This is a genomic window from Belliella pelovolcani (assembly GCF_900156785.1).
GTDB lineage: Bacteria > Bacteroidota > Bacteroidia > Cytophagales > Cyclobacteriaceae > Belliella > Belliella pelovolcani.
The window spans coordinates 1-57,671 of record NZ_FTOP01000004.1; the positions used below are offsets into that span (position 1 = coordinate 1).

Sequence of the window (57,671 nt, forward strand, 5' to 3'; positions counted from 1 at the left end):
GATGCGATTTACTCCAACAATATCAATGCAGGAACTGCGACAGCTAGCTACGACTACGAAGGAGATGACAACTATCTTCCAAGCAGCGATAGTGAGGACTTCGAGATTGGTAAAGCATCTACGACCACAGTAGTAACTATCAACGGCGGACCGTTCACATATACAGGTTCAGCGATTGAGCCAGCAACAGTAAGTGTAACAGGACCGGATGGATTGAATCTGACACCTGATGCGATTTACTCCAACAATATCAATGCAGGAACTGCGACAGCTAGCTACGACTACGAAGGAGATGACAACTATCTTCCAAGCAGCGATAGTGAGGACTTCGAGATTGGTAAAGCCCCATTAACAATCACAGCAGATAGTTTCGAGAAATTCACTGGACAAGAAAACCCTACCTTCTCAGTAACCTACTCAGGCTTTGTAAATGATGAAGATGAAGAAAATTTAGATGGTGAATTGGAATTTGAAACCGATGCCGATAGATCATCTTGTGCGGGATCTTATCTCATCACTCCTTCTGGTCTCACTTCTTCAAACTATGACATTACATTTGTTAATGGAACATTGACGGTGAAGCCAGTTCATATTGATGCAATCGAAAGTTCTGCTCCAATACAGGTAGGAACTAATGGAACTTTGAAAGCAACTGTTACTGCTGATGGAGTAGGAGTAGCGGGTGTATTGGTAGAGTTCTTTATCAATGAAACTTCCCAAGGCACTGCTCTGACAGGTACTGATGGAAAAGCAAGTAAACCAACATTTGCGACTATGAATGATGCGGGACTATTCAACTTGAAAGCTTCTGTTGGAGATGACTGCGCAGTTTCTGATGTGATCCTGACAGTCTTCGATCCTTCTGGTGGATTCGTTACCGGTGGTGGTTGGATCAACTCTCCTGCTGGAGCATTGAAAGCAGATCCAAGCAAAGAAGGAAGGGCAAATTATGGATTCAATGCCAAGTACAAATCTGGTAAGAATCAGAATGAAGTTGATGGAAACCTTGAATTCAACTTCCAAGTGGGAAACTTCAACTTCAAGTCCATTTCCATGGATAATATGTCTCTGACAGTTTCAGGTCATTTGGCTACATTCACTGGTAAAGGTAGAGTGAACAATGTAGATGGATTCTCGATCTTTGTTTCCATCCTTGATGAAGCATTGTCTGATTCATTCACAACTGACAAAATCAGAATCAGAGTGACTGATAGCAGTGGAAATGTCGTTTATGACAATAATGTCACAAATACTAACTTGACAGCTATACCTGAAACAGAAATTGGTGGTGGAAATATTGTAATCCATACACCTCCTGCAAAAGGTAAAGGCAAGAAAGTCACAATCAGTGAATTGATTGAGGTTCCTTGGAATACGCCGATCGATGAGATTATGAATATCTTGAATGAATTGTCTGCAGAATGGACAGCATCTGGTGAAATCTCTGAGATCACATGGAAGATTGATGATTACAACGCAATTCAGCCTGGTTATTACGAGGTAGTAGGTGAATACTACAATCAAGCTACCTTTGCCATGATGGATCCGGTGTATGTGCCTGTGATTGTGATGGATAAGGCGCTTCCTGAATCGATTACCATCAGTAAGGAAAGTATTTCTCCATTGGCCAAACTGGGAGAGGTGATAGGTACCCTAGGTACCATAGATCCAGCTGATGATGTTCATACTTACAGACTGGAAGGAACTGACATGTTGACTATCCTGGGAGATCAATTGATTTGGAATGGTTCGGGATTGGTGCCAAATGGAATGACATTCACGCTATTTAGTATGGATAGAATGGGTAATGAAATCTCAAGAGAAATTACACTTTCAAGAGAGGTTGATAGTAACTCCATCTTGATCTATCCTAACCCAGCGAAAACTGAAACCAATATCCTGATTCAACTTTCTGAAGAATCTGTAGTAGGTATCAAAGTATTTGACGCCTCTGGCAGAGTGATTCATGAAGAACAGAGTGTCCATTCAGAAACCTTCGTCAAATACCTAGATCTTCAGGGCTATAGTTCAGGATTGTATCATGTAGTGGTTCAAATCGGCAACAGAGTACTCTCTGGTAGATTGGTAAGAGATTTATAATCCAAAAATATATAAAAGAGAAAGAGGGGGCGCAAGCCCCCTTTTTTTATCTAAAAAAACATCAATGGTCATGTACCTTCTAGCCTTTGAGGTCTTTTTTAACCTCAAAGTTTCTAAGAGGAATCGCTAGAATTCAAAGATTAATACCCAAAAAAAGACCTTTGAGGTTTCAAAAACCTCAAAGGTAAATAAGATTCTTCTTATTAAGATTCTTTTTATTATTTGCAAAGACTCTGTCTTAAATCTTACGTCTTTTGTCTAACGTCTTTTATCTTAAGTTGTCTCCTACTTAAAAGCCGCTATCCCCGTAATCGCATGTCCTAGAATCAGTAAATGAATATCATGCGTGCCTTCATAAGTAACAACAGACTCCAAGTTCATCATATGACGCATCATTGGATACTCTCCAGTAATACCCATGCCACCATGAATTTGCCTTGCTTCTCGAGCGATGTCCAAAGCCATGGCCACATTGTTGCGCTTAGCCAATGAAATTTGGGCAGTTGTTGCCTTTCCTTCATTCATCATTTTTCCCAATTTCCAGTTAAGTAATTGTGCTTTGGTGATTTCAGAAAGCATTTCGGCTAATTTTTTTTGTACCAATTGAAAAGAACCTATTGGTTTATCAAACTGTATCCTTTCCAGAGCATATCTTCTAGCTGAATCATAACAATCCATTGCTGCACCCACGGCTCCCCATGCGATGCCATATCTAGCAGAATCTAAACACATCATCGGTGCACCCAGGCCAGATTTACCAGAAAGCAGATTTTCCTTTGGAACTTTCACATTGTCAAATACCAGTTCGCCGGTACAAGATGCCCTAAGGGACCATTTGTTGTGTGTCTCAGGGGTTGAGAAACCCTCCATACCTCTTTCTACGATCAATCCGTGAATTCTTCCTTCTTCATTTTTTGCCCAAACGATTGCAATATCAGCTTTGGGAGAGTTAGAGATCCACATCTTGGCACCATTCAATAGATAATGATCTCCCATATCCTTGAAGTTGGTAGTCATCCCACTTGGATTTGAACCATGGTCAGGTTCTGTTAGCCCAAAGCAACCCAACATTTCACCAGAGGCTAATTTTGGTAGGTATTTTTGTTTTTGCGCTTCTGAGCCAAATTTATAGATAGGGTACATCACCAAAGAACCCTGAACAGAGGCTGTGCTTCGCATGCCAGAATCACCTCTTTCGATCTCTTGCATGATCAAGCCATAAGCAATGTAATCCAATCCACCTCCTCCATACTCGGAGGGAATCTGTGGACCAAAAGCTCCTACATCGCCAAATTTTTTCACTATTTCGTAAGGGAAATGTGCATTTTGTGTCCAATCTTCGATAAAAGGGCTTATTTCTTTTTTAACAAAATCTCTGATAGATGTACGAATGAGCAAATGCTCCTCAGAAAGCAGGTCATCTACTCCATAAAAGTCAACACCTTCAAACATATCCTGTTTGCTGGATTTGGTACTCGTTTGATTTGGATTCATATCTGTTTTGGTTTATTGCCAATTAAAGTGGAATTTTGTGGCACTATGAAGATCAATTCCTGCCTTGAAATAAATAAGAAGCAGGTTAAAAAACTACCTTATTCGATAAAATTTTAGCACATGAACCCAGCATCAAGCCAAAAAGACATTTTAGAGAAAATAGAGCTACTTCAAGAAAAATTTAAAGCATCTGGCCAGGATTTGTCTTCTTATTTAGAAGGATTACTTTACTCAGATTATTTGACTTATTGGGATTATATCAATTTGGATGTCTTACTTTCTTTGCAACAACCCAAGACTTCATTTAAGGATGAAAAGATTTTTATCATTTACCATCAAATCACAGAATTATATTTCAAATTGATCATCTGGGAGCTAGAGCAAATTGCAGAGCAGGAAGAGATTTCAGCTGCTTTTTTTAAACAAAGACTCGAGCGAGTGATCATGTATTTTGACCATTTGATTTCATCTTTTGCAGTGATGTGGAAGGGGATGGAAAAGGAGCAATTCTTGAAATTTAGGATGTCATTACTGCCATCATCAGGTTTTCAAAGTGGCCAATACAGGATCATAGAAATCCTATCTGCAGATACGAAAAATTTACTTCATATTGATAAAAGAGGTGTTGTAGCAGAGGAAGCTAATATTCAGGAGTTGTTTTATAACTTGTATTGGCAACAAGGAGCTATTGAACTGGCCACTGGAGAGAAGACCTTGACGCTCAAAACATTCGAAGCCAAATATGGGAAAGAGTTGAAAGACTTGATTGAAAACTACAAGTCAAAAAATATCTGGGCGAAGTATCTTAGCTGTAAAGATAAAGATGAAGAGTTGAAAAATTTGATGCAGACTCTAGACCTGAAAGCCAATGTGTTTTGGCCTTTGGCACACTATAAATCTGCTGTGAGATATTTACAAAGAGATCCAGTTGACATTGCAGCGACAGGAGGAACCAATTGGCAAAAGTATTTACCCCCTCGATTTCAAAAAGTAATCTTCTATCCCGAACTTTGGACCGACCAAGAAAAAGAAGAATGGGGCAAAGGTTGGGTCGTAAAAGAAATCTTTGGAGAAGAGGGAGGGGATTAGAGGGAAAAGGTTAAAGGGGAAAGGGGGCGCGCTAAAAACGGCAGAGGTGCAAAGGGAGCGAAGGGAAAGGGGAAAGGTGCATTTTAACAGAAATTAGTAACCCCATAGGGGTTAAACCTTAAATTCCCCCGCATGAAATACGGAGGTTAATAATTAAACAGTAATATCCAAACAACTCCGAAGGAGTTGAATTCATATACCTAACAAGTCAAAACTCCTTCACTTCAACAAGTGAAATAGATAAGAACCCTTATTTCTTAAAATTGATATCTAATTCCTAATAACTATTAACCAATAACTTAATAACTCAATAACTAATCCCCAATAACCCAATATCTCAATAACTAATCCCTAATAACCAATAACTTATACCTGCACCTTTAAGGATAAATACCTTACATGAAAAAAGAACTTAATTTACAACTTAGCCCTCAGGAAGCTTATGACGAGCAAATCTTTCAGGAGGTAGTTTCCAAAAGACTCGGGATCAAAGCTGAGCTGCATCAATTTACAGCAAGGCAAGTAAAGCGATCAATAGATGCACGCGGAAGACAAGTAAAAGTGAATGTCACAGCAGAGGCATTTATAGATGAACCTATGACCCCGCTTTTGTCTTCACCCAAAGCTTACCAAAATGTCTCGAATGCTGATCAAATCGTCATAGTGGGCGCTGGGCCCGCAGGAATATTTGCAGCATTGCGAGCGATTGAAATGGGTGTCAAGCCTATCTTGCTAGAAAGAGGCAAGGATGTCAGGGCAAGAAGAAGAGATCTTGCTGCAATCAACAAAGACCATATTGTCAATCCTGAGTCAAATTATTGCTTCGGAGAAGGAGGTGCTGGAACCTATTCAGATGGCAAGCTCTATACTCGGTCCAAAAAAAGAGGTGATATCAGGAGAATCATGGAGATTTTTGTTGCTCACGGAGCTACTGAGGAAATTTTGGTTGATGCACATCCGCATATTGGTACCAATAAGCTTCCTAAAATCGTCACCGAACTCCGAGAATCTATCATTCAAGCAGGAGGGGAAGTCCTTTTCAATACCAAAGTAGTTGACTTTATCCTGAAGGACAATGAAATAGTTGGTGTAACAACGCAGGATGGAGAGCAAATCAAAGGACTGGGTGTTATTCTAGCTACAGGTCATTCAGCTAGAGATATTTTTCACCTTTTACATGCTAAAAAGATACTGATAGAAGCCAAACCTTTTGCGCTTGGTGTAAGGATAGAACACAGCCAAAACCTGATTGACCAAATTCAATATCATTGTGAGGTTGATAGAGGCCCTTACCTTCCAGCTTCTAGCTATGCATTGGTGCAGCAGACATATTACAAAGGCAAGCAGCGCGGTGTTTTCTCTTTTTGTATGTGCCCTGGCGGTTTTATTGTTCCTGCTGCTACTGCTCCAGGTGAGTTGGTAGTCAATGGCATGAGTCCAAGCAGAAGAGATAGCAAATTCGCTAACTCTGGAATTGTGGCAGCTGTTGAGTTAGAGGATCTGCCTCAATATGCTAAATATGGTCCATTGGCAGCGATGATGTTCCAAGCTGAAGTGGAACAAAGAGCTTGGGAACTAGGTGGTAAGACCCAAGTTGCGCCGGCGCAGAGAATGGTAGATTTTGTTCAAAGAAAATCTAGTAAATCTCTGTTGGATACTTCTTATCAACCAGGTTTGCTATCTACGGATATGCACGAGGTACTTCCTGACTTTATTTCCAACCGCTTGGCTGATGCATTCCAAGCTTTTGGTAAAAAAATGAAAGGTTATTACACCAACGAATCTCAATTGATAGGAGTAGAAAGTAGGACTTCTTCTCCTGTGAGAATCCCAAGAGTAAAAGAAACCTTTGAGCATCCTACTGTGAAAAGATTGTTTCCTTGTGCTGAAGGTGCGGGGTATGCAGGAGGAATTGTATCGGCTGCTATGGATGGAGAAAGATGTGCAGAACATCTGATTGAAATGTATTTGAAGAAAAAGTGAAGCTTTATGAAAAGCTTTAATGACTAAAGCTTGGTAATATATCACCTAAAATCATTTAAAGAGCCTACTATCGACCCTTGACCATGAACAATTGACTATTACCCAAATTACCTGAGACCGATGTTGTAATTCATTATTCTCTGGTAAAAGAATAAATAATAAATGTATTAAATACACTTAATATTAAAAATCTCTGATTATCTTTAGAATTCATTCAGGGAATAAGAAATCCATAAAGTAAACTATACCCATGAAGATCATTGCAATTGGCAGAAATTATGCAGAGCATATTGAAGAGCTCAAAAACGAAAGGCCTTCGGCTCCAGTAGTTTTTCTGAAACCTGATACGGCTGTTTTAAAAAATAACATGCCATTCTTTCATCCCGATTTTTCAGAAAATATCCATCATGAAGTAGAACTGATATTGAAGATCAACAAAGAAGGGAAATACATTAAAAGGGAATTTGCACATAGGTATTTTGAAGAAATCGGAATTGGCATTGACTTTACAGCTAGAGATCTTCAGGATCAATGTAAGGCCAAAGGACTACCTTGGGAAATAGCCAAAGGATTTAATGGATCAGCACCTGTGGGCGAATTTTTGCCTGTTGCTACTTTCAAAGATTTTAATGACATCAACTTTCACCTCTTGATCAATGGAGAGCAGCGTCAAAAGGGAAATACTTCAATGATGCTATTTGATTTTGGAGTAATTATAGAATACGTTTCACAGTTTTTTACCTTGAAAAAAGGCGATTTGATATTTACTGGTACCCCAGCTGGTGTTGGGAAAGTAAATATTGGAGACCGATTAGAGGCATTTATAGAAGATCAAAAATTGCTAGATTTTGAAGTTAAATAGATTGTGCTTCTTCTTTTTATTTCTCCTAAGTAGTTCTTTGACTGCTCAAGACTATCTTTTTCCTGTAAAACCAGGACAAAGAAATTTCCTATCAGGTAACTTTAGCGAGATCAGACCAAATCATTTTCATAGTGGTATTGATGTTAAGATCGGTGGAGTGGATGGCGAACCTATTTTGTCCATTGCAGACGGCTATGTATACAGAGCAAAGATTTCTTCATTTGGATATGGAAATGTGCTTTATGTGAAGCATCATAACGGACAGTCGTCTGTCTATGCACATTTACAGAAGTTTTCTCCCAAGATCATGGATAGAATGAAGCAAGAGATGTATGCCAGTCAGAAAAATGAACTTGAGGTATATTTTGATAAAAATACTTTACTTGTAAAAAGAGGGGAAATCATAGGAAATGGAGGTAATACTGGAAGTTCAGGAGGTCCACATTTACATTTTGAGATTCGCGATAGCCTGGATAGAGCTATTGAACCTTTGAGGTTTGGGTTCAGAAGGGAAGTGGTGGATCATATTCCTCCTACAGTTTATAAAGTGGCTCTGCGCCCATTGGATTACGAATCTAGAGTAAATGGTAAATTTGAAAGACAGGAATTTAGCCCAATTCTTGAAGCTGGAAACTATGTTCTTCCAAATGATATCAAAATCACAGGAAATGTTGGACTTGAAGTGTATGCCATCGACAGGAAGGATGATGTGGGGAATATTTTTGGTGTGCCAATTTATGAGTTATTTGAAGAAGGCCAATCCATATTTAAGATCAATGTTGACCACATCGACTTTAACCATGGAAGATTTTTTCTGACCCATACTTACCAAAATCGCTTTGTAAGACTATATCCTTATCCTAACAATCCATTGAACCTCTATGAAGTAGACTCTGTAAGCAAAGGAAGGCTTACCGCTATGGATGGACAGCGGAAAAATATTCAAGTAGTGCTCACAGATTTTTATAAAAATACCAGAACTTTAACTTTAAATATTTCAGGTGAAATACCTGATAATTACACTTCTAAAGTATCTTCTAATAATGCACCTACCAAAATTAATTATCAAAGGGAAGTAATGGTGATTGACACCAAACTTTCAGAAGTAGGTACATTAGCTAAAGTATATGCTGGAGATAGAATCATGGAAATAGCACCAGCTTATGAGGAAAATGGTAGGAGAGTTTATCTATGGAACATGGAATACGCCATACCAGACTCCATTGATCTTTGTACAGAATTGATTTACCCAGAAGTTGTCCATAAAGTTCCTTTTGGGGAGGAGCAATTTTTTACTGATGGATTTGTTTCTTTAGGATTTGAGCAAAATACATTATTAGATGATCTTTATTTGCGAATAAACCGAAGAGGGAATGTCGGAAATCTATCTCTAAGTATCAATCCATCAGGTGATTATTTGCAGCAAAATATGGATGTTAAAATTCATCAGACCCAATATACAGGAAACAAATCTCGCTCGCATGTCTATGCTGTTGCGTCTAATGGAAGAAAAAGTTTTGTGGGTGGTACTTGGGAGGGCGATGATATTCAGTTTAAAACCAGAAATTTTGGTACTTTTGTCATCGATAGTGATGACACAGCCCCAAAAATCCTCCCCATACGCATCAATGCTCAAGAATTAAGATTTCGAATCAGTGATGAAAAGTCAGGTATTCGAGATTATGAAGCTTTTGTAAATGGGGAATGGGTTCTGATGCGCTATGAACACAAGCAGGCAGTCATCTGGTCTGAAAAATTAGATAAACAACCTTTCAAGGGAGAGGTTTTATTGAGAGTAAGGGACATGGCTGGCAATGAAGCCACATGGACTGGTAAAATTCAATAAATCTTTAACTTTCAAAAAGAAAAACTATGTCACTAGAAGTAGGAAATGTAGCACCTGATTTTCAATCTATCGATCAAAATGGAAACCCGATCAAGCTTTCGGATTTCAAAGGCAAAAAAGTAGTACTTTATTTTTATCCAAAAGACAACACACCTGGATGTACTGCCCAAGCTTGCGACCTCAGAGACAATTATGAAGCCTTGCAAAAAGCAGGTTATGTAGTACTCGGCGTGAGCTCTGACTCAGTCAAATCCCATCAAAAATTTATTGAAAAACAAAACCTACCTTTTTCCCTGATTGCAGATGAGGATAAGTCTGTGCATGAAGCTTACGGTACATGGGTAGAAAAATCCATGTATGGAAGAAAGTACTTGGGAACGGCTCGTACCACCTTTATCATTGACGAGCAAGGCAAAATCACTGAAATTATCGATAAAGTGAAAACAAAGGAACACACAAATCAAATTCTCAAATAACAATATTCCAATCCAATGGAAAAACAACCTTTAGCACAACTTACTAAAATCTCAAGCCAAGTTAGACGTGACATTCTCCGCATGGTACATGCAGTGCAGTCAGGTCATCCCGGCGCCTCTCTAGGCTGTACGGAGTTCTTTGTTGCACTTTACTTCAATCAGATGAAGCATGATAGTAGCTTCAACATGGATGGAGTAGGAGAAGATCTCTTTTTCTTATCCAATGGCCATATTTCACCAGTTTGGTATTCTGTACTGGCTAGAAGTGGCTATTTCTCTGTTGAGGAAATGAAGACTTTCAGAAAGCTCAATAGCCGTTTGCAAGGTCACCCAGCTACGGAAGAACATCTTCCAGGTGTTAGAATTGCCTCTGGATCCCTAGGTCAGGGCTTATCTGCTGCTATTGGAGCAGCGCAAGTCAAGAAACTCAATCAAGATGATAGGTTGGTCTATGTATTGATGGGTGATGGTGAGCAGCAAGAGGGTCAAGTATGGGAAGCGGCCATGTATGGCGCCCACTATGGTGTTGACAACCTCATAGCTACCATTGACTTCAATAGGCAGCAGATCGATGGGCCTACCAAAGATGTGATGGACTTGAAAGACTTGAAAGCTAAATGGGAAGCATTTGGATGGGAGGTCGTCGAAACAGTTGAAGGTAATAATATGGAAGCAGTGTTAGCAGGATTGGAAAAAGCAAAATCGCTTACTGGAAAAGGAAAACCTGTTTTGAATCTATTGCATACCGAGATGGGCTATGGCGTTGACTTCATGGTCGGAACACACAAGTGGCATGGAATTGCTCCGAGTGACGAGCAACTTGCCAATGCATTAGGCCAATTAGAAGAAACTTTAGGAGACTATTAAATTGAGGAATACAATGGACAAGACATTAGATTTAAAATATACTTATACAGAAAAGAAAGATACACGTTCAGGTTTCGGGGATGGTCTGCTTGAGGCTGGAAGAAGAAATCCGAATGTGGTAGGGCTTTGTGCTGATTTGATTGGTTCCTTGAAAATGGGTGCTTTTCAAAAAGAGTTTCCAGAGCGTTTTTTCCAAGTAGGAATAGCGGAAGCTAATATGATCGGTTTGGCAGCAGGTATGACGATAGGTGGGAAAATTCCTTTTACAGGAACATTTGCTAACTTCTCCACTGGTCGTGTCTATGATCAGATCAGGCAATCAGTAGCTTATTCTGACAAAAATGTAAAGATATGTGCTTCTCACGCAGGATTGACTTTGGGTGAGGATGGTGCTACACATCAAATTCTGGAGGATGTGGGCATGATGAAAATGCTCCCACATATGACTGTAATCAATCCATGTGATTACAATCAAACCAAAGCTGCCACTATGGCTATTGCTGAGCATGAAGGTCCAGTTTACCTGAGATTTGGACGTCCATCATGGCCGATATTCACTCCTGCAGATCAAAAATTCGAAATAGGTAAGGCTTGGAAAATGATCGAAGGAACAGACGTGACCATCTTCGCGACGGGCCATTTGGTATGGGAGGCTGTAGTAGCTGAAGCCATGCTTAGAGAGGAAGGTATCTCTGCTGAAGTAATCAATATTCATACGATCAAGCCGCTTGATGAAGAAGCAATCATAGCCTCAGTTAAGAAAACGGGTTGTGCTGTATCCGCAGAAGAGCATCAGCTAAATGGTGGCCTAGGTGACAGCATCGCTCAGACATTGATCAGAAATAATCCAGCTCCATTGGAATACATCGGTGTCAATGATAGCTTTGGCGAGTCAGGTACGCCGACTGAATTATTAGAAAAATACGGCTTAAATGCTGAGAATATTGTAAAAGCTGCTAAGAAAGCGATAGCTAGGAAATAGATTTAAGACTTAAGATTATAAAATTGATTGGTCCTCCAGAAGCGTGATTCGTTTCTGGAGGATTTTTTTTGTTTGTTCACAAATTCCATTTTTCCATCAAAGGTTTTTCCGAACCAAATCATATCCTTACTTTTAAAATAGACTTAAAAACAAAATAACTATGATCAAAAAATACATACCTATGCTATTGCTAATCCTGTTATCAGATTTAGCAATGGCTCAAGGAACTAGGTTACTGAGGGAGCCTACGATCAGCAAAGATTATATCGTCTTTGTCTATGCCAATGACCTTTGGAGGGTAAGCAAGTCTGGTGGCGATGCCATCCGCCTGACGAGCAATGAAGGTGCTGAAAATAGACCTCACTTTTCCCCAGATGGGAAACACATTGCTTTCACAGCCCAATATGACGGCAATACCGACGTATATGTGATTCCAGTAGAGGGAGGAGAGCCTAGGAGATTGACTTGGCATCCAGGGCCTGATATTGCAGCAGGTTGGACTCCAGATGGTAAAGAAGTGCTATTCAATTCATCAAGAGCCAATGTACCTACCAAGGAATCAAAATTCTATACCATACCTTTGGAAGGGGGCATGGAAAAAGAGCTGCCTATACCAAGAGCTGTCAATGGCAGACTTTCTGCTGATGCCAAGCATATTGCGTATCAGCAAATCGCATTTTGGGATCCTGAATGGAGAAATTATCGTGGTGGTCAAGCTAAGCCAATCTGGATAGTTAATATGGATGACTATTCTTTACAAATGACTCCACAGACAGATAATGAAAGACATACTATGCCTGTTTGGCATGGTAGTAAAGTTTTTTTCTTGTCTGAACTAGACTATGCCAATAACATCTGGTCTTATGACCCAGAGTCAAAAGATCTAAAGCAGGAAACTTTTCATACAGATTTCGATATCAAAAACCTAGACTCTAATGGATCGGAGGTGGTTTACGAACAAGGTGGATATTTGCATATCCTCACACCGGCCAATGGTCAAACAAAACAGTTGGAAGTCAATGTCAGAGGAGATTTCCACTGGGCGAGAGAGCGATGGGAGTCTGTCTCAGGCTCTAGATTAAGTAATCCCGCAATTTCGCCATCTGGTCAGCGTGCATTATTTGAGTATAGAGGTGAAATCATCACTGTACCAAAAGACAAAGGAGATGCAAGAAATCTAACTCAAAGTTCTCGAATAGCAGAACGCTCACCAGTTTGGTCACCAGATGGTCAGCAGATCGCTTGGTTTTCTGATGAATCAGGAGAATATCATTTGATGATTGGAGATCAAGAAGGTTTGACCCAGCCAAAGAAAATCGAACTACCAACCAAGACCTTTTATTTCAAACCAGAATGGTCCCCAGATGGCAAATTCATAGCCTATACTGATACAGATTACAATCTTTGGTTTGTCAATGTAGCAAGTGGGGTTGCTAAGATTGCGGATACAGATAGATTTGCACATCCAAATAGGTCTTTGAATCCAGTATGGTCTCCTGATAGCAAATGGGTGGCTTATGCAAGATTACTTGATAGTCAATTCAAGGCAATTTTTGTCTATAATATAGAAACTGGCAAGAAAATTCAAGTTACAGATGGGATGGCAGATGCAATTTCTCCTATTTGGGATGCTAATGGCGAGTATCTATACTATTTGGCCAGTACCAATTTTGGATTGAATACTGGCTGGTTAGATATGAGTTCTTACGATAGGCCTACGACAAGAGGCTTGTATGTGACTGTCTTAAGTAAAAATGGCGTCACACCATTTCTACCAGAGAGTGATGAAGAGAAACCAAAGTCTGAAGCTAAAACTGATGAGAAAAAAAACGGAACCAAAGCAGTGGTCATAGATGAGGAGGGACTTTGGGATAGAATTGTTGCCGTAGATATTCCAATTAGGGATTATCCAGCCTTGGTGATGGGGCCTGAGCAAACTGTTTTCTACATGGAAAGCATCCCTAATCAAAGAGGTCTAACCTTGCATAAATACAACTTCAAAGATAAGAAGTCTGATGTATTCATGACAGGGGTGAGTAATGCAGTGGTGTCCTTGGATAGGAAGTCCATGCTATATCAGGCCAATGGGAATTGGGGGATTGTAGATACCAATGGCAATGGAAAAAAACCAGGAGATGGGGCATTGAAAGCCATCTCGTCTTTACAGGTAAAGATCAACCCAAAAGAAGAATGGGAGCAAATCTATCGTGAAGGTTGGAGATATCAGAGAGATTTTCTCTATGTAGACAATGTGCATGGTGCTCCTTGGGATGAAATCTACGAATGGTACAAACCATGGGTGGACCATGTCAGACACCGTTCTGATATGAATTATGTGATTGATATCCTTGGTGGTGAGGTTGCAGTCGGCCATAGCTACACCTCAGGAGGTGACTTTCCTTCGGTAAAAAGTGTGTCTATTGGTCTGCTCGGAGCTGATTATGAAGTTCATCAAGGAAAAGTAAGGATCAAAAAGATTTATAATGGTGAAAATTGGAATCCTAATTTAACAGCTCCATTAGCACATCCTGGATTGAAAATTTCTGAGGGAGACTATATTCTTGAAGTAAATGGTGTAGCAGTTGACTCGCAAGTCAATTTCTATAGCTATTTTGAGGGAATGGCCAATAAACAGGTAAAGCTAAAAGTGAATGATAAGCCAGATGTAGCGGGTGCTCGATCAATCACCGTAGTAGCCATTGCTAATGAAAGTGGACTTAGAAATATTGATTGGGTAGAAGGAAATAGAAGAAAGGTAGACGAGCTGTCCAATGGGCAATTGGCTTATGTCTATGTTCCAAATACAGGTCAACCAGGCTACACCTCTTTCAACAGATATTACTTTGCACAGCAGGATAAAAAAGGTGCAGTGATAGATGAAAGAAACAATGGTGGGGGCTCTGCTGCTGACTACATGGTTGATATCATGGCCAGACAGCTTCATGGCTATTTCAATAGCCGAGCAAATGACAGAAAACCATTTACTACACCAATGGCGGGTATTTGGGGACCTAAGGTCATGTTGATCAACGAAAGAGCTGGGTCAGGAGGTGATTTGTTACCTTATCTATTCAGTAAAATGGAAATCGGGCCTCTGATCGGAACCCAGACTTGGGGTGGTCTTGTCGGGACTTGGGATACGCCATCATTTATCGATGGTGGTCGTATGGTTGCTCCTAGAGGTGGTTTCTTTGATGTAGATGGAGAATGGGCAGTTGAAGCAGTCGGTGTAGCCCCAGACATCAAAATAGAGCAAACCCCAAAGGATGTAATCGAAGGTCGCGATCCGCAACTAGAAAGAGCTGTTCAAGAAGCTTTGAAGCTGATGGAGACCGAATCTATAGAGCTCAAACCTGAGCCAAAAGCTCCAATCAGGTACTTTAGACCCGAAAAAAAGAATTAAAATATCTAGGCTTTTAAATTAAAAAAATCCAGTCAATTTATTGGCTGGATTTTTTTAATTCTATGCATAATTATGTGGGGAAATATCCGTAAATTTCTATGATTCAGACCAATAGAGCTATGTATGTCCTTCACTTAAAAAATGTATTGACCTTGTGTCTTTTACTATTCTTGACCTCCTGCTTTACTTATGTCAAAATTCCAGAAAGTAAATTACAATCAAATCGTCAAATTAAAAACCCAATGCAAGAATAACTTAATCATCCAATAATTTCATTCACTAATCATTGACTCTATCCATCACTACGATCATCTTACCAAGCTTCTTTGAATAAGCTAACCTGCTTATTTTGCCGTATCCTTCTAAAGATACTTCACCTAGTTTAGTCCACTGATTTTCGTTATATTTCCTTGCATATAGATTTTTACCATCAGAACTCATTAAGTAATTTTTGTCCAACCAAATGAAATCTTCGATGCTACCCATTGTTTGACCCAAATCCACCGACTCTCTTTTCTTGATATCAAATCCTTTGATTGCGAAGGATTTCTCTTGGTCTCTCTCAAAAACTGTGTTTTTGTCAATGAAGCTAATGATACTTGTTTTGGGTTGTCGGCGCACTGTACGTCCTATATTTTGACTAATAGTCAACTTTTCTTCTTTGCTATAGGGGTATACCAAGGAATTGGGTCTTCCAAGTACAAACATCGCGGCCTTATTATCATACCAATCATAATAACCTACGGGTTCGATATCATCATAGAGTAATTCAGGTTCTCCAAAATTGGTCGGGTATAGCCATAATCTTTGCTTTCCATTTTCTTCCACAGTGACAGCTGAAACATATAGCCCACAATCTGTCAATCGGGGAGAATATTCATTTTGATCTTTCGTTTTTGTAAGGTTGGTGAATTTTCCAGTCTCAAAATTATAGATGATTATATCAAAGTTCCCTGCTTGATCCGCAGATGAAAAGGCAAGCTGTTTATCATTGATGAAACTAGGTTGATTATCATAGCCATCTCTATCGGTGATTTTGGTGATTTGGCCTAGAGTAATATTCTTCCCTGATTTCTTCACATCTATAGCGATCAAGTCTGTACTACTTTGAGCAAATCCTAGCTGAAAGCAAATAAAAACGAGCAGGAAAGTGGAAAATGATTGTTTGTACATATTCGTTGTTTTTTCAGAAACTAAATTACAAAACGAAGGTTAGAAAGATGTGGAGAAAATCAAACTATATACAGCAGAAAATCTTAGTAAGCTTAGATTCGATGGTGACGAACTTGCAGACGCTGCTGTTGTCTCGCTACTAGAGAACCCAAAATTGTCTACTATGATTAATGCTTGGGAGACTTTTCCAAGTGATGATGAATTTGATGGTTTCCCAAAACCCTTAAAGAGGTATTTTGAGTTTTTCCTTGTTCCGATAGACTGGATAGATCAGAAGCAAGTTATCAAGGTACATGATTTTTTTGCGAAGGAAGGTAATTTCTATTTAAGTATACTCGGCTTTTATTCATTACCCTATTGCTATGCTTTTGCGGACGGAGCGCAAGTATTGGTGAGGTCGAGGAGAATCACAGAAGATATTGGAATGAGATTGGCTGAGACCACCTTATTTGTGATGGATTTATTCAAGCCTGGCAATTTTCACATTCATCAAGACGCTTTACTGACAATTGCTAAGGTGAGGCTGATTCATGCTTTTAGCAGGTGTTTTGTAAAGTTGCATGCAAATGACTGGAACCTATCCTGGGGTATCCCGATCAATCAAGAAGACATGATCGGTACTAATTTAGCATTTAGCTTAATGGTCATCAGGGGCTTAGAAAAAATCAATAAGTTCCCTGGTAAAGAAACCTTAGAGGCAGTTTTACATTATTGGGAGATTGTTGGGCACTACTTAGGAATCAACATTGACTACTGGCCAAGTACTTCTAAGGAGGCTTTTGAGTTAGAAAAATTGATCAGAAAGAGACATTTGAAATCCTCAGAAGCTGGTCAAACTTTAATCAAATCGCTGATACAGTTTTATCAAGAGTCAATTCCAGATCAAAATATTTCTAAATTGTCAGAGACCTTGATATCATATTTTATAGGAAAAGAAGCTTCAGATGCATTAGCAATTAGTGAGCAGGTTGCTATTCCTAAGTCCTTTTATGGAGTGATGTTGGAGTTAAGCTTTCTTAAGCAATCAGGAAGAAGACCTACTTACTCCCAGATGAGATCTCAATTTCTAGCCCAAACTCAAGCAAATCTAGGGAGGACAGTTAAGCTGTCCATTCCCGATCTAAATCGTTCATAAGCGTACACTTTTTGTCCGATATTGTGATTGGCTAATCTTAAAAACTGTTAAATTAGCTATTTAAGGCATTTTTTATCTCTTGGCATTCTTTTCGTACTTTTCCGACCAAATGAAAAAGGCATTCACATATTTTCGAAAGTTACCGCTAGAGCTGATCTTTTGGATTGGTGCATTGATCGGCATTTTGAGAATTGATCCTTATGGTCCTCAGCATTTCAGTCTGTGCCCATTGGATAACCTAGGATTTACTTGGTGTCCAGGCTGTGGGTTGGGAAGAGCGATGAGCTTATTGACCAAAGGAGATTTTCAGGAGTCATGGTCTATGCATCCGCTGGCTATGTTTGCATTCGCTGTGATTCTCTTTCGCATTTATGAACTAATCAAAAACCTCAAAACTACAAAACACTATGGCTAATGTATTGAAACACCTACCTGAATTAGAAGGAATGGAACTGGGTTATATCCAAGGTATACTCAAAAATATGGATGACGAGCAAGCAAGTCTTTTTGCACAAGTATATAGAGCAAGAAGAAAAGATAATCAAATGATCTTAATTCTATGTCTCCTTGGTTTCTTTGGATTTGCTGGATTACATAGATTTATTATCGGACAAATCGGACTTGGAATTCTATACTTATTGACTGCTGGTTTATGCTTTATTGGTACGATCGTCGATTTGATCAATTATAAGAGTTTGGCTTATGAGTACAATATGAAAATAGCTCACGAAACTCTTGCAATGATGTCAAATGGTAATTTTCCAAACGCACAAAATGGTAACGGAAATGGAAACTCTTAATATCAAACAAATTTTGCCAATCTTTGGGTTGGCAATTTTGCTTTTTTCCTGCGAAGCAAAGGAGCCTTCTATAGTCAGATCTTATGAAGAGAGATTTGAAGATATCAAGGAAATAGAAGTCAACGGGCGATTTTTGGAAGTTTCTTATGAAGGAAATAATAGTACAAAAGAGGTCTTCCTTAATGGTTATTTAGAAGTTCCAGAAAGTAGTGGTTTGGATATCAAATATCGGAAATCAGGCTCCAAATTGATTGTGGAAGTGACAGGAGAAACTTCTGGTGTCAATTTCTTCAACTTTGGAGGAACTAATTCAGGATTTATCAGCCTTACTGGGCCAGAAGATATTAGATTGAACCTCCGTAATAGTTCGGGTGCTCTAGATGTCAAGTATGTCAAGCATGACAAAATTGACTTAAATGTCAATTCTGGGTCAATCAAAGCATTGGCATTAGAAGTGCAACAAATAAATTTGAAAGCGTCCTCTGGCAGTATAAGGGCTGATGGCCTAGTGGGTAATGTCGATGCTCAAGTCAACTCAGGAAGTATCCGATTGCAAGAAGTTAAAGGTGACATCATTGGTAAAGCATCATCTGGAAGTTTTAGAGCTGAGGATGTAGATGGAGTTGTCCATGCCAAAGTTAACTCTGGATCGATCAAATTGGAGCAGGTAAAGTATTTAGGTGACCTTTCGGTCAGTTCTGGCGGAATCACAGCCAATCAATCAGGATTAAGTGAGTTTACCAAACTTCAATCTAACTCTGGTAGTATCAAGATTCAGACAAATTCAGACCTGAAAGCATTCAATTATGATTTGTCTGCAAATAGTGGTTCAGTGACAGTGGGAGAGGAGAAGTCTACTAAGAAGTTAGAGATAGATAACGGAAGTGCTCATACCATAAAAGGCAAATCAAGCAGCGGGAGCATAATGATTACGAATTGATTTAGGGACTATTTCTCTTTTTTGAAATCCATTGATACGGAATTGATACAGTATCGTATTCCACCCCTGTCTTTTGGGCCATCGGGGAAGCGGTGACCGAGATGACCTCCGCAATTGGCACAAAGAATCTCTTCCCTGATCATAAAATGAGAATAGTCCATCTTTACTTCTATGGCATCTGCTGATACGGGTTCAGTGAATGCTGGCCAACCACATCCTGAGTCGTATTTTGCATCTGAGTGAAAAATAGGATTGCCACAGCCTTTACATTCATAGATCCCTGTCTCTCTGTTAAGGTAATACTGACCAGTATTTGGTCTTTCTGTACCTTTTTCTCTAAGAACATGATAGCTGATCTCGTCAAGTTCAGCTTTCCATTCTTCTTCGCTTTTCTCTATAGGATAATTCTTTTTCATATTCATTATGCTAAGATCAATTGGTACCCAATTGTTTTAAAACAAGTTTTCTTTTTGCAGTATTTTTAATCATGCTTTCATTCATCAGTTGAGGCCTATAGTGCCCTTTTACAAACATCTCTGCTTGATCAGAATAAAAAGGGCTAAATAAATTACCACTCTGTCCAGTAGGTAAAACAGATTCCGATGCTTCTACATTGGCAAAGTCAATGATGATACGCATAGCAGGGCCAGATTTGACACGATATATTCCAGAGTCATTGAGTTCAAAAGCCAATTTATTTACTGATTCCTCATTTGCAGGTACTGAAGGTGCTTTTACATTGAATATTCTATCCAAAGGCTTCTTTGCTCCAAGTGGATGGGGATGTTCTAAAACCACTGCCTTTTCCCAATACCATTTACTGCTATTGCTTCCTAATTGAGCTTTCAGTTCCTTCAAACTCTTTTTGAGTGCTTCTTCAATTATTTCTGTCCTCGTTTCTATTGCTTCAGTACTTTGATTGTCCCACCATGGAGAATCTAGCGTTCTGATTAAATTAGGTACACTTCGGATATACAAAAATGTACGAAGAAAGTTTTCAAAATCCTCTTGTCCTAACTCGTCAACCATCATACCATGAAGCGTGTGATACAGCCATTTATAATATAGCGTTGGAGCGATGTTTTCTAAATCATGACTTCCATCCCAGGATTTCAAAGCAGCTTGTACAGCTTCAAAACCCTCAAAAAGCCTTGGATCTACTGCTTCTATCATGGATAAGGCATTTATTGGATGATTCTCGTTGATGGCTTCTAATTGGAGATTTTTGACATTCTCTTGATCCCAGTCAGTTCGAGAGCTTACTGTTTTAGCTATTCTATCCCAGCGATCTTCTGGATAATAGTAACCAGGAAAAAATATACCATTAGCCAGTGTGTCAGGTTGATTATTGGCTGATGCGACAAAGCCAGACGGTGGATTGATAGCCATGGGATTTTCTTCGAAAGGTATCCAACCTATAGGTTCATCCTTGGAAGAACTACCATCTAGAAATATTTTGCTATTGACATGTTCTGGTCGGATTGGAAGTTTAGCTGCAGCCCACCATGCTATATTTCCAGATTTATCACCATACATGACATTTAAGCCTGGCGCATGAATCAATTTGACGGCTTCCTCTACTTCTTGGATGGAATTTGAGTGAGCAAGTTTATAAGTAGCTTCTAGGGCTCTGGTTGGCTCTAAAGTGTACACCCACCAACTAGCAACAGGGTTGCTGGTTAGCCTTCCTATTTCTGGAATGACATCGTTCATGATAGGCCCATGAATACTTTCCTTGACCTCGAAAGTGACAGGTTCTTTTCCTTTTATAGGGATGAATTCAGTTCTTCTCTTGATTTCTGTATAGCCATAATTATAAATAGTTTGATTGGGATTACTTGGATTAATTTGCTCTTCAAAAAAATCTTGATCATCATTCTCAAACATGGTTAAGCCCACACTATGTGTCCTTGTGTGTCCAACCAAGCCGAATGGAACACCAGCCAAATGATTTCCATAAAAACTGAACCCTGGGTATTCTATGTGAGCTTCATACCATACAGATGGTTGTGCAAACCCAATATGTGTGTCATTTAGAAATAAAACTTCACCTGATGCTGTTCTGCTTGGAGCAATTACCCAAGAATTGCTTCCTTCCAATAATGGAACTGGAAGCTTTTCCAATAGTGCTGTGAGCGTCTCTTCAATATTAATGGAATTTGTTTCAGGAATTCGATCAGGATAATGATTTGGAATTACATGATGTTCGGGCAAAGTGTGTATAGACAAGACTTTCAAATATGCTGGATCTAATGTTCTGTACATTTTTGTAATCAATGGATCCGTTTTCATAGCCATTGCAAAAGTAAATGACATATAACCAATAATGCTATGTACATCTTGGATGGTAAATTCTCTGGGAGAAGCTCCCAATAGGGTATATTCTACTGGTAAATTACCCTCAGCTATAAATTGATTCACCCCTTTGATGTATGCATTGGTAGCATCTTTCCATGGAGATTCTTCTTCTTCTAACCAAAGTTCACTACTCCATGTCGCATGTTTTGGAATGCCTAAGGTTCTAAAAAACTTATCTACATCCAATAAATCTTCACCTAATAATTCTGATAAAGTACCAGAACCAACTCGCCTCATCATTTCCATTTGAAACAATCTATCCTGTGCATGAACGTAGCCCAAAGCCAGATATGCGTCTGCTGGGTTATTTGCATAAATATGTGGTATACCGAAGTCATCAAAGTAGATTTCAACTACTTTTTCGAGTCCTGTGATATTTATAGTTCCTTGATAGGTAGGAGCGTATTGATATCTAATGATTTGATAGCCAGCAATACTTAAAAAAAACAGGGCTAATAATACAAAGAGGATTTTCTTCATGGGTTATGTTGTTAGGTATATTCATCTAAAGTTAGAAAGTTTTTATAATTCATTCTCTTTTAGAATTGATTAAGAACTTTATTAGTAAGGTACCCTTAGGGCTAATCAATTTTTTGTAACTTAAGAACAAATAGGCAAAGGATAAGACCGATAGATTTTATCAATCAAAATTATAATCAATTAACGATAATTATAAATATATTAGCAAAGTATTCTTTTAATCATTTTATAAACCCTTAACAACATAATTAACTATGGCGGATATTAATAGTGATGTAAGCTACAATGTCAATGGCAGTGGTGGTAAATGTCCAGTAATGCATGGTGCCAATACCAAAATGGGAGGCACTGGAACAATGAATAAAGACTGGTGGCCAAACCAATTGAATCTCAGCATTCTTCACCAACATGCACCAAAATCTAATCCACTAGGTGAAGATTTTAATTATGCAGAGGAGTTCAAAAAGCTGGATTTAGCTGCTGTAAAAAAAGATCTAGTCGAGGTTTTGACAACTTCTGTAGATTGGTGGCCTGCGGATTATGGGCATTATGGACCATTGATGATCAGAATGGCATGGCATAGCGCAGGTACTTATCGTACAGGCGATGGTAGAGGAGGAGCAGCTACAGGCAACCAACGCTTTGCTCCAATCAATAGCTGGCCTGACAATGGGAACCTAGACAAAGCTAGACGACTTCTATGGCCTATCAAGCAGAAATATGGTAATAAAATTTCTTGGGCTGATTTGTTTATCCTAGCAGGTAATGTGTCTATGGAATCCATGGGCTTCAAGACTTTTGGATTTGGTGGTGGCAGAGAGGATATTTTTGCACCAGAAGAAGATATTTACTGGGGAGCAGAGGATACATGGCTGGGAAATAAGCGTTACAAAGGAGAAAGAGAACTAGAAAACCCATTAGCAGCAGTGCAAATGGGGTTGATCTACGTGAATCCTGAAGGTCCTGATGGTAACCCTGATCCATTAGCTTCAGCCAAAGATATCAGAGAAACCTTTGCTAGAATGGCGATGAATGACTATGAAACAGTCGCACTTACAGCCGGTGGACATACTTTTGGTAAGGCACACGGTGCAGGGGATGCATCTTTAGTAGGACCCGAACCAGAAGGTGCTCCAATTGAAGAAATGGGATTTGGCTGGAAAAGTAGCTTCAAAAGTGGAAAAGGCAGAGATACCATTACTTCTGGACTTGAAGGCGCTTGGACTCCTACGCCTACGACTTGGGACATGTCCTATTTTGATGTATTGTTTGGTTATGATTGGGAATTGAGCAAAAGTCCGGCAGGAGCCTATATTTGGGTAGCAAAAAATTTGAAAGATGGAGATCATGCGCCAGATGCTGAAGATTCCAATGTAAAAGTTGGGATTATGATGACTACGGCTGATATGGCAATGCGTGAAGATCCTGCGTACAGAAAAATTTCTGAGCACTTCCATAAGAATCCGGAAGAATTTGCAGATGCCTTTGCAAGAGCTTGGTTCAAATTGACCCATAGGGATATGGGTCCTAAGGTAAGATATCTTGGTCCAGAAGTACCTGCAGAAGATTTGATTTGGCAAGACCCAATTCCTGCTGTTGATTATGAATTGATCAATGATGGCGACGTAGCCAAACTTAAGGAACAAATACTTGCCTCTGGACTAAGTGTGTCTGAATTAGTTTATACAGCTTGGTCATCTGCTTCTACTTTTAGAGGTTCTGATCTCAGAGGTGGGGCGAATGGCGCTAGAATTAGATTAGCTCCACAGAAAGATTGGGAGGTGAACCAACCTGAGCAACTTTCAAAAGTGCTAAATAAATTGGAGGGGATTCAGAAATCTTTTGGTAAGAAGGTTTCTGTAGCTGATTTAATCGTACTTGGCGGATGTGCAGCGGTAGAAAAAGCAGCTAAAGATGCAGGATTTGATGTCAAGGTTCCTTTTACAGCTGGTAGAGCAGATACTACTCAAGAACTGACTGATGTTGATTCTTTCGAACCTTTGAAACCTGAGGCTGATGGATTTAGAAATTATAGAAGAACAGCCTTTACAGTATCTGACGAAGAGATGTTGATAGACAAGGCACAGCTGTTGACTTTGAGTGCACCTGAAATGACAGTACTTGTTGGTGGATTGAGAGTATTAGATGCAAACTACAAAGGTTTTAAGCATGGTGTATTAACCAAGACTCCTGGAAAACTTACCAATGATTTCTTTGTCAATATTACGGATATGAGTGTTGGTTGGGCACCTTCTAGAGAGGAAGCAGATATCTTTAAGGCTCACGATAGAAAAACTGGAGAAGTGAGATGGTCTGCATCCAGAGTAGATTTGATCTTCGGTTCTAATTCTCAATTGAGAGCCATTTCAGAAGTCTATGCCCAAGAAGATGCTAAAGAAAAATTTGTCAAAGACTTTGTCAAAGCATGGGACAAAGTCATGAATCTTGACAGATTTGATCTCAGATAATTGTGTAATCTGATTTAAATGTAAAAGGAGGGTCAATATTTTGACCCTCCTTTTTTAGAATATATAAGATCAGTACAATACCCTAAATCTTATGGTACCAGGGATCTCTTTCATTGCATCTATGACTTCAGGAGAATATGCCTTATCAATATCTGTGATTACATATCCAATTTTTTCGTTGGTTTTGAGATACTGACCAACGATATTAATTTCATAATCTGCCAAAACTCTATTGATTTTTGCGAGGACTCCTGGTTCATTTTGATGAATATGGATCAACCTATGCGCATCTTTGAGGAAAGGGAGCTGAATATTAGGGAAATTGACAGAGTTATAAGTATTACCTGTATTGATGTACTCCATAATTTTCCCTGGGACAAATCTCGCGATATTCACTTGAGCTTCTGAGGTTGAGCCTCCTATATGTGGCGTAAGGATGACATTTTTACAGCCTATTAATTCGGAGGTAAATGGTTCAGTATTGTTTTTGGGCTCCTCAGGAAAGACGTCTACAGCAGCTCCGGCTAAGTGACCAGATTCCAGTGCATTTTTCAAAGCTTTGATATCTACTACATGACCTCTACTCAAATTAACCAAATAAGAACCTTTTTTCATTTTAGAGATTTGCTTCTCGTCAATGAGGTTTTTATTTTCCTTTCTTCCATCGACATGCAAAGATACCACGTCACAATGTGCCAAGAGTTCATCTAATGAATCAAGTTTGGTTGCGTTTCCTAATGCCAGTTTCTCAATCACATCATAGTAATAAACATCCATACCCATATTTTCAGCTAAAACAGATAGTTGAGCGCCAATATTTCCATAGCCAATGATACCCAATTTCTTACCTCTGATTTCATAACTTCCTGTAGCAGATTTGTCCCAAATCCCTTGATGCATTCCTAATGTCTTGTCATGGAAGTTTCTCATCAGAAATATAATTTCTGCGATTGCCATTTCTACTACTGACCGAGTGTTGCTGAATGGAGCGTTGAAGACTGCAATCCCTTTTTTGGTACACATATCTAGGTCTATCTGATTGGTGCCTATACAGAAAGCACCGATAGAGATTAACCTATTAGCATTTTCCAATACTTTTTTGGTCACATTTGTTTTAGATCGTATACCTAGGATGCTGACATCTTTGATTTTTTCAGCTAGTTCATCTTCAGAAAGGGCAGAGGATATCACCTCTACATTATAACCTTCTTGTTGCATCAGTTCTACTCCTATGGGGTGAACATTTTCAAGTAGCAACACATTGATTCGGCTTTTGGGGTAGGAGAATTTTTTATTCATTTTGTTTACATAAAGTATTTCATCCAAGCTTGGCGCAATATGGTCCGCTTTGGAAGTGACTTTTGGACGGGCTACATTTTCGGTGAAAGCATAGAATTTATTGGCCATGCCTGAAGCTTTGATTTCATAATCTGTATATCCATCACCAATGACATAAATATCCCCCTCTAAATTAAGGTTTTTGATGGTCTCAGGTTTGCCACCATTTTTGGATAAGATATTTTCTCTATTGAAATCTATGATTTTACCTGATTCATCATAGATAAATTCATTTGCAAACACATTGTCTGGTTTGATTCCATATTCACCTACTATTGGTGTGATAAAATCCTTAAATCCATTGGAAATAATAATGATATTTGGAGCATGCTCTTCAAGAAATTCTTTATTTCTCTGAAAAGACTTGGATACCTTCTCCTTTAATGCCTCAATCAACAAAGCAATCTGAGAGCGATTAGCTTCTAGGATCTCAAGTCTTCTTTCAAGGCTCTCACGAAAATTGAGCGAACCTTCCATTCCAAGATCAGTGATGTCTTTGATCGCTTGAAGCTTTTCTTCCCTTTTGGGATCATTTTTTAGTGAAATTTCACCAAGGACATCCAAGGCCTCTACTTGAGTAAAAGTACTATCGAAATCAATGATGAATTTTGTATTATTGGGCATTTTATGAAGGTTTATTAATGAATTACTCTCAAAATTAGGGTATTCTTAAAAAAGAAACACTTTTATTGAAAAAAATACTTATGCGAAGTTCAATACAAAATTTTCGTAATCGATTGTATCCATTATTAACCAAGAATTTTGATTAGAAAATTATCCAATTAATTTTTCTTCTGTCAATTCGTCAACCAGCCATTGAATATTCATTTCTTCATCATATTCTGCATTGAAAATAAATTTTTTATGCTCTTGGATGTATTTGTATATGAACCAGTCTGTTTTTGGAGTTGGAATTTGAAGTAATTGATTAAAATGTATCCATTCCAATTCGCCCTCTGGACTATCATTTGGCATTTGCCATTCTATATCTGCAAGATATACATAGCTGATCCAGTTGTATTTTTTGGGTGATGTCTCCGTCAGGATACCTTTGAATTCCATGTGTTGTACTTTGATGCCAGACTCTTCCCAAGTTTCTCTGATTGCAGCATTAAGTGGCGTTTCAAACGGATCCAATTTACCACCCAAAGGTGTGTATAGATTTTTATTTGGCTCTTTGTTTCTTTTGAGAAGTAGGAAATGCTCTCCACTTCTTAGTATACAAATGGTAGCTACTTTTTTGATTCCTTCTGCTACTGGTGGCTGATAGTAGGTATCTAACATGCTTAGAGAATTGGTGATTATATATTGAATATAAAGAAAAGAGCTTGAGAATATTCTCAAGCCCTGAAATTATTATTTAATTGATTTGATCAGTCGCTCATTAAGGCCAACATAATCTGGATTTTTAGCCTCCTTGGCCATATTCATTGAACTTCTAGCGCTTTCTATGGCTTCTTTTTTCATGCCAAGTGCAAGTTCAATTTTAGCTTTCAAATGTACTGTCCAATACTTTGGGTCAGAATCAACCGATTTATTGATCCACTCTAGTGCCTGCCTCATGTCTTTGTTGTTGGTGAAATAGTAATTGGCAGCTTGATAGTAAAGTCCAGGGTTTGTAGGTTGTTGATCGATTACCAATTGCTTGATTTGAGCCATGACAATCGGGTCAACGTCTGTTTCAATTCTAAAGCGCACTCGAGTTTGTTCCCATTTGATAGAAACTGTGGCGCCTGTGTCAGTCATATCTACAAAACCTACTTCCATGGTTTCATACTTTTGACCAGTTTTGCCAGGCTTCACTTTGAATCTGAGATAATCATCTTCTTGATTATAACCTACAGCTCCCCAAAGCTTGGTATTTTTGGAAAGGATGATTGTCCATTCATTACGGTCAGGAATGCTGTAAATGGCATAACTACCTGCTGGAACTTCATTGCCTTCAATTTTAACGTCTGTAGAAAAAGTGATGATGGTTGCCGCATTTGCACCAGTTCTCCACACCTGTCCAAAAGGCACCAACTCACCAAAAATTTTTCTTCCTTTGGTACTTGGCCTACTGTATTCGATTTTAACATCAGTTAATCCTATTTTTTGAGCTATTGTCGCTGCAGGACTAGCCTGAGGCATCTCAATTTGCTGAGCATGAGCTGTTAAAACAAAAAACAGACTCAATGCTAACATCAATAATTTACTTGTAAAATTCATTTTTATACTGGTTTTATGTGTTCATTTCAATAGTCTTCATCTAATCTTCATCTTTGCGTCTTTAAATTGGAATATTATTACTATTAGAAGAAAAAAAACAATAATAATAAACGAGTACTAAGATTCGGTTATAGAAGATAGAGGCTAATTTGATTAAACTTTATCACACCTACAAACGAATCTTTTTAAAAATCTGCATTAGAAATTAATTTAATTTTAGAAAATATTAACAAATGGGATTAGCGATTATTTCACCTGGAAGAGATCCAGAAGCTTGGATTGAAAATATCAAGGAGCTTGATGCTGAAATTGATATTCAAGTCTATCCCAACATAGTTAGAAAAGAAGATGTGGAAGCAGTGATGCTTTGGAATCACCCAAAAGGATTGCTGAGTGAATTTCCAAACTTAAAGCTGATCTGTTCTATGGGTGCAGGGGTTGATCATATTTTGTCTGATGATTCTATTCCTGCTCACTTACCGATAACAAGAATTATTGATGAAAGATTGACTATTTCCATGACCAACTATGTGGTGATGGGCGTACTCAACTACCACAGACAATACCTCCGCTACCAAGAACAACAAGCCAAGAAAGTGTGGGACATGTCTAGTCCTGAAATAGAAATCAACGTAGGCGTACTTGGTGTAGGGGAGTTAGGGGGAGACGTGATTGAGAAGTTGAGATTGATGAAATTTAACGTTGCGGGCTATGGCAATTCACCAAAAAAAGATCTCCAGTATCCTTATTATTATGGAGAGCAGTTAGATGAATTTCTAAGCCAAGTCAATATGATCATCTGTCTTCTACCGCTCACTCCACAAACCGAGAATTTCCTTGACAAAGACTTCTTCAATAGATGTAAGCCCGGTTCTTATATCATCAATGTGGCTAGAGGTAAGCATCTTGTAGAAGAGGATCTCCTAGAAGCAATAGAAGAAGATCAGATTTCAGGAGCTATGCTTGATGTTTTTCTTAATGAACCATTGCCAGAAGAACACCCATTCTGGATAAATGATAGAATTATGGTAACACCACACATTGCAAGTGTTACAAACCCAAGTGCAGCAGCACCACAAATTCTTAGTAATTATTATCGTTTGCTTAATCAAAAACCTCTTGTCAATGTAATTGATAGAAATAGAGGTTACTAAACCCAAATAAATATGAAGACAAGTTTCAAAATTATCTGTCCCACTGATTTTTCTGAATGTTCTTTGAATGCAATTGAATATGCAGCCAAACTAGGAGAGAAGTATGGTGCTGAGTTGTGTTTGCTTCACATTCCAGACAAAGATGATTATCAGAAGCTTTCTGCTAAAGATTTTCATTCAGGAGACCAATATTCATTTATCAAAAAGAAATTAACCAACCTTCAAACAGCTGTCAAAGATGAAAGCTTGAGCAACGGGCTTAAGTCATGTACTTCTGAGATCAGAGAAGGGAAAATAGTCGACACTATAGTGAATTTTGCTGAAGAGCTAAACGCTGATCTTATTGTTATGGGAACTGAAGGAGTCAATGACTTCAAAAAGAATTTTATTGGAACACGATCTTCGAAAGTAGTAGAAAAAGCATCAACTGATGTTCTCCTTGTTCCAAGAAAAGTATATTTCAAAGCCCCTAGAAAATTTGTCTACGCCACAGATTATATAGAAGAAGATAAAATTGCCATTCAAAAGATAGTGGAGTTAGCTGGTTTCTTTGATTCTGAAATTGATTTGGTTCACGTCAGTACCAAATCCAAATCTATTGATAAATCCCTTCACATGACTATGGTTGAAGAAATAAGACCATTTGTAAAATATGAAAAGGCTAACTATGTGTTAAAGTCGTACAGAGACGAACCTGGGTTAGGTTTGGAAAATTATCTGATTACAGCCAAAGGGGATGTGCTTGTTACTTTAAGCAAAAAGAAGAGCTGGTTTGACCAACTCTTCTCTCAAAACCTCTCCAGGAAAATGTCTTACTTTATCAATAAGCCATTGTTTGTGATCAAAAAGCTTTAGCTTTTATGTGTATCCGCATTCTCACCTGTAACCATATTATATTACGAATACACCTTAAATTCAGCTATTGTCGACCGTCGTTGGGAGATGATTATCCGCTAGATCCTTTCGTTTTATTGAATCACTGGTGTCATTGCGGATAATCTTATTAGCTTTTCTTTGATTTCAAAACTGAACTGATAAAATCTATAAATTCATTCCATGTGGATTTATCAGTAAATATTTTCTTGAAGGTATCCATGTAAGAATTCAAGGAAACAGACTTGGCAGGATTCTCTTGTTTCGGCATGGAGAATGCTGCCTTTTTCTTAGTTTGGTCATCATTGCTAGGTTTTACATTTTCCTTTGGTTTGTAACCTACTAGGTCATCGGCTTTTTTAAACGAGCGCTGAGCCATTTCTTTGTAGCCTAATTTTTCCTCAACCAAACCTCTGTTATTGTATGCTACGGCATCTTCTGGATCCAATTCTATGGCTTTGGTATAGTCATCGATAGCACCTTGCAAATCACCAATTCTGTCTTTGAAATATGCGCGACTTGAATACCGATAAGGGTTTCCTGGTTCTAAATTTAAAGCCCTGTCAAACTCAATAGCCGCTTCTTCATTTTGCTGCATCAAATGTAGCACTACTGCTCTATCACTGATGTAGCTAGGATTATAAGGCTCGAGGGAGGTGAGGTAATCAAAATCTTCTAAAGCTCGATCAAATTTTCCAAGTCTTGTAAAAACCCTTGCTCTGAAAAAATAATATTCAGCATTACTATTGTCTACACTAATACAAGAGTCTATGCTTATCAATGCTTCTTCAAATTTACCTTCTTTAAAATACGCTACGCTTTGCTCAAAACTTGCCACAATCTTTTAATTTTTGTTCCTTATAAATACAAAAGTAAAGCCTATAAAGTTTAGAAGAAATTAAGATTAGAAAGATTGATGCACTTTTTAAAAAGTGAATTCTTTCTATCTTTGAATTGAAAAATTTGACCATGCCAAGTAAAGCGGAAGACATCATCAAAGACCTCCATGCTGGGAAATATGCCCCAGTTTATTTTTTACAAGGGGAAGAACCCTATTTCATAGATGTAATTAGTGATTTTATTGAAAAAAATGCCATTCCTGAACATGAAAAAGGTTTCAATCAAACCATCATGTATGGTAAAGATGCACCTATGAATGCCATCATGAGCAATGCCAGAAGATTCCCAATGATGGCCGAAAGGCAGGTCGTGATTGTAAAGGAAGCGCAAAATATTCCTGGCCTTGGTAAGGAAGAAGTTGACACTTTATTGCTCAATTACCTTCAAAATCCTCTCCCGAGTACCATTCTAGTCTTTGCGCATAAATATAAAGTATTGGATGGAAGGAAAGCTTTGGCAAAGGAGCTAGATAAAAAGGCCATTCTTGTCAAATCTGACAAAGTCCCTGATTATAAAATGGCAGAGTGGGTTACCAGTTATATCAATTCCAAAGGCCATAAAATCGACAATAGAACAGCAGCTGTATTAGCTGAAAGTATTGGTAATAACCTAGAGGTAATGACCAATGAAATCGGAAAAATGCTTATCAATTTTACCGAGCCAACTCAAATTGATGCCAACCATATTCACCGATTCATAGGAATCAATAAGGATTATAATAATTTTGAATTGACCAAAGCCGTAGGTGTCAAAGATGTGATCAAGGCTAATAAAATCATCCATTATTTTGGACAAAATCCTAAGGGTCATCCTTTGATTCCATTGATTGCCTTGCTATTCAATTACTTTCAAAAAATAGCTATCACCCATGAACTGAAAGGAGCTTCTGATCAGGACTTGGCAAGAACGATTGGAGTTAATCCTTATTTTGTAAAAGAGTATCGCATAGCTGCAAAGAATTATAATTTGGGCAAGGTTATTGATTCGTTTTCGTATCTAAAAGAAGCAGATCTACGTTCTAAAGGCGTCAACGCAAATGGAATGGACGAGTCCCAAGTTCTTAAGGAGTTGATATTTAAAATTATGCATTAATCCAGCATATCACATGATAAAAAAATCACTTGCAATTTTTGGGCTTTTGGCTATCAGCCAATTGGCCAATGCGCAGTCAAGTTTGTATCAAAATAGTTCTCAAAAAATCCTCGATGATCATTTTGAACTTTATGACAAACAACTTTTTAGTGCTTCAAAGTATGAATTTGAAGCCCTGAAAGATATCAAGTTCACCAATGGAGAAGAAGCCTATGTAGACTTTTATCATGCCATATCAGCGCTTAAAATAGAAAACCCAGCAGCATCTGACTTAGTGTATGCGTTTATTAGAAATCATCCTGAACATCCCAAAGTCAATGAAGCAGCCCATATTTTGGGTAATTTTTTCTTTGAAAGAAGAAACTATAGAGAGGCTATCCCAGCTTATCAAAAAGTAGATGTAAATAAGATTTGGCCTGACCAACGAGGAGAGGTGTTGTTCAAAATGGGGTATGCACAGTTCCAGCTAGAAGATTTTACCAATGCTTTAGCCAATTTCAATCTAGTAAAAAGGGAAAGAACAGCATATACACCAGATGCTCAGTATTATGCTGGCTTTATCCATATGGAAAACCGACGTTTTGATCAGGCCATCACAGAATTTAAAGAAGCAGAAAAGTCCAGTTTCTATGCAGGTAAAATCCCCTATATGATAGCAGGGATCTATTATAGACAAGGCCTTTATGATGAATTGATCGCTTATGCTGAGCCTGTGATTGGTGCAAGAAGAAACCTTGACAGGAAAGAAGAAATTCATTTGTACTTAGCAGAAGCATATTTTGAAAAAAGGAATTTTACAAAAGCTGCTCAGAATTATGATGAGTTTATCAATTCCAGAAAGGGGACATTGGAAAGACCTCAAATATACAGAGCGGGCGTCGCGCAATATGAAATTCAAAATTATCAAAGAGCTACAGATTATTTCAAAGTCTCAGCTGTAGAGAATGACAAAATTGGACAAGTCTCCAGCTATTATTTGGGACACGCTTATCTTAAACTTAACAACCCTCAATTTGCAGCCACCAGCTTCAATGCAGCGTATAAAAGCGACGCTGATCCTAATATCAAAGAGGAAGCTTTGATCAACTATGCCAAAGTCAGTTTGGAGCGTGGAAGTTTTCAGGATGCCGTAAATGGTCTTGATACTTATTTGGATAATTATCCAAGAGGTAAGTATGCAAAAGAAGCTGAAGATCTCCTTGCTGACGCATTGATCAATACCAACAATTACCTCAGGGCTATAGAACAAATTGAGCGGATGCCAAATCGCTCTTCTAGAATCAATGCAGCCTACCAAAAAGTATCCTTTTTCCAAGGTATTGTCTATTACAGGGATAAAAGATATGATCTGGCCACCACTTATTTTGATAAGGCCATCAATACTCCTGTAGATAAGGACTTGGTCAATCAAGCATATTTTTGGAAAGCGGAGAATTTTGCTGCTAATAACAATATCAATGATGCCATCAAGTCTTATGAAAGGCTACAAGCCCTTAGACCAAGAGCCAATGATCCATATTTGATCAAATCTCATTATGGACTAGGATATGCTTACTTCAACACACAACAGTATCCAAAAGCAGAAGGACAATTTAAACTGTACGTAGAAAAACTTCAGCGCGCTGAGGACAAGGAATATTATGATGATGCCTTGGTTCGCTTAGGAGATACGTATTATGTACAGAAAAAATTCTCAGAAGCATTGAATACTTTCCAAAGGGCAGTCAGAGAAGGTAGTGCTTATACTGATTATGCACACTTCAGATCTGGTGTAGTTCATAATTTTCAAAACAATAACCCAGAGGCAATCAATCAGTTAAATAGAGTTATTGATAATTTCACTTCAAGTTTGTATTTGGAAGATGCCATCTATAAAAAAGCGGAAATCAATATGGAAATGACTAGGTATTCCGATGCAAAAAGTGGTTTTACAAGATTGATCACCACGAGACCGAATAGTCAATTTATTCCTTATGCACTTGAAGGCAGAGCAATTGCCAATTATTCTTTGCAGCAATACAACGAAACGATTGAAGATTATAAGCGGATTTTAGAAAATCATCCTAATGCTTCTAATGCGGAAGCGGCCCTTGTCGGATTACAAGAAGCCTTAGCTTTGCAAAACAGGTCTGCTGAATTTTCGCAATACCTATCAAGGTACAGAAACGCTAATCCAGACAATCAAAGTCTCCAAAACTTGGAGTTTGAGGCAGCAAAAAGTCTCTACTTCTCAAACTCCAATCAGCAAGCGATAAAAGCTTTTGAAGATTATTTGAGAAACTACCCTCAAGCAGGCAAAAAAGCGGAGGCTATCAATTTCATGGCAGAATCATATTACAAACTCAATAATAAAACTGAGGCATTGAAATTCTTCTATCAAATAGATGCGATGAAAGAGTCTCCACAGCGGCTGAGAGCTGTACAGAGAATTGCTTCCATTGAGCTAGAAAATAAAAATTACGCCAAGGCGATGCCTTATTTAAGAGAGTCTGGTAAAAATGCCAGAAATAAACTCGAAGAATATGAAGCTTTCAAAGGTTTGATGGATGCACATTACTTTAGCAATGCATTTGACTCGGCAATATTTTATGCTGACAGGGTTATCAATCTTGGTAACGTGATGGCTGATGCCATACCTGTAGCCATGCTACTAAAAGCCAAAGCTCAGTTTAGAAGAGGAAATGCAAATGCTGCGGAAGAAACTTTGATGGATTTAATCAATGATTATAAAACCGTACATGGAGCTGAGGGATTATTTCTCTTAGCTGAGAGTTATTCAAAAAGAGGTAATTATACGCAGTCAAATGATGCGATTTTCGATTTCTCTGCGCCTTTCTCTTCACATGCATATTGGTATGGAAAGTGCTTTATCCAACTCGCTGATAATTTCCTTTCCTTAGGAGAAACCTTCCAAGCTAAAGCCACATTGGAGTCGGTAGTAGAGCAGTCCAAGGATGAAGAGATTCGTAGAACTGCCCAGCAAAAATTGAGTCAATTGAAATAATCACCTGAGAAGAAAAGACCTATATGAATAAGCAATTGATAATCAAATACACCTTGCTTTTAAGCTTTTCAGGGCTGACCATGCAATCATGGGCACAGCAAAGGGGAGAGGTTCAAGATCAAGAATTTATCATTCGAAAAGATAGGGTTCTCACCCTACCTACGCAACCGAGGAATTTTGAGAGAATTCCAGTGCTACCCACGCCAAAAAGTAACCTGAATTTCAATTATAAGGTTGAACCTTTCTTTCTATCACTTCCCCCGCTAGAAATCAAACCAGAAGCTGCTCAAAAAAGCTTTCCAAGAAATCTGGAAGAACTTTATCCAGGTTTTGCAAAACTAGGTTTTGGGAATTATACCTCGCCACTTGTAGAATTGAGGTATAATAATTGGGAAGATGGGGATTATAACTTTGGTGTTAAAGTCAAACATGAAGGGTTCTATACAGGACCAGTTGGAGGGGCTAATTCTGCTGAAAATCATACCAGTGTTGGGTTGAATGGAACGCTTTTTAGAGACTATTTTGAGCTTTACGGAAAAGTTAACTATGATCGGGACGCTTACAATTTCTATGGATATGATCCTGATAATGAGTTATTAGCTGATTTCATCACACCTGAGAATATTTTCAATACTTTCAAAGTCAAAGCAGGTATTAGCAACTTGGAAAAAATGTCTGAGTTGAATTATGATGCTAATATTGGTGTGAGATTGTTCAACGACAGCTTTGCGGCTGTTGAAAATGAATTTCTAATCAATGGTAAAGCCGACTTTTGGTTTTCTGAATATATGAAGACAGAAGTCAATGGCAATCTTTCGTTGACAAGACCTGCAGATGAACTATACAGAGATATCAATAGGAATTATTTTAAGATCCAGCCTAATGTAGTGTACAGAAAAGGAGGATTACATCTAAGTGCTGGAGCCAATATCATCTTTGAAAATGATATTACGGCAAATAAGAAGTCAGATTTTCATGTCTATCCAGCAATCAATGCCTCGTACATGATTCAAGATGGATTTGGTGTATATGCAGGCTATGAAGGAGATGTTTTGAGGAAAACCTACTATGACTTTGTGATGGAAAATCCATTTTTGGGTCCAAGTGAACAATTACTCAACACCACTCAAAATATCCTAGCAAAAGCAGGAGTCAAAGGTGTAATCAATGGAGAGTTCAGTTACGAAGCAGGAGTAGCTGTAGGGCAATTTGCCAATATGCACTTCTTCACTAGTGATCCTGTAGATACATTGAAGTTTAATTTGGTTTATGACTCTGATACTCGTTTAATTAATTACAATGCCAAAGTCAATTGGGAATACCAAGATTGGTATAAGCTGACAGGTGCAGTCAACTATTACCAATATACACTCACAGACCTTCAGGCAGCATTTCATAGACCAGAATGGGAATTTACCTTGGGAAATACCTTCAAACCAACGGAAAAACTCCTCATCCATGCAAATGCAAATTTAATGGGGGGGATAGTAGCCTTTAATCCTGGTATTGAAGGGACCACAGTACTACCTGCCATCCTAGATTTACACATCAAAGCGGATTATAAAATCACTGATCGATTCTCCATATTTGCCGTAGGAAATAACTTACTCAATCAGCGAAATCAGAGATTCTTAAACTATCCAGTTAGAGGAATTCAGGGAATTGGAGGATTGACAGTCAAGTTTTAAATAATAATGGGACAACCCAAACCATATAATTTGCGAATTGATGCAATTGTCTTAGTTTCGTAGGTTAATCCAGAAGAAAAATCAATGGCCAACAAGGAAAATAAAAAGCTTACTGAAGATCAAGACAAAGACTTTGGTTTCCCTTTCGTGGACGTAGTTCCTTTGGAAGTACAGGCATTAAATGAAAACGATTCTGAAAAAATAGAAGAAACCGAAGAAGCTCCTATCATTGGGGAAGTTGAACCAGTTCTCGAAGAAGAAATCAAGGCTGATATCACCGAAAGCTCAGAGCAATCACAAGAAAGTAAGGGAACGGGCACTTCAACCAAACCTATCGAGATCAAAAGACAAGATCGGACAATTGCCACGAAAGAGAGAAAGAGCAGTAACAAAACTCCAATTTTCTTATCATTGACGCTTTTGGTTTTGATCGTACTTGGAGCAATGGCTTATTTCTTGTACTATTTGCCAGAGTATGGAAATCCAAATGATGCTCAGATAGCTGAGGAAGTTACTACACCAGCAATACCCGAAGAATCTCTCACGTCTATTGCTGTGGAGCCTGATCTTGATGATGTGGTAGTGAGTGAAGGAATTGAAGAAGAGCGTACTTCAGATGTAATAGCCGCTGATGTAGCGCAAAATCAAGCACCAACATTAACATTGATTCAGAGTAGGGCGGGAAGCCCTAGATACTTTATCATCGTTGGTAGCGTTGTGAATGAAAATTTTGCCAGAAGAGAAGCAGAAAAGTACCTCAGTGATGGCTATGATACTTGGATTGTGTTCCCTTATGGTGATATCAGAAATTTCAGAATAGCCATTGGGCAATTTGAAAGTTTGGAAGCGGCCACTCCTGATTGGGAAGCAGCTAAGAAAGTTTATGGAAACGAAATTTGGATTTTGAAATATTAATATGATGTTATTACAAACCCTCTCTACTGACGGTAATATGATGGTAGATAGCTTGGCAATCATGGAGCCAGGCAAAGGAGATATAGGTCTTCTAGATTTGATGATCAAAGGTGGCTACATGATGATTCCGCTTTATGCGCTATTTGTCCTAGCGATTTTCATCTTTGTTGAGCGAATCATCACGCTTAGAAAAGCCGCCAAATCCCCAAAGCATCTTATGGATCAAATTAAAATATTGGTCCAAGGGGGACAAGTAGAAAAAGCAAAAATCCTATGCGCACAAGAAAATACACCAGTGGCCAATATGATTTCAAAAGGACTGGAAAGAATAGGTAGTCCTTTAAAAAACATAGAGGTTGCCATCGAAAATGTTGGTAAAATTGAAATCTACAAGCTAGAAAAAAATCTAAATCTACTTGCAACTGTTTCAGGAGCAGCACCGATGATCGGTTTTTTGGGTACAGTAGCAGGTATGATTAGGGCATTTATTGGGGTAGCTCAGGAAGAAGGTATGGTTTCTCCCAAGTTGCTATCTACTGGGATTTATGAAGCCATGATTACGACAGCTACTGGCTTAGTGGTAGGTATCATTGCTTATCTGGGTTACAATTATTTGGTGACTCAAGTATCCAAATTGGTACACAATATGGAATATACTTCCATAGAGTTTATGGACATTCTACAAGAGAAATAAAATGGCCTTACAATCAAAACATAAAGTCGAATCAGCATTCAGTATGTCATCGATGACAGATATTATCTTTCTGTTGTTGATCTTTTTTATGTTGACTTCTTCCTTTATTACCCCATCTGGGCTTCCTGTGAATTTGCCTTCTAGTGAGGCATCAGATATAGTCATGCAAGAAGTGACAGTCACAGTGACCAAAGATCTACGATTTTCTGTAAATGACAGGGTGGTGGATAGAGAAGCCATCAAGGGAGAATTGACTACTTTATTACAAGATAAGAAGGGACAGGTCGTTCTACATATAGACAAAGAGGTACCTGTTGAATATTTGGTAGAAATCGGTGGAATTGCTGCTGGCTTAGAAGCCAATGTATCCATCGCAACCAAACCATATAAATAAGCAAATGGAAATCTGGCAAAGCGATAGAGAAGAAGCTGCTAACAAACGAAAAGCAGGAATTATCACATTGATCATCAATGTGCTGGTGTTGCTTTTTGTCTATTTTATGGTTGTCTGGAAACAACCGATCCCACCATTACCTCAGTATGGTTTGGAATTAAACTTAGGTTTTTCAGATTTTGGAAGTGGTAATACTCAGACACTTTCAGCGCCCAATGATATCCAATCTGAGGTCACAACACCCGCTGCACCAGGAGAAATTGCTACAAAGCCAACTGAAGCAGCAACTTCAGCATCTCAACCCGCTTCTCAAGCAAGGCCAGCTTCAACACCCACTAAATCCAGCCTAGAAGCAGTTTCCAAAACACCAAGCACGATTAAAGGTGCAGAGAAAACTACACCTGTGGTAAAAGAAGCGGTACCAGAAAAGAAGGCAACCACACCTGTCACAGAGCCAGCAAAAGCAGAAGCAGAAAAAACCACTCCTAAAGTAGAAGAAAAGCCCAAAGTGGATCAAAGAGCCCTAATGGGAGCAGGTGGTACATCTGGAACGGGTACTCAAGCAGCAACTGGAAGTGCTCAAGGCTCTTCTACGCAAAAAGGTGATGAAGGAAAACCTACAGGTACAGTGGACGGAAGAGCACTTATGGGTTCAGGTACGGGTCAAGGTGTTGCAGGACCAGGTTCAGGGTATAATTTAGAATTAGCTGGATGGGATTTTGCTACAAGACCAAATATTCGAGATAATATTTCAACCAGAAATGGTCGTATTGTTTTTAAAATTACTGTAGATGATAGTGGTCGAGTAGTTCAAGCAATGCCTTTAGAGTACAATGTTTCTAATGAAGTATTAGCTTACTACAGAACAGTGGTCAATCAAATTTCTTTTAAAAGGCAAAGTGGCAATCCAACAGCAGATTATTCCACTGGAAAAATCACTTTCATCATCAAGGTAGATTGATTCAAATGATGAATTATGAACAGACATTGGACTACTTGTTCAATGCACTTCCTATGTTTCAGCGAGTTGGTGCATCAGCTTTTAAGAAGGATCTGAGTAATACCATTGCCCTATGTAATCACCTCGAAAATCCACAACACCAATTTAAAACCATCCATGTAGCTGGTACAAATGGAAAGGGGAGTTCTTCTCACGCAATTTGTTCCGTATTGATGGAGGCTGGATATAAGGTGGGACTTTATACCTCTCCACATTTAAAATCCTTTACAGAGCGAATCAAAATCAATGGTCAGGAAATAGCTGAGAAGGATGTAATAGCATTTGTTGCAGAAAATAAGGCATTTTTAGATGAAGTAAAGCCTAGTTTTTTTGAGATGACTGTCGGTATGGCCTTTTGGTACTTTGCCAAAGAGGAGGTAGATATTGCAGTCATAGAAGTAGGTATGGGTGGGAGATTGGATAGTACCAATGTGATACAGCCAGAAGTTTGCTTGATAACCAATATCGGTTATGATCATATGCAGTTTTTGGGAGATACATTGGAAGCTATAGCAGGAGAGAAGGCTGGAATTATCAAGGAAAATACTCCAGTTGTAATTAGTCAAAGACAAAGAGAAACCACCGCTGTATTTCAGGCAATAGCTGCTAAGAAAAATGCTCCAATCTATTTTGCTGAAGATTTTATTCAAATTGAAAAAGCTGCATCTCACAATTCGGGAAGTTACCAAATAAGAATTTCTGATCAACAATTCCCAATAAACCTAGACTTGAAAGGAAATTACCAACAGCAAAATCTCGCTGGAATCATACAGACCATTGAAGTGCTGAGAAATCTTGGATATGTAATACCACAAGAGGAATTAGAAAATGGTCTCCGTAAGATTGTAAAAAATACTGGACTGAAGGGCAGGTGGCAAGAGCTAGGTCTGCAGCCAAGAATTATATGTGATACTGGCCATAACCAAGATGGGATTTCTCAGATCTTGAATCAACTCAACGAATATACTTATAACAAACTTTGGATGATACTTGGTATGGTCAACGACAAGGATTTGGATAAGGTCTTAGCTATGTTGCCTAAAGAAGCAGCATATATTTTCGTTGAAGCTAAAATACCAAGGGCACTATCAGCAACAGCATTGGCCAATCAAGCGGAAAAGTATCAGTTAAAAGGGCTTGTCATTGCTGATGTCAACGATGGCTTAGCATATGCTAAGAAAAATGCTGCAAAAGATGACCTAATTTTTATTGGGGGTAGTACCTTTGTGGTCGCTGAAATAAACGACTTATAAGCATGGGTAGGAATAAACTCCAGAGATTCAAAGAAAACGAAGAGAATAGAAATGTAATACAGGCTGGCAAGCCAACTTTTGAAACAATCAAAGGCAACTGGAACAAGGTACAATTCGAAAATGATCAGCCCATAGTTGTGGAATTGGCTTGTGGAAGGGGCGAGTTTACTGTAGGTTTGGCAAGAGAGTATCCAGCTCAGAATTTCATTGGTGTTGATATCAAAGGCTCTAGGATTTGGAAAGGTTCTACTATAGCCATACAAGAAGGCTTACAAAATGTTGCATTTTTAAGGACACAAATACAGCAGCTGAGTGATTTTTTCTCGGTTGAGGAAATATCAGAGCTTTGGATCACTTTTCCAGACCCATTTCCAAGAGATGGGGATGAAAAGCGAAGATTGACCAGTCCTAAGTTCTTGGAAATGTATAAGCCTCTATTGAAGTCAAGTGGGGTAATCCACTTTAAAACTGACAATACAGGACTCTTTGACTACACACTAGAGTTGCTTCAATCTCGAAATGATATTGAGATTTTGGCTCATACGCATGATTTTTATCAATCAGAATATAAAGATGACCATCATGGTATCCAAACAAGATACGAGAAGATCTTTTCTGATAAAGGCGAAAAAATCAAGTATTTGAAATTTAAGTTTGTATAGGTCTTCGATAAACCCTTGGATCAAAAATAAACGGATCAGAGCTTAAAAGCTTGAGTTGATCAAAATTTTTGGACGCTGGGTTGATTAAATAATTGTAACTTGAATGAACTATTGCACTGGGGACTCCCAGTGCTATTGTTTTTGAGTCATTAAAATAATTTTCAGCAATTCTAGCCAGTCTCTTGCGATATGGATATTTATACCAGTTTTCTGGAAGGTCACCGAGGTCAATTTTGGCTATATGCTGGTCAGGTAAATGAATTGTCATTAGGTTCATCGCTGGTTGGAGCATTGGAGGCAGATTGACTATCACTTCCAACAAAGCAAGTGCTGTAGATTCACTGGTGTAAATCATTGCTCTTCCTTTATTATTCCATCTACCTCCCGCATTAGCTGCGCCTACTCCTGATAGATCCTGAGCAAATTTCCTATTACTAAGCCTATATACGAGCATCAGCTATAAACACCATATTCAATCCTGCTCAATAGATCTCTCACCTTAGATATACCTTCTGGATAAGTGATGACTTCCATAGGCGTAAGTCCACCTAGTGCAGTATTGGGTAGATCTAACCACATGAAAAAATTATCCCTAGACTCTAACACATCTTCTCCATACAAAAATAAATCCGTCACTTCCAATAGCTTCACCGCATCAGAAATATTCAATAATGCATTGGACTTGATCTTTCTGTATAGGGTAGGCTCTGAGGTACCTAGAATAGCAGCTATCTGCGTAACAGAAAGGTCATAATGATCTCTAAAATTGGTTATTGTGTAAGCTTTCATTCCTTCAGAAGCTAATGAAATGTATTCCAATGCGCTATCACTATCGGTAGTGACATAAGGAAAACCTAGGATATCTGATATGGAATCGTATTTTTTCATTTAATAATTTATTTTATCAAATTTAATAAACTTTACTCATATTAAAAAGGATTTCCTTAATTTTCATACTTACCATTTCCTGGACAAAACTCAAAGTACGCCGGACAGGTCTACTTTTGCTAAATAGAAAGCATGTTGGATTTTAGTGTAAAGTTCGTCTTTATCTACAGGTTTGGTCATGTAGTCATCCATACCTACTGCTTTTACCTTAGATTTTGCTTTATCTGTTGCATCGGCAGTCACAGCGATGATGGGGATATTTTGATATTTGGATCCTGCCTCTCCTTTGCGAATGGCCTCGGTCGCTTCGTAACCATCCATTTCAGGCATTTGTAAATCCATCAAAATAAGATCAAAATGGCTAGCTTTCAACTTATCTAAAGCCTCAAGCCCATGATTAGCAATATCAAAGCTAGTGTTTTTCCATTTCCTCAGGATTGATTTCATTACCATTTGATTGACAGGATTGTCCTCTACGATTAAAATATGCTTTCCTTCCAAATCATACACACCGTTGACTATTGGAGAGACTGAAAGCTTTTGTTCACGAGTAGGCACTTTGAAATTAAGATGGATCTGAACTTTGGTACCTTTGCCTTGTTCGCTGGAGATATCTATTTTTCCTTGATAAAGCTCTACAAGTGCTTTTACTATACACAATCCCAATCCAAATCCCCCAAACTTCCTTTTGTCGTCAATCTGCTCCTGTATAAATGACTCGTAGATTCTATTCAATTTAGCCTGATCGATTCCTACACCAGTATCTTGAATTGTAATGCTAAGGTCTACTGTATTGTCATTTTTCATGATTGAATTGATGCTGAGCTTTACTTCTCCATCTTGAGTGAATTTTACTGCATTATTCAAGACATTGAGAATGATTTGCCTAATTCTAGCCTTATCCCCAAGGATATATTTTGGAAGTTGATTGATTTCCTCGTAAATGAATTTCAGATTTTTATTCTTTACTTGATTTTCTGTAATGGTTCTCAATTCTTGAATGACCTTACTTATTTCAAGCTGTCTTTCTTCTAGCTTGAGTTCCTTTTTCTCAATTTTAGAATAATCCAGAATGTCATCTATGGCTGATAAAAGACCAAGGGAAGAGTACTGAATGACCTCTAAGTCAGATTTTATTTTTTGGTCTTCCGTAGAATCTTGAATAGATTTTGAAAGTCCAATTACGGCATTTAGCGGCGTACGCAATTCATGGCTGATATTGGAGAGGAAAAAAGACTTGATTTCGTTGGACTCTTGGGATCTTTGGAGAGCTATTTCCTGCATCTTTTCCTTTTCTGATTTCAGTATTCTAATTCTATTCGCCATGGATAGTGAAAGGAAGATGATTTCTAAACCAGTACCAAATTTTGATGCATTTTCTGTGAGGAATGAATTTGGAATGACACTGAAATTATTTAAGATAAAAACTAGAAATCCTGCAAAAAAGAAGAAAAGACCTATCCTAAAAAATATATCAGGAGCAGCTTGCTTTCTGATAGAAGTCACCAATGTTCCTATGATCAGGAATAATAAGAGAATGCCAAATAAATTCACAAAAGGATAATAAAACTCTTGACCTGCTCTAATAAAGAATATTGCACCGACCAGAGTTAATACACATATATGAAGTGAATTGTACGCTTTTTCCAATAGGGGACTAAAGCTTTTTACTTTCATGTAAATTTGCACATACCTGCCAAAAGCCAAAGTAGAAAAAGCCGCTGCAATCAATACAGCCTGTCTAGATAGCCACCCTGCATCGGGAGTGAAGTATTGAAAGAAATAACCATCTAAAGAAAGATGAAGCAGTGCAATCGATAATACATAGATGAAGTACAATAGAAAACTCTTCTCTTTGATTCCAAAATAAAAAAACAAATAAATGGTACCTGCCAATAACAAGATCCCATAAAACAAACCAAATACAAGTTGTTCTTTATAAGAGCTAAGAATCAAAGAATTAGCACTGTGAAGATCAAGAGGAAGATTGATTACCTCCCCATCACTCTGATATTGCACATAAAAATCATATGTCTGATTAGCTTCAAGTTCTATTGGAAAAATCATCTTCCTGTGCGATAGGGGCTTATCACTGAATGGCAACAAATCACCTGTAATTTGGCTTGTGATTGTTCCTGCTTCATTCACTTGATATAATTCAATAATATCAGTGATCGGCCTGCCAGTTTCAAAAAATAAACTTAGAGGTTTATCTGATGTATTTGCTAATTTAAATCTTAACCAATAATTGTCTTTCGTAAAACCCAAATTGGTATTGGAGCCAGCTATCGCTTCAAAATCAAAAGTATCCTGTTTTTCTAGAAAATCTTCAATTTTTAAAATAGCTGCGCCAACGTTGGTGATTTCAGCTGATTGATAAATCGTTTTTGGACTTAGAAAACTATCCTGATCAATCAAAAATTGGCCTTTTATTTCTAAATTCCCAAAAAGAAAGTAAATGGGAAGTATGAATCCGTAAATCAGTTGTAACTTTTTCATTATTTAGTATTGTGGTGATAAGTCCAACAACTTACGGAATTGATTTGTTAATTGGATTTATTCATGAAAATTATTTTTTTGATAAGCGGGCTCTGGGTAGGTATAAAAGCCCTCTCCAGTCTTTTGACCGAGTTTACCTGCATCAATGTATTTTTTCAATAATCCAGCAAAAGCTTGTGATGCAGCATCGGGCATTTTGTGAGTGACATGCCAAGCCGTATCCAGTCCTATACTATCCAAGATTCCAAATGGTCCCATGGGCATGTGAAAATTGACCATCCAAGACTTATCTATATCTTCAATACTAGCCACTTCTTTTGTCAGAAGTTTTCCAGCAGCTCCTATGAATGCCATCAGCATGGAGTTGAAAATGTAGCCATGATTCTCTTTTTTTACTATCACAGGCACCTGTCTGAGTGTTTTGCCAAATACTTCTAGTAAAGAAATTAGATTGGGGTCAGTGCCGGGATGTGGCATGATATCTACCACTTTGCTGTAGAATACATCATGAAAATGAAGTGCACAAAATTTCTCTGGTCTTCCAGAAATATCAGCAAACATGGAAGGTAACAAAAAAGAGGTATTGGTGGTAAATATTGTTTTTGATGGTGCCAGTTGTCCAAATTGCTTCCATACTTTTTCCTTTACATTTACTTCTTCAGTGACACTTTCATTGATCAGGTCTGCATCAGCTACAGCATGGGAGGGATCGGTTGTAAATGTCAGCCTGTGCATAGCTTCGTTTGCTTTTTCCTGGCTGAGGCTCCCATTTCCAATCAATTGCTTGACAATACCCTGCATCACCTTCTTAGAAGACTCAAGGGCTTTATGATGGATATCGTAAACACTCACTTGATATCCGGATAGGGCTGATTGAAGCGCAACTCTGCTACCCAATGTTCCCGCACCCAAAATGCATATTTTTTCTATTTTCATATTTTTCCAGTTTTGATAGCATTAGTACTCAAGAATCCGCAAGCTTTCACAGCATGAATCAAAGCAGCAAATCTTGGGTCTTGAGCAAAACCTTGCTGATAGCGTTGATAAATTTGTTGAGCAATGACCCCAACTTTGAAAATCCCAAAGACATAATAAAAAAGCATGTCTCTCATATTTCTACCAGTAGATTTGCCGTAGTAAGCTATCACTTCTTTCCTTGTAAAATTACCAGGAGCATGCGTGAGATTGAAATTCTTGAGGATATCTGGATCGTTGGGCTCAGCCCAATAGGCTAGGGTAGTGCCCAAGTCCATCAATGGATCGCCCACTGTAGCCATTTCCCAATCTAATATTGCTTCGATATGAGGTTCTTGCGTACTTTTTAGGACGATATTATCATATTTGAAATCATTGTGTATGAATCCTACCGAAGATTCACTTGGGTGATTCGCTTTGAGCCATTCAGAAGCTAATTCCATTGTTTGTACTTCATCAGTTTTGGCTTTTTGATATCGATCAGTCCATCCCATGACTTGTCTTTCTACATAGCCATCAGGCTTGCCTAAAGAAGCAAGACCCGAATGCTCAAGCTCTAGTTCATGCAATTCAATAAGGGAATCTAGACTGTTTTTGGAAAGTTGACTGAAAAAATCTTTTTCAAGCTTCACACCAACAGGGATTTTGTTTCTCAGGATTAGCCCTTCTACTTTCTCCATGATAAAAAAGGGAGCTCCCATGATAGTTTCATCTTCACAACTTAGCATGGCTTTTGGAATTTTAGTATACCCAGCTTTTTCAAGTGATTTTAATACGTGAAACTCTCTCGTCATATCATGGGCCTTACTGATTTTTTTACCCATAGGTGGTCTTCTGAGTACCATTTCACCTTGATTGGTTTGGATGAGATAAGTAAGATTAGAAAACCCCCCATTGAATGGTATGATTTCCTGTATTTCGAAAGAACTTCCCAATTGCTCCTTGAAATAAGGTATTAATTTTATTTTTAGATCTTCAGGGTTCATATTCAAAAATAGAATTTATGTATATCCGCAATTATACAATTAACCAATTTAAATAAGGACCTATATAAATCCGATACTAATAGATATTGGATATTCATTGATATTGGCTATAAATCAAAGGTTTGTTCCATTATTTAGGTTCTACTTGTATGTAAGCGGATAATCATGATAGAATTTGATAAGAAAGACATAACCAAATTCAAAAATCAATGTGATTTCATTTGTTCACCCACATTTTTAAGGATTCTTCTGGCTAAAACAGACTTGTGGACTTCATCCGGGCCATCATATATTCTTGCCCCTCTTTCATGTCTGTACCAAAATGATAAAACCGTATCATCGGAAATACCTAAAGCTCCATGAACTTGGATAGCTCTATCTAATACTTCCATCAGTACATTGGAAACATAAAACTTGATGGTGGAGATATCTTCTTTGGCTGATTTGGCTCCCAATTCTTGGATTTTCATCGCCGTATCTAGAACCATCAATCGACTAGCTTTGATCGAGGCATAGCTTTCTGCGATCCAATTTTGAATCGTCTGCTGCCCTGCAAGTGGTTTTCCAGGGTTTAATTCTCTGTAGATCGCCCGCTCACACATCATTTGAAATGCTCGCTCGCATATACCTATCCAGCGCATACAGTGGTGAATTCTTCCAGGACCTAGCCGCTCTTGAGCTAGAGCAAATCCCTCACCTTCATTTCCGATCAAATTTTCAATGGGAACTCTGCAATTGTTAAATTTAACTTCACCATGCGACATATAATCCTCTCCAGCATCACCCATGATCGGGATATTTCTGACCAATTCGAAACCCTGATTATCTAAAGGAACAAGGATCATACTGGCTCTTTGATAGGGGTTTGGGTTGTGTGGATCAGTTACAGCCATGACGATAGTGAAGTGTGCCCCATCAGCAGATGAAGTGAACCATTTGTGTCCATTGATGACAAAGTGGTCACCATCTCTAATGGCAAGAGTTGATAAGTGTACTGGGTTGCTTCCAGGATTTTCTGGTTCTGTCATCGCAAAGCAACTTCTGATTTCTCCTTTTTGAAGTGGAGTTAAATAGGTAGATTTTAATGCATCACTTGCAAATTGATGCATCAGCTCCATATTCCCAATGTCAGGCGCTTGACAATTGAATACATAATGACCGATAGGGCTTCTACCTAACTCTTCTGAAATAAAGGCAAATTCAAACAAGTTCAAGCCTAGACCTCCTTCTTCTTTCGAAAGGTGTGGTGCAAATAGTCCTTGTTCCTTTGCCAAGTTTCTCATAGCTTGAAGTTTAGGCAGTGATTTTCTAAATCCATGATTTAGGACATCCAGTTCAATTGGAATTATATGCTCGTTAATGAATTTTTTATAAGAATCTGTTAAATCAGGGTTTGGATTGACAAATGACATGGGGTGTTTGGGGTGTAAAAGTATGAGATTAAAATTTCTAATTAAATCGTAAATCCTCCATCAGCGGTGATCACAGCTCCGGTGTTGTAGGAGGAACAGCTAGCCGCTAGGAATAAAGCAACCGCAGCAATTTCCTCCGAAGTCCCTACACGCTTCAGCGCAAGTGATTTCATCATCATCCCCATAATTTTATCATTAGACCACAGTGCTTCGGAAAACTTTGTCTTAATCAAACCTGGACAGATGACATTCACACGTATATGATGGTCTCCCCATTCCTTGGCAAAGACTTTGGACAAAGAAATCAATGCGGCCTTACTGACTGAGTATATACCCAAACCGGGTTCAGGTGAAATACCTCCTACAGAACTGACATTGATCACGGATGCCCCTGAAGAATTCCTTAGATGTGGAAAACAAAGTTTCATCAATTCAAATGGTGCTTTGACATTGACATCCATGATTTTATCAAATGCATCTAAACTTGTCTCGTGAACAGGGCCAAAAACAGGGTTTGACGCTGCATTATTGACCAAGATGTCAATTCCTCCATACTTACTGACAGTAGCATTGACCAAGTCTTTGAGTTCATCCATTTTTCCGACATTGCAAGCGATGCCAGTCACTTCATATCCACGTTTGCTCAAATTAGCAGCCTCTTCATCCAAAACGTCCTGTTTTCTACTTGAAATGACAACCTTGGCACCAGCTGCAGCATATACTTCTGCTATGCTCAAGCCTATTCCTTTGGAAGCACCTGTTATTAAGGCCACTTTACCCTCTAGTGAAAAAACATTTGATAAGTCCATTGATGTGATTTTTTGATTAGTGAAATATCTCTTACTTCTTTATCCTATTAAATTAGGGAATTGACTTTACTTTAGGAAGCAATCACTCGAAAATGTTATGCATACCGAGTATTTTTTGTAATTTGGGTCAATGAATTTTTGTATAAACCATAAATAATCAAAGAATGAAACAGGTAGTTTTCCATCAAACTGGCATGCCAGAGGAGGTTTTGATATTAGAAGAAGCAGAGCAGCCAGCAAAGAAAGCCAATGAAGCGCTTATCAAAGTAACAGCGAGGAATATCAATCCATCAGATATCATGTTTATCAGAGGGATGTATGGTATCACTCCGAAATTACCAAGTTCAGCTGGTTTTGAAGCAGTAGGGGTAGTTGAAGAAGCAGATGAAAGAGGATTGGTTCAGAAAGGAACCAAGGTAATATTCACAGCTATTGGGACATGGAAAGAATATGTCAGTGTACCAGCTAATCTTCTGATACCTGTACCAGCAGGAATGACGGATGAAGTAGCTTGTCAGGCTTTTGTAAATCCGCTGACTGCTTATGGGATGTTGGAGACGAGTGGTTTAAAAGCTGGCGATTGGTTGTTGATTACAGCTGGTGCCTCAGCATTTGGTAAGCTAGCGATTCAATTAGCCAAGCAAAAAGAAATCAAAGTGGCTTGTACTGTACGAAGGGATGAACAGAAAGATATGCTCAAGAGTCTTGGAGCAGAATTGGTGATCAACACGGAAAAGGAAAAACTTCCAAAAGTTATCATGGAAAAAACAGATGGCGGTGTTCATGTAGTATTTGATGCCGTAGGTGGAGTTTTGGGAGCTCGGGCTTTGTCCTGTTTGAAAACGAATGGTAGAATGATGGTTTTTGGCTTGTTGAGCCTTGAAAATATTCCTCTCAATTCTGGTTTACTGATATTTAAAAATTTGAAAGTCGAAGGTTTCTGGTTGACAACATGGATTGAAAGTCTCAATCAAGATGAAAGAGAAAAGGCTTTCAGGACGATTTTTACGCTATTATTAACTCAAAAAGTAAAAGTAGATGTACAAGCTACTTACCCACTGGAACAATTCAAGGAAGCGCTACTTGCATATAAACAAGGAGGAAGAAATGGGAAAGTCATTCTAACCAGTTAATTCATATTATCATTTGTCCAAAATAAAAAAATCCCGACTTTTAATGCCGGGATTTTTTATTATTTCGTGAGTGCCTTTTCTCGTTGGACTTCCAGCATATCTACCGGAGGCGGTGTATTGTCCCCTAGAAGATGCTGTACAAAGTAATCACCCATTTTCCAGAAGAAATATTCTGTCATATTTCCATAGCCATGTCTTTGCCCTGGTAATAAAAGCAGGTCAAATCTTTTATTGGCTTGGATCAATGCATTAGCCATTCTAATGGTACCAGCAGGGTGCACGTTGTTGTCTACATCACCTGTAGTAAGTAAAAGCCTACCTTTCAGATTTTTTGCTAAATCTGGGTTTTTCTCAATGCTATAAACGAAAGTAGTATCACCTTTTGGAGAAATTTGCTCTTTTACACCATGGTGTTTTTCAGACCACCATCTATTGTAGATGTTATTTTCGTGGTTACCAGCTGAGGATACAGCTACTTTGAAGATATCAGGATATACCAACATGGCAGCAGTAGACATAAATCCACCACCTGAGTGTCCATGGATTCCCACCCTGTTTCTATCAATAAATGCATGTCTATCGGCCAATTGCTCAATCGCTGCTTTCTTATCAGCCAAACCATAATCTCTAAGATTGCCATAACCGTAGTTGTGATACCATTTGGATCTAGATGGGTGACCACCTCTATTTCCTAGTGTCACTACCACAAATCCAAATTGGGCCAATCTATCTGTTCTGTCCATACCAGCAGAGAAATCTTTATTTACTGCCTCAGTTTGAGGCCCTGGATAGACGTATTCAATGATTGGATAGATCTTGGTAGAGTCAAAATCAAAGGGCTTGTACATCACACCATAAAGATCTGTGATTCCATCATCAGCCTTGAACTTGAATGGTTCAGGGAATTGATATCCAGCGGCAAACAATGAAGATAAATCAGCCTCTTCCAAATCCATGATTTTTCTTCCTTGGCCATCATGCAATGCAGATGCAGGAACAGTATTTACCCTTGAGTAATTATTGACGAAGAAAGTACCTTTATCGTTGATGGAAGAAGTATGGTTGTAGTCACCTGGGTTTAGTAAAGTAATAGCTCCACCATTCAAACTTACTCTATACATATGCTCATAGTACGGATCCTCACCTTTCTCTCTTCCGTTTGCAATGAAATACAGGAATCTACCTTTTTCATCTATGGTTCCAATTCTATCCGTATGGAATGGGCCTGAAGTCAATTGCCTTTTCAGATTTCCAGCTCTATCATAAAGGTAAAAATGTCCCCATCCATCTCGCTCAGACCAGTGTACTATCTCTGTCCCATTATTGATCAATTCTGGCTTGATGATATCAATATAAGTATTGCTTCTCTCTTCGATTACAACTTCCTTTTTACCTTCTTTGATATTCCATCTCACGATATCGATTTTTTTCAAATCTCTAGAAGTGATAGAGAAATAGAAGTTGTCATTATCTCCATGCCATATAGAAGGAGTGAAGTCATCGTCTCTATTCACAACTGGTCTTGTAGCACCCCAAAGGCCTACTGTCTGATCTTTGAAAGTAGCAATATCCAATTTTTTCATCTCGCCAGACTCAAATGAATAATACATCAAGTCAGTTATAGGTTGTTCTTTTTCACCTGGCATGGCGTACTTATAAGTCTCCAATGTAGGTCTTGGGTTTCTGGTGTTGTGAATTACCCAAAGATCTTTGACTTCTCTGACATCAGATCGTGTGATGATAAACTGCTTGGAATCTTCAGACCAAAGCACACCAGCTCTTTTTCTGTTGTCTTTATTTTTCTCTTCTTCCACATTATCCTCACCACGGCCACCACCACCATAGCCATAATCCTTCACGCCATCTGTGGTCAACTGATGTTCTACGATCGTGCTATCCTTATCGTCCTTTACTGCTTTGAGGAAGTTTTCCTTATCCATCCAGTAAAGGTTTTCGTGCTTAGCAAATACGATCTTTGAAGAGTCAGGCGCAATATTCGCCCATCCAAGTCTTTTAGCATCTTCTTCTGGATCGGTGATTTCCGTCAACTGCTGATTTTGTAGGTTATAACGGAACACGAAAGTTTTCTTTTCTAAAGAATCCTTCGCGTTCTTGTTTTTCTCTTTGATCTCAGCCCAGTCTTTTTTCACCACGTCCTGTGTGCTTCGGATTTTGAATTCAATGGTATTTTCATCCTCCAAAAATTTCAAACTTGTAATGGGCAAGTGTTGTGCATCAAATGGATCACGAACAATTTTTGTAATTTCAGCAGCAAGCTTGTCTTTATCGAAAAAAGCTCTTTTTGTTCTCGCTACTGGATCTACGATATACCATTCACGGCCACTGCTGGTCTCGTAGGTATACCAAAATCTGTCTGATTTCTTTAACCAATGAGGATCTACTCGAGTAGTGAAGACCATCTTCCTGACTTTCTCTGGAGAAAATCTCGAAGCTAGATCATAATTCCCTTTGGTAGGGGAGTCTTGTGCTTGCAAAAATCCCACTGAAAGAATCATTGCAAACATGAGGTATAGTTTCTTCATAAATTTATTTATTTTCAATTGGTGAAAATAAATAATGAAAAATTCCCCTTTGAACCGCTGATGTAAAAAATTGGCCTTGGTCCTTAAAATCAGTCCAATTCAAAAACTGTTTTTTAAAACAAACTACCTTGCACGATTTGAGGTCGACTGGCTTGGATGGTTCCCTTGAGCATATCTTGCATCAATCGTATAAAACCAGGCTTCCAATTGTCAACATGGATTTTGATTTCTTTGCCTTCATAATTAATAGGACCTGAAAGTCTTTCATATCCTATTAGCATACTCCAAATGGTATAAAAAGTCAACTCAGGTTGCAATTCAGGCCTGATACTTCCATCTTTTATCCCTTGCGATACGATTTGGATGCCAATTTTCCCACAATCATGATGTACATCTAATAGTTTCTGAAAATGTACGCTATCCAGAATCAAGGGATCTATGGTTTTTCTCAGCTCTTTGTCATTGTACAAGTTGAGCATACCCATGAAATTCAAAATGGCTTCATAAAACATCCTGTTTCTTTGAGAAAAATCAACATACTTTTGTACCAAATCCACCAGCAACTCCATTCCATTTTTATTCTTGGTACGATAGACTTCCCTAAACACATCCTTCAAGCCATCGAAAGCTTTCCGAGTAACAGCCATGTATAGGTCTTCTTTGTTTTTATAATAGAAATAAGTCAAACCTTTTGAAATTTTGGCTGACTTAGCTACATCGTCCATTTTGGTAGCTTGATACCCCTTTTCTATAAAAAGCTTGATAGCTGAATCTAGGATTAGTTTTTCTTTCTGTGTTCTCTCTTGCGCTCCCATGTGTTGAAAAGTTTTGAATCTTGTTCAAAGTTATTAAACCAAAGTTAATAAACACAATAAGTTTTATCTATGAAATGATAATGCAATGACATTGAGGCACAAAAAATGGGATGCTTCACTTCGAAGGCATCCCATTTTAAAATTGTTATTATCTAAGTGATTATTTGACTTCGATGATATAATAGTTTTTCTTTCCTTTTTGAACCAATAGGTATTTATCTTGAAGTAATTTGGCTTCCACCGCTGCGTTGGGATCAGCAAGTTTTTCTTTGTTGATACTCACTCCACCTCCTTGGATCATTTTTCTGGCTTCTCCTTTAGATGGGAATATAGCTGTTCCTGATTTGTCAGCTAGAAGTTCTAAAACAGAAGATGCAGATTCATATTCTGGCTTTTTGATTTGAACTTGAGGGACGCCATCGAAAACTTGCAAGAAAGTACGCTCGTCAAGCAGTTCCAGATCTTCTGTAGAAGACTTGCCAAATAGAATAGCAGATGCCTTGAGTGCCATTTCATAATCAGCCTCACTGTGTACCATGATGGTGACTTGCTTGGCGATTTCCTTTTGTAAAGCTCTCAGATGTGGGGCTTCTTGATGTTCTTTTTCCAAAGTCTCAATTGTAACTTGATCTAGTGTTGTAAATATCCTGATGTACTTTGCAGCATCTTCATCAGATACATTGAGCCAGAATTGATAGAAAGCATAAGGTGAGGTCTTTTCCGGATCTAACCATACTGAACCTCCTTCAGTCTTCCCAAATTTGGTTCCATCCGCCTTTGTAATCAGCGGTACAGTCAAAGCATAAGCTGAGCCACCACCCATTCTTCTGATCATTTCAGTTCCAGTGACGATATTGCCCCATTGATCTGATCCTCCGAGTTGGATGCTTACATTTTCATTTTTCCAAAGGTGATAGAAGTCATATCCCTGAATCAACTGATAAGTAAACTCAGTAAAAGAAAGCCCATTGCCATCCTCCAGCCTTCTTTTCACAGAATCTTTAGCCATCATATAATTGACTGTGATATGCTTGCCTACATCTCTGATGAAATCCAGAAAAGTAAAATTGGACATCCAGTCGTAATTATTGACTAACTCAGCTTTATTCTTAGCACCTTGATTGAAGTTGAGGAACTTTCCAAGTTGATTTTTGATGCAAGCTACGTTATGGTCAAGTGTAACTTTATCTAACAGATTACGCTCCGCAGACTTGAAACTTGGATCACCGATCATTCCTGTAGCTCCGCCCACCAAAGCAAATGGCTTGTGTCCTGCTCTTTGGAAATGAAGCAAAGTCATCACTCCGACCAAGTGACCTATATGTAAAGAATCCGCTGTAGGGTCAAAACCAAGATATGCAGCAGCCATTCCTTTGTTCAAGTGCTCCTCGATTTCCGGTGTCATATCCTGAAGCATTCCTCTCCAGCGCAGTTCTTCGATGAAATTATTCATGTGTATTTACTCTTCGATTTTTGAATCTACAAATATAGAAGTTTGTTTTGGATGCCCGAAGTGGTAGGCACGCAGATTCCACGGATTTCGCAGATTTAAGAATGATTTTAGATTTTTGAGGAGTATAATTGATACTTTGAAGTCAAATCGACTGAAGGAGATATCTCACGCTGTTCGATATGACAATAACCAAATAACCAATCTTATAAAAATATTGGGAAACGCCATCCCTCAAGCGTCTCCCAAACTTTCAAACATTTAAACCTTAAAAAAACGTCTCCCTACCAAGCTATCCCGTAGTCTTCTCCATGATTGCTGGATCCACCCCAGAAGGTACCATGTTTCCAGTCAAACCAAATCGCATTTAGAGGGCCTGAAGTTCTTGACTGGAAATCCATTTTGTAGCCTCTCTTTCTGAGATCATCTCTAATCCATGATGGTACTTCTGAATTCAAGGTAATTGCACCAGGCTTGATTTCGTGTGCACCGAATGATGATTGCATCTGATAACTGTGGATATTTGCTGCTTCAGCTGCTTGCTGTACGGTCATGTCAAACTCTACGATATTGAGAAACATCTGCAATAAATCTTGGTCTTGCGTATCGCCACCCTGAACAGCAAAAGAAAGGAATGGCTTGCCATCTTTCAGTGCCATACTTGGAGTTAAGGTTACCCTAGGCCGTTTATTGGGCTCAAGAACATTGAAGGGGTTGATGTTGCGATCCAATACAAAACTCTGCATCCGCTGACTCAGCCCTACACCTGTATTGCCTGCAATCACTGCAGGTATCCACCCACCGGATGGGGTAATAGATACTACCCAACCTGCTTCATCCGCCGCTTGAATGGATGTAGTTCCTGCTAAAAAGTGCTCCAAGAAAGGATCATCTGCCCCCATCAAAGGTAGCTCAGGTCTATCATAAGCAAGTAATTCGGTTCTCTTGTGGAGTAAATTTTTGAAAGGGTTCTCTTGACCTTGAAAAGGATAAGGATCTCCAGGACTAATATTTGGATCATTTTTCTCTTTAATCAATTTAGCCCTTTCTTTTGCATAAGCTTTTGATAAAAGTCCTTTCATGGGACTCTGTGGTTCAAATGCTGGATCTCCATAATAAAAATCTCGGTCTGCAAAGGCCAAGCTCATAGCTTGATAGATGGTATTGATATAATTTGCTGAGTTGTAGCCCATGGATTTCAAGTCAAAATTCTCTAAGATATTCAAAGATTGTAGTAGGGCAGGACCTTGCGTCCATTCTTGAAGTTTGTAAACGTCAATTCCCTTGTAATTGACGGAAAGAGGCTCTTCTATTTTAACCTTCCAATTGGATAAATCTTGCAAAGTAAAAAGCCCCCCTTGCTCTCTTGTTCCCCTGACGATCTCCTCGGCAATGTCTCCCCTGTAAAAACGCTCGTAAGCAGCATAAATCGCTTCTTTTCTGTTTTTTCCAGCGGCTAAAGCTTTTCTTTCCGCTTCTACAAGCTTGGAAAGCGTCTGAAATAGATCTTCTTGCACAAACACTTCTCCTGCATGTGGACCTTCACGACCTTCACCTAGGTGAGGTAAAAATACTTTTTTGGAATAGGGCCAATCCTTGATCAAATCTTTTCTGCTTTCTATGCTATTGGCTGTCTGTGCTTCGATTGGATAGCCTTTGGCCATCTGCATCGCAGGAGCAAGAACTTCTTCTAAGCTCATTGTGCCATACTCTGCCAACATGGTCATCAATCCCCCTGGTGTACCTGGAGTAGTTGCTGCCAATGCGCCGAATTCAGGTGGGTAGTTCATGTCTTTTTCTCTGAAAAATTCAGGTGTAGCACCCGTTGGAGCATAGCCTAAAGCATTGATTGCAATAACTTTCCCGGTATTTGGATTGTAAATCAAAGCTTGTGTCTCACCTCCCCAACTGAGCACATCCCACATGGTGCATACGGCACCGAGCATAGCACATGCAGCATCGACAGCATTTCCACCTTTTGCAAAGGTCATTGCACCAGCTGTAGCGCCCAGAGGCTTTCCAGTAATGGCCATCCAATGCTTCCCATGTAGAGGAGGTTTTTGGGTTTGAGCTAAGCTATAAATTGAAAATAGGAGACTAAGAATTAGTAAAATTGGTTTTTTCATAAGGGTAGCTAGAGAGTTTATTGGGTAATTATTGTGAATCCGAGGGGATTGTAATACATTTAATGTCAAGATAATCATTGATCACCAAAATCCTCAGCATTTCTATATGTATTCATTTTTTCTTTATTTGATGAGTGCTTTTTATGTTTTTGCTGGCATTATGCACTTTATCAAACCAAAGATGTATGTGAGGATCATTCCACCTTATATACCGAATCCCAAATTAATGAATTTGTTATCAGGTGCATTTGAAATCATTTTCGGACTTGCTTTATTATTCGAATCATTGAGATCTTATGCGGCTTTTGGAATTATTATGCTTTTGATAGCAGTATTTCCTGCTAATCTATATATGTATCAAAAAGGAGCCAAAGGAATCCCCAAATGGGCACTTTTGCTCAGAC

46 protein-coding genes (1 of these 46 running past the window's edge) are annotated in these 57,671 nt (G+C 38.6%); 27 read left to right on the forward strand and 19 right to left on the reverse strand.

The features are described 5' to 3' along the window. Nucleotides 1-2,100, forward strand: a 2,100-nt coding sequence (locus BW935_RS06000; RefSeq protein ID WP_139325504.1) for an MBG domain-containing protein, incomplete at its 5' end; no start/stop codon positions are given. Between the two features lie 285 nt (nt 2,101-2,385). Here BW935_RS06000 and BW935_RS06005 read toward each other — a convergent pair. Beyond that, a complete protein-coding gene (locus BW935_RS06005; protein WP_076499481.1) occupies nt 2,386-3,594 on the reverse strand; it encodes an acyl-CoA dehydrogenase family protein in 1,209 nt (402 codons plus the stop codon). A gap of 120 nt (nt 3,595-3,714) precedes the next feature. On the opposite strand from BW935_RS06005, the gene BW935_RS06010 reads away from it, so the two are divergent. The 8 genes from BW935_RS06010 (at nt 3,715) to BW935_RS06045 (ending at nt 15,102) form a co-directional block, all read left to right on the forward strand. Continuing rightward, entirely contained in the window at nt 3,715-4,683 is a 969-nt protein-coding gene (locus tag BW935_RS06010) for a tryptophan 2,3-dioxygenase family protein (RefSeq protein ID WP_076499483.1), read from the forward strand. Between the two features lie 399 nt (nt 4,684-5,082). Further along, nucleotides 5,083-6,666 carry an NAD(P)/FAD-dependent oxidoreductase gene (locus BW935_RS06015; protein WP_076499484.1) on the forward strand — a complete coding sequence of 528 codons (1,584 nt, stop codon included), beginning with the start codon at nt 5,083-5,085 and terminating at the stop codon, nt 6,664-6,666. 250 nt (nt 6,667-6,916) lie between these two features. Continuing rightward, complete coding sequence (locus BW935_RS06020) at nt 6,917-7,528, forward strand: fumarylacetoacetate hydrolase family protein (protein WP_076499486.1); 612 nt, start codon at nt 6,917-6,919, stop codon at nt 7,526-7,528. Next, nucleotides 7,515-9,374 carry a M23 family metallopeptidase gene (locus BW935_RS06025; RefSeq protein WP_076499487.1) on the forward strand — a complete coding sequence of 620 codons (1,860 nt, stop codon included), beginning with the start codon at nt 7,515-7,517 and terminating at the stop codon, nt 9,372-9,374. The genes BW935_RS06020 and BW935_RS06025 overlap by 14 nt, the downstream gene beginning before the upstream one ends. 26 nt (nt 9,375-9,400) lie before the next feature. Further along, nucleotides 9,401-9,850, forward strand: a complete 450-nt coding sequence (gene bcp / locus BW935_RS06030) for a thioredoxin-dependent thiol peroxidase (RefSeq protein ID WP_076499489.1) — start codon at nt 9,401-9,403, stop codon at nt 9,848-9,850. A gap of 15 nt (nt 9,851-9,865) precedes the next feature. Next, nucleotides 9,866-10,717 carry a transketolase gene (locus tag BW935_RS06035; protein ID WP_076499491.1) on the forward strand — a complete coding sequence of 284 codons (852 nt, stop codon included), beginning with the start codon at nt 9,866-9,868 and terminating at the stop codon, nt 10,715-10,717. Between the two features lie 13 nt (nt 10,718-10,730). After that, the gene (locus BW935_RS06040) at nt 10,731-11,699 is read left to right on the forward strand and encodes a transketolase family protein (RefSeq protein ID WP_076499493.1); all 969 of its coding nucleotides are present in this window, start codon (nt 10,731-10,733) and stop codon (nt 11,697-11,699) included. A 160-nt stretch (nt 11,700-11,859) separates the two neighbouring features. Beyond that, entirely contained in the window at nt 11,860-15,102 is a 3,243-nt protein-coding gene (locus BW935_RS06045) for a S41 family peptidase (RefSeq protein ID WP_245802651.1), read from the forward strand. Nucleotides 15,103-15,381: 279 nt separating this feature from the next. Here BW935_RS06045 and BW935_RS06050 read toward each other — a convergent pair whose 3' ends face one another. After that, nucleotides 15,382-16,275: a TolB family protein gene (locus tag BW935_RS06050; RefSeq protein WP_076499494.1), complete on the reverse strand. Its 894-nt coding sequence runs from the start codon at nt 16,273-16,275 to the stop codon at nt 15,382-15,384. A 49-nt stretch (nt 16,276-16,324) separates the two neighbouring features. On the opposite strand from BW935_RS06050, the gene BW935_RS06055 reads away from it, so the two are divergent. The 4 genes from BW935_RS06055 (at nt 16,325) to BW935_RS06070 (ending at nt 19,150) form a co-directional block, all read left to right on the forward strand. Further along, nucleotides 16,325-17,410, forward strand: coding sequence for an oxygenase MpaB family protein (locus tag BW935_RS06055; RefSeq protein WP_076499496.1), 1,086 nt, complete (start codon nt 16,325-16,327; stop codon nt 17,408-17,410). Between the two features lie 109 nt (nt 17,411-17,519). Continuing rightward, entirely contained in the window at nt 17,520-17,825 is a 306-nt protein-coding gene (locus tag BW935_RS06060) for a DUF2752 domain-containing protein (RefSeq protein WP_076499498.1), read from the forward strand. Continuing rightward, entirely contained in the window at nt 17,818-18,210 is a 393-nt protein-coding gene (locus tag BW935_RS06065; protein WP_076499500.1) for a TM2 domain-containing protein, read from the forward strand. Before BW935_RS06060 ends, BW935_RS06065 begins: the two co-directional genes overlap by 8 nt. Next, nucleotides 18,197-19,150, forward strand: coding sequence for a DUF4097 family beta strand repeat-containing protein (locus BW935_RS06070; RefSeq protein ID WP_076499513.1), 954 nt, complete (start codon nt 18,197-18,199; stop codon nt 19,148-19,150). The genes BW935_RS06065 and BW935_RS06070 overlap by 14 nt, the downstream gene beginning before the upstream one ends. 8 nt (nt 19,151-19,158) lie before the next feature. Here BW935_RS06070 and msrB read toward each other — a convergent pair whose 3' ends face one another. After that, a complete protein-coding gene (gene msrB, locus BW935_RS06075; RefSeq protein ID WP_076499917.1) occupies nt 19,159-19,566 on the reverse strand; it encodes a peptide-methionine (R)-S-oxide reductase MsrB in 408 nt (135 codons plus the stop codon). A 16-nt stretch (nt 19,567-19,582) separates the two neighbouring features. Next, on the reverse strand, nt 19,583-21,988 hold the full coding sequence (locus BW935_RS06080; RefSeq protein ID WP_076499515.1) for a penicillin acylase family protein: 2,406 nt from the start codon (nt 21,986-21,988) through the stop codon (nt 19,583-19,585). A 254-nt stretch (nt 21,989-22,242) separates the two neighbouring features. Here BW935_RS06080 and katG point away from each other — a divergent pair, with 254 nt between their 5' ends. After that, nucleotides 22,243-24,456, forward strand: coding sequence for a catalase/peroxidase HPI (gene katG / locus BW935_RS06085; RefSeq protein ID WP_262484351.1), 2,214 nt, complete (start codon nt 22,243-22,245; stop codon nt 24,454-24,456). A 69-nt stretch (nt 24,457-24,525) separates the two neighbouring features. Here katG and serA read toward each other — a convergent pair whose 3' ends face one another. The 3 genes from serA to BW935_RS06100 form a co-directional block, all read right to left on the reverse strand. Next, nucleotides 24,526-26,418: a phosphoglycerate dehydrogenase gene (gene serA, locus BW935_RS06090; RefSeq protein WP_076499518.1), complete on the reverse strand. Its 1,893-nt coding sequence runs from the start codon at nt 26,416-26,418 to the stop codon at nt 24,526-24,528. Nucleotides 26,419-26,568: 150 nt separating this feature from the next. Further along, the gene (locus BW935_RS06095; protein WP_076499521.1) at nt 26,569-27,078 is read right to left on the reverse strand and encodes an NUDIX hydrolase; all 510 of its coding nucleotides are present in this window, start codon (nt 27,076-27,078) and stop codon (nt 26,569-26,571) included. Nucleotides 27,079-27,150: 72 nt separating this feature from the next. Then, the gene (locus BW935_RS06100) at nt 27,151-28,002 is read right to left on the reverse strand and encodes a DUF2911 domain-containing protein (RefSeq protein ID WP_076499523.1); all 852 of its coding nucleotides are present in this window, start codon (nt 28,000-28,002) and stop codon (nt 27,151-27,153) included. Nucleotides 28,003-28,235: 233 nt separating this feature from the next. On the opposite strand from BW935_RS06100, the gene BW935_RS06105 reads away from it, so the two are divergent. Both BW935_RS06105 and BW935_RS06110 read left to right on the forward strand, forming a co-directional pair. Further along, complete coding sequence (locus tag BW935_RS06105) at nt 28,236-29,156, forward strand: 2-hydroxyacid dehydrogenase (RefSeq protein WP_076499526.1); 921 nt, start codon at nt 28,236-28,238, stop codon at nt 29,154-29,156. 12 nt (nt 29,157-29,168) lie between these two features. Then, complete coding sequence (locus tag BW935_RS06110; RefSeq protein ID WP_076499541.1) at nt 29,169-30,011, forward strand: universal stress protein; 843 nt, start codon at nt 29,169-29,171, stop codon at nt 30,009-30,011. Between the two features lie 148 nt (nt 30,012-30,159). On the opposite strand, the gene BW935_RS06115 is transcribed toward BW935_RS06110, so the two are convergent. Then, a complete protein-coding gene (locus BW935_RS06115; RefSeq protein ID WP_076499544.1) occupies nt 30,160-30,867 on the reverse strand; it encodes a tetratricopeptide repeat protein in 708 nt (235 codons plus the stop codon). A 131-nt stretch (nt 30,868-30,998) separates the two neighbouring features. Here BW935_RS06115 and holA point away from each other — a divergent pair, with 131 nt between their 5' ends. The 9 genes from holA to trmB all read left to right on the forward strand — a co-directional run bounded on the left by holA (nt 30,999) and on the right by trmB (nt 41,631). Then, entirely contained in the window at nt 30,999-32,021 is a 1,023-nt protein-coding gene (holA, locus tag BW935_RS06120; protein ID WP_076499547.1) for a DNA polymerase III subunit delta, read from the forward strand. Nucleotides 32,022-32,034: 13 nt separating this feature from the next. Next, nucleotides 32,035-35,025: a tetratricopeptide repeat protein gene (locus BW935_RS06125; RefSeq protein WP_139325505.1), complete on the forward strand. Its 2,991-nt coding sequence runs from the start codon at nt 32,035-32,037 to the stop codon at nt 35,023-35,025. A gap of 23 nt (nt 35,026-35,048) precedes the next feature. Then, complete coding sequence (locus tag BW935_RS06130; RefSeq protein ID WP_076499550.1) at nt 35,049-36,713, forward strand: TonB-dependent receptor; 1,665 nt, start codon at nt 35,049-35,051, stop codon at nt 36,711-36,713. Between the two features lie 84 nt (nt 36,714-36,797). Next, complete coding sequence (locus BW935_RS06135; protein ID WP_076499553.1) at nt 36,798-37,628, forward strand: SPOR domain-containing protein; 831 nt, start codon at nt 36,798-36,800, stop codon at nt 37,626-37,628. 1 nt (nt 37,629) lies between these two features. After that, nucleotides 37,630-38,322: a MotA/TolQ/ExbB proton channel family protein gene (locus tag BW935_RS06140; RefSeq protein WP_076499555.1), complete on the forward strand. Its 693-nt coding sequence runs from the start codon at nt 37,630-37,632 to the stop codon at nt 38,320-38,322. Between the two features lies 1 nt (nt 38,323). After that, nucleotides 38,324-38,716: an ExbD/TolR family protein gene (locus BW935_RS06145; protein ID WP_076499557.1), complete on the forward strand. Its 393-nt coding sequence runs from the start codon at nt 38,324-38,326 to the stop codon at nt 38,714-38,716. A 4-nt stretch (nt 38,717-38,720) separates the two neighbouring features. Beyond that, nucleotides 38,721-39,677, forward strand: a complete 957-nt coding sequence (locus BW935_RS06150; RefSeq protein ID WP_076499920.1) for an energy transducer TonB — start codon at nt 38,721-38,723, stop codon at nt 39,675-39,677. 8 nt (nt 39,678-39,685) lie between these two features. After that, nucleotides 39,686-40,969 carry a bifunctional folylpolyglutamate synthase/dihydrofolate synthase gene (locus BW935_RS06155; protein WP_076499921.1) on the forward strand — a complete coding sequence of 428 codons (1,284 nt, stop codon included), beginning with the start codon at nt 39,686-39,688 and terminating at the stop codon, nt 40,967-40,969. A gap of 2 nt (nt 40,970-40,971) precedes the next feature. Next, nucleotides 40,972-41,631: a tRNA (guanosine(46)-N7)-methyltransferase TrmB gene (trmB, locus tag BW935_RS06160; RefSeq protein ID WP_076499559.1), complete on the forward strand. Its 660-nt coding sequence runs from the start codon at nt 40,972-40,974 to the stop codon at nt 41,629-41,631. Here the strand turns inward: trmB and BW935_RS06165 are convergent. The 7 genes from BW935_RS06165 to BW935_RS06195 form a co-directional block, all read right to left on the reverse strand. Continuing rightward, nucleotides 41,618-42,085: an RES family NAD+ phosphorylase gene (locus BW935_RS06165; RefSeq protein ID WP_076499561.1), complete on the reverse strand. Its 468-nt coding sequence runs from the start codon at nt 42,083-42,085 to the stop codon at nt 41,618-41,620. The two genes, trmB and BW935_RS06165, sit on opposite strands and share 14 nt — an antisense overlap. Beyond that, complete coding sequence (locus BW935_RS06170) at nt 42,085-42,519, reverse strand: antitoxin Xre/MbcA/ParS toxin-binding domain-containing protein (protein ID WP_076499564.1); 435 nt, start codon at nt 42,517-42,519, stop codon at nt 42,085-42,087. Before BW935_RS06170 ends, BW935_RS06165 begins: the two co-directional genes overlap by 1 nt. Nucleotides 42,520-42,609: 90 nt before the next feature. After that, nucleotides 42,610-45,018, reverse strand: a complete 2,409-nt coding sequence (locus BW935_RS06175; protein WP_076499566.1) for a hybrid sensor histidine kinase/response regulator — start codon at nt 45,016-45,018, stop codon at nt 42,610-42,612. 57 nt (nt 45,019-45,075) lie between these two features. Further along, nucleotides 45,076-45,954 (reverse strand): 3-hydroxyacyl-CoA dehydrogenase, encoded by an 879-nt coding sequence (locus BW935_RS06180; protein WP_076499568.1) that lies wholly within the window; start codon nt 45,952-45,954, stop codon nt 45,076-45,078. Further along, nucleotides 45,951-46,979 (reverse strand): phosphotransferase family protein, encoded by a 1,029-nt coding sequence (locus BW935_RS06185; RefSeq protein ID WP_076499570.1) that lies wholly within the window; start codon nt 46,977-46,979, stop codon nt 45,951-45,953. The genes BW935_RS06180 and BW935_RS06185 overlap by 4 nt, the downstream gene beginning before the upstream one ends. 206 nt (nt 46,980-47,185) lie before the next feature. Then, entirely contained in the window at nt 47,186-48,391 is a 1,206-nt protein-coding gene (locus BW935_RS06190) for an acyl-CoA dehydrogenase family protein (protein ID WP_076499572.1), read from the reverse strand. Between the two features lie 41 nt (nt 48,392-48,432). Further along, the gene (locus tag BW935_RS06195; RefSeq protein WP_076499574.1) at nt 48,433-49,200 is read right to left on the reverse strand and encodes an SDR family NAD(P)-dependent oxidoreductase; all 768 of its coding nucleotides are present in this window, start codon (nt 49,198-49,200) and stop codon (nt 48,433-48,435) included. Between the two features lie 164 nt (nt 49,201-49,364). Here BW935_RS06195 and BW935_RS06200 point away from each other — a divergent pair, with 164 nt between their 5' ends. Further along, entirely contained in the window at nt 49,365-50,333 is a 969-nt protein-coding gene (locus BW935_RS06200) for a zinc-dependent alcohol dehydrogenase family protein (protein ID WP_076499576.1), read from the forward strand. A 59-nt stretch (nt 50,334-50,392) separates the two neighbouring features. On the opposite strand, the gene BW935_RS06205 is transcribed toward BW935_RS06200, so the two are convergent. The 4 genes from BW935_RS06205 to BW935_RS06220 all read right to left on the reverse strand — a co-directional run bounded on the left by BW935_RS06205 (nt 50,393) and on the right by BW935_RS06220 (nt 57,267). Beyond that, on the reverse strand, nt 50,393-52,876 hold the full coding sequence (locus tag BW935_RS06205) for a S9 family peptidase (RefSeq protein ID WP_076499578.1): 2,484 nt from the start codon (nt 52,874-52,876) through the stop codon (nt 50,393-50,395). A 113-nt stretch (nt 52,877-52,989) separates the two neighbouring features. Further along, nucleotides 52,990-53,691 carry a TetR/AcrR family transcriptional regulator gene (locus BW935_RS06210; RefSeq protein WP_076499580.1) on the reverse strand — a complete coding sequence of 234 codons (702 nt, stop codon included), beginning with the start codon at nt 53,689-53,691 and terminating at the stop codon, nt 52,990-52,992. A gap of 160 nt (nt 53,692-53,851) precedes the next feature. After that, a complete protein-coding gene (gene tyrS, locus BW935_RS06215) occupies nt 53,852-55,144 on the reverse strand; it encodes a tyrosine--tRNA ligase (RefSeq protein WP_076499582.1) in 1,293 nt (430 codons plus the stop codon). Nucleotides 55,145-55,425: 281 nt separating this feature from the next. Beyond that, complete coding sequence (locus BW935_RS06220) at nt 55,426-57,267, reverse strand: gamma-glutamyltransferase family protein (protein WP_076499584.1); 1,842 nt, start codon at nt 57,265-57,267, stop codon at nt 55,426-55,428. 226 nt (nt 57,268-57,493) lie between these two features. On the opposite strand from BW935_RS06220, the gene BW935_RS06225 reads away from it, so the two are divergent. Further along, nucleotides 57,494-57,671, forward strand: the 5' portion of a protein-coding gene (locus BW935_RS06225) for a DoxX family protein (RefSeq protein ID WP_317044801.1). Its footprint extends 47 nt past the window's final position; only the first 178 of its 225 coding nucleotides appear in the window; it begins with the start codon at nt 57,494-57,496; the stop codon falls past the right edge of the window.

Bases quoted from the DNA above. Each gene is read 5' to 3' on its own strand.
- BW935_RS06035 (WP_076499491.1), top strand. From the start codon at position 9,866: ATGGAAAAACAACCTTTAGCACAACTTACTAAAATCTCAAGCCAAGTT.
- BW935_RS06050 (WP_076499494.1), bottom strand. From the start codon at position 16,275: ATGTACAAACAATCATTTTCCACTTTCCTGCTCGTTTTTATTTGCTTT.
- BW935_RS06125 (WP_139325505.1), top strand. From the start codon at position 32,035: ATGATAAAAAAATCACTTGCAATTTTTGGGCTTTTGGCTATCAGCCAA.
- msrB (WP_076499917.1), bottom strand. From the start codon at position 19,566: ATGAAAAAGAATTATCCTATAGAGAAAAGCGAAGAAGAATGGAAAGCT.
- katG (WP_262484351.1), top strand. From the start codon at position 22,243: ATGGCGGATATTAATAGTGATGTAAGCTACAATGTCAATGGCAGTGGT.
- BW935_RS06065 (WP_076499500.1), top strand. From the start codon at position 17,818: ATGGCTAATGTATTGAAACACCTACCTGAATTAGAAGGAATGGAACTG.
- BW935_RS06140 (WP_076499555.1), top strand. From the start codon at position 37,630: ATGATGTTATTACAAACCCTCTCTACTGACGGTAATATGATGGTAGAT.
- bcp (WP_076499489.1), top strand. From the start codon at position 9,401: ATGTCACTAGAAGTAGGAAATGTAGCACCTGATTTTCAATCTATCGAT.
- BW935_RS06095 (WP_076499521.1), bottom strand. From the start codon at position 27,078: ATGTTAGATACCTACTATCAGCCACCAGTAGCAGAAGGAATCAAAAAA.
- BW935_RS06130 (WP_076499550.1), top strand. From the start codon at position 35,049: ATGAATAAGCAATTGATAATCAAATACACCTTGCTTTTAAGCTTTTCA.
- BW935_RS06100 (WP_076499523.1), bottom strand. From the start codon at position 28,002: ATGAATTTTACAAGTAAATTATTGATGTTAGCATTGAGTCTGTTTTTT.
- BW935_RS06190 (WP_076499572.1), bottom strand. From the start codon at position 48,391: ATGTCATTTGTCAATCCAAACCCTGATTTAACAGATTCTTATAAAAAA.
- BW935_RS06080 (WP_076499515.1), bottom strand. From the start codon at position 21,988: ATGAAGAAAATCCTCTTTGTATTATTAGCCCTGTTTTTTTTAAGTATT.
- BW935_RS06220 (WP_076499584.1), bottom strand. From the start codon at position 57,267: ATGAAAAAACCAATTTTACTAATTCTTAGTCTCCTATTTTCAATTTAT.
- BW935_RS06020 (WP_076499486.1), top strand. From the start codon at position 6,917: ATGAAGATCATTGCAATTGGCAGAAATTATGCAGAGCATATTGAAGAG.
- BW935_RS06145 (WP_076499557.1), top strand. From the start codon at position 38,324: ATGGCCTTACAATCAAAACATAAAGTCGAATCAGCATTCAGTATGTCA.
- BW935_RS06135 (WP_076499553.1), top strand. From the start codon at position 36,798: ATGGCCAACAAGGAAAATAAAAAGCTTACTGAAGATCAAGACAAAGAC.
- BW935_RS06200 (WP_076499576.1), top strand. From the start codon at position 49,365: ATGAAACAGGTAGTTTTCCATCAAACTGGCATGCCAGAGGAGGTTTTG.
- BW935_RS06185 (WP_076499570.1), bottom strand. From the start codon at position 46,979: ATGAACCCTGAAGATCTAAAAATAAAATTAATACCTTATTTCAAGGAG.
- BW935_RS06205 (WP_076499578.1), bottom strand. From the start codon at position 52,876: ATGAAGAAACTATACCTCATGTTTGCAATGATTCTTTCAGTGGGATTT.
- BW935_RS06015 (WP_076499484.1), top strand. From the start codon at position 5,083: ATGAAAAAAGAACTTAATTTACAACTTAGCCCTCAGGAAGCTTATGAC.
- BW935_RS06175 (WP_076499566.1), bottom strand. From the start codon at position 45,018: ATGAAAAAGTTACAACTGATTTACGGATTCATACTTCCCATTTACTTT.
- BW935_RS06170 (WP_076499564.1), bottom strand. From the start codon at position 42,519: ATGAAAAAATACGATTCCATATCAGATATCCTAGGTTTTCCTTATGTC.
- BW935_RS06155 (WP_076499921.1), top strand. From the start codon at position 39,686: ATGAATTATGAACAGACATTGGACTACTTGTTCAATGCACTTCCTATG.
- tyrS (WP_076499582.1), bottom strand. From the start codon at position 55,144: ATGAATAATTTCATCGAAGAACTGCGCTGGAGAGGAATGCTTCAGGAT.
- BW935_RS06060 (WP_076499498.1), top strand. From the start codon at position 17,520: ATGAAAAAGGCATTCACATATTTTCGAAAGTTACCGCTAGAGCTGATC.
- serA (WP_076499518.1), bottom strand. From the start codon at position 26,418: ATGCCCAATAATACAAAATTCATCATTGATTTCGATAGTACTTTTACT.
- BW935_RS06040 (WP_076499493.1), top strand. From the start codon at position 10,731: ATGGACAAGACATTAGATTTAAAATATACTTATACAGAAAAGAAAGAT.
- BW935_RS06180 (WP_076499568.1), bottom strand. From the start codon at position 45,954: ATGAAAATAGAAAAAATATGCATTTTGGGTGCGGGAACATTGGGTAGC.
- BW935_RS06165 (WP_076499561.1), bottom strand. From the start codon at position 42,085: ATGCTCGTATATAGGCTTAGTAATAGGAAATTTGCTCAGGATCTATCA.
- BW935_RS06210 (WP_076499580.1), bottom strand. From the start codon at position 53,691: ATGGGAGCGCAAGAGAGAACACAGAAAGAAAAACTAATCCTAGATTCA.
- BW935_RS06010 (WP_076499483.1), top strand. From the start codon at position 3,715: ATGAACCCAGCATCAAGCCAAAAAGACATTTTAGAGAAAATAGAGCTA.
- BW935_RS06110 (WP_076499541.1), top strand. From the start codon at position 29,169: ATGAAGACAAGTTTCAAAATTATCTGTCCCACTGATTTTTCTGAATGT.
- BW935_RS06045 (WP_245802651.1), top strand. From the start codon at position 11,860: ATGATCAAAAAATACATACCTATGCTATTGCTAATCCTGTTATCAGAT.
- trmB (WP_076499559.1), top strand. From the start codon at position 40,972: ATGGGTAGGAATAAACTCCAGAGATTCAAAGAAAACGAAGAGAATAGA.
- BW935_RS06195 (WP_076499574.1), bottom strand. From the start codon at position 49,200: ATGGACTTATCAAATGTTTTTTCACTAGAGGGTAAAGTGGCCTTAATA.
- BW935_RS06105 (WP_076499526.1), top strand. From the start codon at position 28,236: ATGGGATTAGCGATTATTTCACCTGGAAGAGATCCAGAAGCTTGGATT.
- holA (WP_076499547.1), top strand. From the start codon at position 30,999: ATGCCAAGTAAAGCGGAAGACATCATCAAAGACCTCCATGCTGGGAAA.
- BW935_RS06005 (WP_076499481.1), bottom strand. From the start codon at position 3,594: ATGAATCCAAATCAAACGAGTACCAAATCCAGCAAACAGGATATGTTT.
- BW935_RS06070 (WP_076499513.1), top strand. From the start codon at position 18,197: ATGGAAACTCTTAATATCAAACAAATTTTGCCAATCTTTGGGTTGGCA.
- BW935_RS06150 (WP_076499920.1), top strand. From the start codon at position 38,721: ATGGAAATCTGGCAAAGCGATAGAGAAGAAGCTGCTAACAAACGAAAA.